The sequence below is a fragment of the Spirosoma endbachense genome, from assembly GCF_010233585.1.
In the GTDB taxonomy this organism is placed as follows: domain Bacteria; phylum Bacteroidota; class Bacteroidia; order Cytophagales; family Spirosomataceae; genus Spirosoma; species Spirosoma endbachense.
The window spans coordinates 1635420-1693090 of sequence record NZ_CP045997.1 but is presented as its reverse complement, the minus strand read 5'-3'; the positions used below and the strand labels follow the sequence as shown (position 1 = coordinate 1693090).

At 47.6% G+C, this 57671-nt stretch carries 54 protein-coding genes (2 of these 54 cut by a window edge); 24 read left to right on the top strand and 30 right to left on the bottom strand.

Annotated features, from left to right (window positions below; translation table 11 throughout):
* From GJR95_RS06630 to GJR95_RS06610, 5 genes are all read left to right on the top strand, one after another.
* Nucleotides 1–97: the 3' portion of a NifU family protein gene (locus tag GJR95_RS06630; RefSeq protein ID WP_162385124.1), read on the top strand. 506 nt of this gene lie to the left of the window's left edge; the window shows 97 of its 603 coding nt (coding positions 507–603); its start codon lies off the left edge, out of view; the stop codon is at nt 95–97.
* A gap of 173 nt (nt 98–270) precedes the next feature.
* The gene (locus GJR95_RS06625) at nt 271–1695 is read left to right on the top strand and encodes a DUF5723 family protein (RefSeq protein ID WP_162385123.1); all 1425 of its coding nucleotides are present in this window, start codon (nt 271–273) and stop codon (nt 1693–1695) included.
* Between the two features lie 171 nt (nt 1696–1866).
* Complete coding sequence (recG, locus tag GJR95_RS06620) at nt 1867–3975, top strand: ATP-dependent DNA helicase RecG (RefSeq protein ID WP_162385122.1); 2109 nt, start codon at nt 1867–1869, stop codon at nt 3973–3975.
* Nucleotides 3976–4287: 312 nt separating this feature from the next.
* A complete protein-coding gene (locus GJR95_RS06615) occupies nt 4288–6003 on the top strand; it encodes a hypothetical protein (protein WP_162385121.1) in 1716 nt (571 codons plus the stop codon).
* A 124-nt stretch (nt 6004–6127) separates the two neighbouring features.
* The gene (locus GJR95_RS06610) at nt 6128–6463 is read left to right on the top strand and encodes an HNH endonuclease (RefSeq protein WP_162385120.1); all 336 of its coding nucleotides are present in this window, start codon (nt 6128–6130) and stop codon (nt 6461–6463) included.
* 107 nt (nt 6464–6570) lie between these two features.
* On the opposite strand, the gene GJR95_RS06605 is transcribed toward GJR95_RS06610, so the two are convergent.
* Nucleotides 6571–7608, bottom strand: a complete 1038-nt coding sequence (locus GJR95_RS06605) for an aldehyde dehydrogenase family protein (RefSeq protein WP_162385119.1) — start codon at nt 7606–7608, stop codon at nt 6571–6573.
* A 134-nt stretch (nt 7609–7742) separates the two neighbouring features.
* On the opposite strand from GJR95_RS06605, the gene GJR95_RS06600 reads away from it, so the two are divergent.
* The 3 genes from GJR95_RS06600 to GJR95_RS06590 all read left to right on the top strand — a co-directional run bounded on the left by GJR95_RS06600 (nt 7743) and on the right by GJR95_RS06590 (nt 10983).
* Nucleotides 7743–8093, top strand: coding sequence for a 4Fe-4S dicluster domain-containing protein (locus GJR95_RS06600; protein WP_162385118.1), 351 nt, complete (start codon nt 7743–7745; stop codon nt 8091–8093).
* A 332-nt stretch (nt 8094–8425) separates the two neighbouring features.
* Nucleotides 8426–9583 (top strand): porin, encoded by a 1158-nt coding sequence (locus GJR95_RS06595; RefSeq protein ID WP_162385117.1) that lies wholly within the window; start codon nt 8426–8428, stop codon nt 9581–9583.
* A 65-nt stretch (nt 9584–9648) separates the two neighbouring features.
* A complete protein-coding gene (locus GJR95_RS06590) occupies nt 9649–10983 on the top strand; it encodes an ammonium transporter (protein WP_162385116.1) in 1335 nt (444 codons plus the stop codon).
* A gap of 193 nt (nt 10984–11176) precedes the next feature.
* On the opposite strand, the gene GJR95_RS06585 is transcribed toward GJR95_RS06590, so the two are convergent.
* Both GJR95_RS06585 and GJR95_RS06580 read right to left on the bottom strand, forming a co-directional pair.
* On the bottom strand, nt 11177–11584 hold the full coding sequence (locus GJR95_RS06585) for a DUF6855 family protein (RefSeq protein ID WP_162385115.1): 408 nt from the start codon (nt 11582–11584) through the stop codon (nt 11177–11179).
* A 159-nt stretch (nt 11585–11743) separates the two neighbouring features.
* Complete coding sequence (locus GJR95_RS06580) at nt 11744–12661, bottom strand: TolB family protein (protein WP_162385114.1); 918 nt, start codon at nt 12659–12661, stop codon at nt 11744–11746.
* Nucleotides 12662–12930: 269 nt separating this feature from the next.
* On the opposite strand from GJR95_RS06580, the gene GJR95_RS06575 reads away from it, so the two are divergent.
* From GJR95_RS06575 to GJR95_RS06565, 3 genes are all read left to right on the top strand, one after another.
* Entirely contained in the window at nt 12931–13365 is a 435-nt protein-coding gene (locus GJR95_RS06575; protein ID WP_162385113.1) for a GNAT family N-acetyltransferase, read from the top strand.
* 35 nt (nt 13366–13400) lie between these two features.
* Nucleotides 13401–13781 carry a DUF3471 domain-containing protein gene (locus tag GJR95_RS06570; protein WP_162385112.1) on the top strand — a complete coding sequence of 127 codons (381 nt, stop codon included), beginning with the start codon at nt 13401–13403 and terminating at the stop codon, nt 13779–13781.
* A gap of 90 nt (nt 13782–13871) precedes the next feature.
* A complete protein-coding gene (locus GJR95_RS06565) occupies nt 13872–15188 on the top strand; it encodes a PQQ-dependent sugar dehydrogenase (protein WP_162385111.1) in 1317 nt (438 codons plus the stop codon).
* Between the two features lie 121 nt (nt 15189–15309).
* Here GJR95_RS06565 and GJR95_RS06560 read toward each other — a convergent pair whose 3' ends face one another.
* Together GJR95_RS06560 and GJR95_RS06555 are read right to left on the bottom strand one after the other, a co-directional pair.
* Entirely contained in the window at nt 15310–16974 is a 1665-nt protein-coding gene (locus GJR95_RS06560; protein ID WP_162385110.1) for a hypothetical protein, read from the bottom strand.
* Complete coding sequence (locus GJR95_RS06555) at nt 16964–17572, bottom strand: RNA polymerase sigma factor (protein ID WP_162385109.1); 609 nt, start codon at nt 17570–17572, stop codon at nt 16964–16966. The genes GJR95_RS06560 and GJR95_RS06555 overlap by 11 nt, the downstream gene beginning before the upstream one ends.
* A 171-nt stretch (nt 17573–17743) precedes the next feature.
* Here GJR95_RS06555 and GJR95_RS06550 point away from each other — a divergent pair, with 171 nt between their 5' ends.
* Entirely contained in the window at nt 17744–18496 is a 753-nt protein-coding gene (locus tag GJR95_RS06550; protein WP_162385108.1) for an SGNH/GDSL hydrolase family protein, read from the top strand.
* A gap of 84 nt (nt 18497–18580) precedes the next feature.
* Here GJR95_RS06550 and GJR95_RS06545 read toward each other — a convergent pair whose 3' ends face one another.
* The 4 genes from GJR95_RS06545 to GJR95_RS06530 all read right to left on the bottom strand — a co-directional run bounded on the left by GJR95_RS06545 (nt 18581) and on the right by GJR95_RS06530 (nt 25812).
* On the bottom strand, nt 18581–21712 hold the full coding sequence (locus GJR95_RS06545; protein ID WP_162385107.1) for an efflux RND transporter permease subunit: 3132 nt from the start codon (nt 21710–21712) through the stop codon (nt 18581–18583).
* Between the two features lie 105 nt (nt 21713–21817).
* Nucleotides 21818–22969 (bottom strand): efflux RND transporter periplasmic adaptor subunit, encoded by a 1152-nt coding sequence (locus tag GJR95_RS06540; RefSeq protein ID WP_162385106.1) that lies wholly within the window; start codon nt 22967–22969, stop codon nt 21818–21820.
* A gap of 546 nt (nt 22970–23515) precedes the next feature.
* Entirely contained in the window at nt 23516–24145 is a 630-nt protein-coding gene (locus GJR95_RS06535; protein ID WP_162385105.1) for an NUDIX hydrolase, read from the bottom strand.
* Nucleotides 24146–24219: 74 nt separating this feature from the next.
* Nucleotides 24220–25812, bottom strand: a complete 1593-nt coding sequence (locus GJR95_RS06530; RefSeq protein ID WP_162385104.1) for an NAD(P)/FAD-dependent oxidoreductase — start codon at nt 25810–25812, stop codon at nt 24220–24222.
* A 225-nt stretch (nt 25813–26037) separates the two neighbouring features.
* On the opposite strand from GJR95_RS06530, the gene GJR95_RS06525 reads away from it, so the two are divergent.
* Nucleotides 26038–27246: an acyl-CoA dehydrogenase family protein gene (locus GJR95_RS06525; protein ID WP_162385103.1), complete on the top strand. Its 1209-nt coding sequence runs from the start codon at nt 26038–26040 to the stop codon at nt 27244–27246.
* Nucleotides 27247–27290: 44 nt separating this feature from the next.
* On the opposite strand, the gene GJR95_RS06520 is transcribed toward GJR95_RS06525, so the two are convergent.
* From GJR95_RS06520 to GJR95_RS06500, 5 genes are all read right to left on the bottom strand, one after another.
* A complete protein-coding gene (locus tag GJR95_RS06520; protein WP_162385102.1) occupies nt 27291–27674 on the bottom strand; it encodes a VOC family protein in 384 nt (127 codons plus the stop codon).
* 31 nt (nt 27675–27705) lie between these two features.
* The gene (locus tag GJR95_RS06515) at nt 27706–28098 is read right to left on the bottom strand and encodes a DUF3224 domain-containing protein (RefSeq protein ID WP_162385101.1); all 393 of its coding nucleotides are present in this window, start codon (nt 28096–28098) and stop codon (nt 27706–27708) included.
* Nucleotides 28099–28121: 23 nt separating this feature from the next.
* Nucleotides 28122–28574, bottom strand: coding sequence for a GyrI-like domain-containing protein (locus GJR95_RS06510; RefSeq protein WP_162385100.1), 453 nt, complete (start codon nt 28572–28574; stop codon nt 28122–28124).
* Between the two features lie 228 nt (nt 28575–28802).
* Nucleotides 28803–29768 (bottom strand): helix-turn-helix transcriptional regulator, encoded by a 966-nt coding sequence (locus GJR95_RS06505; protein ID WP_162385099.1) that lies wholly within the window; start codon nt 29766–29768, stop codon nt 28803–28805.
* 44 nt (nt 29769–29812) lie between these two features.
* Nucleotides 29813–31105, bottom strand: coding sequence for a WD40/YVTN/BNR-like repeat-containing protein (locus GJR95_RS06500; protein WP_162385098.1), 1293 nt, complete (start codon nt 31103–31105; stop codon nt 29813–29815).
* 84 nt (nt 31106–31189) lie between these two features.
* Here GJR95_RS06500 and GJR95_RS06495 point away from each other — a divergent pair, with 84 nt between their 5' ends.
* Nucleotides 31190–31501 (top strand): GNAT family N-acetyltransferase, encoded by a 312-nt coding sequence (locus tag GJR95_RS06495; protein ID WP_162385097.1) that lies wholly within the window; start codon nt 31190–31192, stop codon nt 31499–31501.
* A 98-nt stretch (nt 31502–31599) separates the two neighbouring features.
* Here the strand turns inward: GJR95_RS06495 and GJR95_RS06490 are convergent, their stop codons facing one another.
* From GJR95_RS06490 to rho, 3 genes are all read right to left on the bottom strand, one after another.
* A complete protein-coding gene (locus tag GJR95_RS06490) occupies nt 31600–32301 on the bottom strand; it encodes a hypothetical protein (RefSeq protein ID WP_162385096.1) in 702 nt (233 codons plus the stop codon).
* 72 nt (nt 32302–32373) lie between these two features.
* Nucleotides 32374–33267 carry a sterol desaturase family protein gene (locus GJR95_RS06485; RefSeq protein WP_162385095.1) on the bottom strand — a complete coding sequence of 298 codons (894 nt, stop codon included), beginning with the start codon at nt 33265–33267 and terminating at the stop codon, nt 32374–32376.
* A 140-nt stretch (nt 33268–33407) separates the two neighbouring features.
* A complete protein-coding gene (gene rho, locus GJR95_RS06480) occupies nt 33408–35651 on the bottom strand; it encodes a transcription termination factor Rho (protein ID WP_162385094.1) in 2244 nt (747 codons plus the stop codon).
* A gap of 613 nt (nt 35652–36264) precedes the next feature.
* Here rho and GJR95_RS06475 point away from each other — a divergent pair.
* The 5 genes from GJR95_RS06475 (at nt 36265) to GJR95_RS06455 (ending at nt 40541) form a co-directional block, all read left to right on the top strand.
* The gene (locus GJR95_RS06475) at nt 36265–37035 is read left to right on the top strand and encodes a type III pantothenate kinase (RefSeq protein ID WP_162385093.1); all 771 of its coding nucleotides are present in this window, start codon (nt 36265–36267) and stop codon (nt 37033–37035) included.
* Nucleotides 36992–38308: an outer membrane protein transport protein gene (locus GJR95_RS06470; RefSeq protein ID WP_232541103.1), complete on the top strand. Its 1317-nt coding sequence runs from the start codon at nt 36992–36994 to the stop codon at nt 38306–38308. Before GJR95_RS06475 ends, GJR95_RS06470 begins: the two co-directional genes overlap by 44 nt.
* Before the next feature lie 13 nt (nt 38309–38321).
* Nucleotides 38322–38942 (top strand): LPS export ABC transporter periplasmic protein LptC, encoded by a 621-nt coding sequence (lptC, locus tag GJR95_RS06465; RefSeq protein ID WP_162385092.1) that lies wholly within the window; start codon nt 38322–38324, stop codon nt 38940–38942.
* A 23-nt stretch (nt 38943–38965) separates the two neighbouring features.
* Nucleotides 38966–39544 (top strand): Crp/Fnr family transcriptional regulator, encoded by a 579-nt coding sequence (locus tag GJR95_RS06460; RefSeq protein WP_162385091.1) that lies wholly within the window; start codon nt 38966–38968, stop codon nt 39542–39544.
* A gap of 133 nt (nt 39545–39677) precedes the next feature.
* Nucleotides 39678–40541, top strand: coding sequence for an SDR family oxidoreductase (locus GJR95_RS06455; protein WP_162385090.1), 864 nt, complete (start codon nt 39678–39680; stop codon nt 40539–40541).
* Between the two features lie 118 nt (nt 40542–40659).
* On the opposite strand, the gene GJR95_RS06450 is transcribed toward GJR95_RS06455, so the two are convergent.
* The 10 genes from GJR95_RS06450 to GJR95_RS06405 all read right to left on the bottom strand — a co-directional run bounded on the left by GJR95_RS06450 (nt 40660) and on the right by GJR95_RS06405 (nt 50284).
* A complete protein-coding gene (locus tag GJR95_RS06450) occupies nt 40660–41094 on the bottom strand; it encodes a c-type cytochrome (RefSeq protein WP_162385089.1) in 435 nt (144 codons plus the stop codon).
* A complete protein-coding gene (locus tag GJR95_RS06445) occupies nt 41091–41786 on the bottom strand; it encodes an SCO family protein (RefSeq protein WP_162385088.1) in 696 nt (231 codons plus the stop codon). The genes GJR95_RS06450 and GJR95_RS06445 overlap by 4 nt, the downstream gene beginning before the upstream one ends.
* Complete coding sequence (locus GJR95_RS06440; protein WP_162385087.1) at nt 41725–42183, bottom strand: viral A-type inclusion protein; 459 nt, start codon at nt 42181–42183, stop codon at nt 41725–41727. Before GJR95_RS06440 ends, GJR95_RS06445 begins: the two co-directional genes overlap by 62 nt.
* A gap of 92 nt (nt 42184–42275) precedes the next feature.
* Entirely contained in the window at nt 42276–43949 is a 1674-nt protein-coding gene (recN, locus tag GJR95_RS06435; protein ID WP_162385086.1) for a DNA repair protein RecN, read from the bottom strand.
* 120 nt (nt 43950–44069) lie between these two features.
* On the bottom strand, nt 44070–44984 hold the full coding sequence (gene porD, locus GJR95_RS06430) for a type IX secretion system protein PorD (protein WP_162385085.1): 915 nt from the start codon (nt 44982–44984) through the stop codon (nt 44070–44072).
* Nucleotides 44981–46225 carry a bifunctional phosphopantothenoylcysteine decarboxylase/phosphopantothenate--cysteine ligase CoaBC gene (gene coaBC, locus GJR95_RS06425; protein WP_162391605.1) on the bottom strand — a complete coding sequence of 415 codons (1245 nt, stop codon included), beginning with the start codon at nt 46223–46225 and terminating at the stop codon, nt 44981–44983. Before coaBC ends, porD begins: the two co-directional genes overlap by 4 nt.
* 104 nt (nt 46226–46329) lie before the next feature.
* Nucleotides 46330–46644 (bottom strand): DNA-directed RNA polymerase subunit omega, encoded by a 315-nt coding sequence (locus GJR95_RS06420; RefSeq protein ID WP_162385084.1) that lies wholly within the window; start codon nt 46642–46644, stop codon nt 46330–46332.
* A gap of 90 nt (nt 46645–46734) precedes the next feature.
* Nucleotides 46735–47625 carry an outer membrane protein assembly factor BamD gene (locus GJR95_RS06415; protein WP_162385083.1) on the bottom strand — a complete coding sequence of 297 codons (891 nt, stop codon included), beginning with the start codon at nt 47623–47625 and terminating at the stop codon, nt 46735–46737.
* 125 nt (nt 47626–47750) lie between these two features.
* Nucleotides 47751–48407: a T9SS type A sorting domain-containing protein gene (locus tag GJR95_RS06410; RefSeq protein ID WP_162385082.1), complete on the bottom strand. Its 657-nt coding sequence runs from the start codon at nt 48405–48407 to the stop codon at nt 47751–47753.
* 95 nt (nt 48408–48502) lie between these two features.
* Nucleotides 48503–50284, bottom strand: a complete 1782-nt coding sequence (locus GJR95_RS06405; protein WP_162385081.1) for an OstA-like protein — start codon at nt 50282–50284, stop codon at nt 48503–48505.
* 32 nt (nt 50285–50316) lie between these two features.
* On the opposite strand from GJR95_RS06405, the gene tilS reads away from it, so the two are divergent.
* The 3 genes from tilS (at nt 50317) to GJR95_RS06390 (ending at nt 55000) form a co-directional block, all read left to right on the top strand.
* Nucleotides 50317–51687 carry a tRNA lysidine(34) synthetase TilS gene (gene tilS / locus GJR95_RS06400; RefSeq protein WP_162385080.1) on the top strand — a complete coding sequence of 457 codons (1371 nt, stop codon included), beginning with the start codon at nt 50317–50319 and terminating at the stop codon, nt 51685–51687.
* A 157-nt stretch (nt 51688–51844) separates the two neighbouring features.
* Nucleotides 51845–54130, top strand: coding sequence for a carboxypeptidase regulatory-like domain-containing protein (locus GJR95_RS06395; protein ID WP_162385079.1), 2286 nt, complete (start codon nt 51845–51847; stop codon nt 54128–54130).
* 141 nt (nt 54131–54271) lie between these two features.
* On the top strand, nt 54272–55000 hold the full coding sequence (locus GJR95_RS06390) for an SDR family NAD(P)-dependent oxidoreductase (RefSeq protein WP_162385078.1): 729 nt from the start codon (nt 54272–54274) through the stop codon (nt 54998–55000).
* A gap of 64 nt (nt 55001–55064) precedes the next feature.
* Here GJR95_RS06390 and GJR95_RS06385 read toward each other — a convergent pair whose 3' ends face one another.
* The 3 genes from GJR95_RS06385 to GJR95_RS06375 all read right to left on the bottom strand — a co-directional run bounded on the left by GJR95_RS06385 (nt 55065) and on the right by GJR95_RS06375 (nt 56712).
* Complete coding sequence (locus tag GJR95_RS06385; RefSeq protein WP_162385077.1) at nt 55065–55253, bottom strand: hypothetical protein; 189 nt, start codon at nt 55251–55253, stop codon at nt 55065–55067.
* A gap of 108 nt (nt 55254–55361) precedes the next feature.
* Nucleotides 55362–55877 carry a DinB family protein gene (locus tag GJR95_RS06380; RefSeq protein WP_162385076.1) on the bottom strand — a complete coding sequence of 172 codons (516 nt, stop codon included), beginning with the start codon at nt 55875–55877 and terminating at the stop codon, nt 55362–55364.
* A gap of 46 nt (nt 55878–55923) precedes the next feature.
* Complete coding sequence (locus tag GJR95_RS06375) at nt 55924–56712, bottom strand: glucose 1-dehydrogenase (RefSeq protein WP_162385075.1); 789 nt, start codon at nt 56710–56712, stop codon at nt 55924–55926.
* A gap of 111 nt (nt 56713–56823) precedes the next feature.
* On the opposite strand from GJR95_RS06375, the gene GJR95_RS42495 reads away from it, so the two are divergent.
* Both GJR95_RS42495 and GJR95_RS06370 read left to right on the top strand, forming a co-directional pair.
* On the top strand, nt 56824–56949 hold the full coding sequence (locus GJR95_RS42495) for a hypothetical protein (protein WP_262889760.1): 126 nt from the start codon (nt 56824–56826) through the stop codon (nt 56947–56949).
* Nucleotides 56946–57671, top strand: partial view of a sodium:solute symporter gene (locus tag GJR95_RS06370; protein ID WP_162385074.1) — the 5' portion only. 957 nt of this gene lie beyond the right edge of the window; 726 of the gene's 1683 nt are visible here — the first part of the coding sequence; its start codon is at nt 56946–56948; the stop codon falls past the right edge of the window. The genes GJR95_RS42495 and GJR95_RS06370 overlap by 4 nt, the downstream gene beginning before the upstream one ends.

Below are 57671 nucleotides of genomic sequence, written 5' to 3'. Positions count from 1 at the left end.
TTGCCCTTCATCGACACTAACCCTTAAGGCAGGGATCGAAAACCTCTTGACCCGTCTGGTTCCAGAGGTGAAACTCGTTGAAGCCGAAGGTGTGTAAGGGAATCTAATCATTTGAAAAAGGTCGTTTGTAATTGTTGAGATCATTAGGTGTCGACGGTTACGAACGACCTTCTTATATACCACTAAATCAAAATAAACGGCCATTGGGCAAACCCACGCAGCGAATTGGCGTTTACCTTGCAGGACACCTGCCATTCAAACCGTGACTGCATGAAGTATTCGTTTGTCTTAGTATCATTTCTGCTGGCTACGACAGCCAGTTTCGCACAAAACCTTCTTGGCATTTCAACCAGTCGCTATGGCGGCACCAATCGGCTTTACATTAACCCCGCTTTAGCCGCTGATTCTCCCTCTAAGTTCTACCTGAACGTTGCAACGGGCATTGCCCATGTCAATAACAATTATGTTCGGTATCAGGCACCGTTTTCCTTACTGCGATTAATTAGTGGAACGGTACCTTCTCAATATAAAAACCCAGATGGTTCCGTCCGATTCGATGCGTCGTATACCCAGGAAATCCTGAACGGTACGCCTAAAAATGGGACGATCCTAGGGGAAATACGAGGACCTGCCTTCCTGATAAAAACAAGCGACCGTGCCGCTTTTGCCGTAACAACCCGCTTCCGGGCAATAGGGCAGGTTGTTGGCGCATCAGAAAATTTGCTGTCAGCCATAAGAGCCAGTTTAAGCGATAAAGCACTTTACAGCATTCCCAACCGGGACAATAAATTCAGTGCGAACACCAATACGTTTGTTGAACTGGGATTGACCTATGCCGGAACAATCTGGGAGGGGGATGGGCAAAAACTTCTACTGGGAGCCACGGCAAAACTCCTGCTGGGCTATAATGCCCAGCACCTTGTTAACCGGGGAATGGACTACCGGATTATTCAGGACCCGAACAATGCGAATAGTGCACTACTGGAGGTCAATCGACTGGATGCTACCCTTGCTTATACGAGCTTTCTACAGGATCGAAGCCTGAACCCCCGAACTTTGTTTAGCACGTCGGCACCCGGTAAAGGTGTTGGTGTTGATGTTGGCCTGACATATGTGAGTCAATATGATGTTGATAGCCCTGCTTTACAATTAGGTCTGGCAGTAACTGATATTGGCGGACTGACCTATACCGGCGAAGATTACAACTACACTGACATCGGTCAGAATCCGGTTCGGTTTCGGGGGAGTGATTTTAACAATCTGAACGGTATCGAAGATATTGCCCGAGTCATTCAGCAGAAAATCAATACGGGGCGCAGTCCTGATAAAACCAGCTTCCGGACAGGGCTCCCAACATCACTGAACGTAACAGGCGATTACCAGCTGCCCAGCGGATTTGGTATAAATCTGACTTATTTACAGGATCTGAGAGCTGTCGATGCGCTTGCCACCCACCAACCGTCGCTCATAGCGGTTACTCCGCGATACGATGCACGCTGGCTGAGTTTATCGGTGCCGATCGTTTATCTGAACCATGGCCTGTCGGCGGGTGCTTCGGTTCGGGTTGGGCCGGGTTGGTTGGGTACGGATAATCTACTCGGCCTGCTGGGCAACGTTAGCAGCGGAATCCGGCCGCGCGGTTTAGATATTTATGCTGGTTTCGCCTTTGGTATTGGGCGGTCAGATGACGAGTAACGCGTTGATCCATTGAGAAAAGGACAGGCAGATCAATTGCGCTTTCTAAATCGATCCTTCCTCCTTCCTGCAAGACCGGAATTACTCAATTGCATCGTCTATTCTTTTTCGAGCAGAAATGCTTAATTTTGGTCAAATACCGTCTGTAAACTGGGTTTTGCCAGGTCTGACATGACCGAACGAACTACTTTTTTCGATACCCCACTTCTCTACCTGAAAGGACTAGGGCCGCAACGTACGGAACTTCTCAATAAAGAGTTGAATCTGTTTACGTATGGTGACCTGATTCAATATTACCCATTCCGTTACGACGATCGGTCGCGCTATTATACCATTAGCGAATTGATGGACTCAATGCCGTCAGCCCAGATTAAAGGTCGGCTTCGTGATTGGTATACGGAAGGGGAAGGACCTAAAAAACGGCTTGTCGGGACATTTACGGATGGCACTGGCTCAATGAGTCTGGTGTGGTTCCAGGGTATTACCTACATTGAGAAAACCCTTCGACGCGATGGCGAATACATTGCCTACGGCAAGCCCCAGTCCTTCAATGGGCAATTTAGTATTGTTCATCCTGAACTGGAAAATACCAATACGGCCTCGGAGCAGGAGTTAGGATTCTTTCCCGTGTATAATCTTACCGAGAAACTCCGCAAACGCCATCTCGATAGTAAAGTGATTGGTAAAGTTATGCGGATGCTGCTCGAACAGGCGTGGCCGCATATTCGGGAGACTCTTCCCGACGCCTTGATTCAGCAATATCGGCTCGTTGGTAAGCGTGACGCGATGTGGAATATTCACCTGCCGCAGAATCAGGGCTGGCTGAAGCAGGCGCAGCGACGGCTGAAATTTGAGGAGCTATTCTACAATCAGCTTCGGCTAATCAAGAACAAACTGATTCAGAAAGAAGAATTTCCGGGGCAGATTTTCCGGGATACATCGCTGATGAAGCACTTTTATAACGAGCTACTGCCGTTTGAACTGACCGGAGCGCAGCAGCGTGTTATCAAAGAAATCTACGGTGATTTTCTGACTGGGAAGCAGATGAATCGGCTATTGCAGGGCGATGTGGGCAGCGGTAAAACCATTGTTGCCTTCATTGCGTGTTTGCTGGCTATTGGCAATGGGGCCCAGGCCTGCCTGATGGCTCCAACTGAAATTCTGGCCGACCAGCACTATAACGGTCTTAAACCGTTTGCCGATGCGATGGGGCTGAACCTTGGTATTCTGACTGGTTCGACCAATAAAAAACGTCGTGTCGTTCTGCATGAAGAGTTGCAGACGGGCAAGATGCATATCCTGGTCGGCACCCATGCATTGCTCGAAGATGCTGTACAATATAAAAACCTCGGCCTGTGCATTATTGATGAACAACACCGGTTTGGGGTGGCTCAGCGGGCAAAGCTCTGGCGAAAAAACGAAACCGTACCACCACACATTCTGGTTATGACAGCCACGCCCATTCCGCGTACGCTGGCCATGACACTATACGGAAACCTGGATGTTTCGGTCATTGATGAGCTACCCAAAGGCCGTAAGCCAATCAAGACCGTTCATAAGTTCGATAAACACCGCTCCGAAGTATTTGGATTTATGCGGCAACAGATCGAACTCGGCCGACAGGTGTATGTGGTCTATCCGCTCATCGAAGAGTCGGAGAAGCTTGATTACAAAGACCTCATGGACGGTTTCGAGAGTATGCAGCGCGCTTTTCCGCGACCGAAATATGAGGTTGGTATGCTGCATGGAAAAATGTTGCCCTACGAAAAGGACGACGAAATGCAGCGGTTTATTAAGCACGAAACGCAGATTCTGGTGGCCACAACGGTCATTGAAGTGGGTGTAAATGTGCCAAATGCCAGTGTCATGGTGATTGAAAGTGCCGAACGGTTCGGTCTGTCGCAGCTGCACCAGCTACGGGGTCGCGTTGGGCGGGGCGCTGATCAGTCGTATTGTATCATGATGACTGGCTATAAACTCAGTAGTGATACCCGTACCCGGCTCGAAACCATGATTCGTACCAATAATGGTTTCGAAATTGCCGACGTAGACCTACAACTGCGCGGCCCCGGCGACCTGACGGGTACGCAGCAGAGTGGCGTTATGGACCTGATGATTGCCGACCTGGCTAAAGACGGAGCCATTCTGACGGCTGCCCGCGAGTCGGCACAGGCCATTCTGACCGAAGATCCGGAACTCGTATTGCCTCAACACGCCCCCATCCGAAACCACGTCGATGGCCTGAAGCAGACAGAAAACAACTGGGGGAGGATCAGTTAATCAATCCATTATTACGTGCTAAATCACTTGACTTCTACGGCTCTGCCCGCTGGCTGAACGATTACGGTTTGCCCTATAAGCGAAGTTGCATTTCTAATGACAGTCAGCGCTTTCTACATCAGCAGGCAACGGGGGCACTCCGTTTCTTAAATCAGGCGCTACATGTAGGGCGGGTGAAACTGGTTTTTACAGGTATGGGTTTATGAAGAATAGCAGGTAACGGCAGTAAGTAGATAGTTCTCTGATCAGGCACCGATTGTGTTTATCAGTCAAATGAGTATCTTCCGACTGTAAACCAACCTGAGCTACTTCATGAACTATCGACTACTCCTTTTAATGGGGCTGCTTTCTACTATAGCCCATGCTCAACCGGTAACCTTTTCCGTTTCCTTCCCGGCTACTCAAAGCAAAACAGCCCTCGATGGTCGGGTACTGCTGATTCTGGCTAAAACTGATAAAACCGAACCACGCTCGCAGGTGAGCGACGCGGTTGAAACAGCCCAGATTTTTGGGGTTGATGTCGACGGACTTAAACCCGGTCAGGCTACATTTGTTGATGCGGGTGCGTTCGGATATCCCAAACGAAGCCTGAAAGACATTGCGCCTGGTGACTATTATGTTCAGGCAGTTTTGCATAAATACGAAACAGTTAAACGTAAGGATGGGCATACCGTAAAATTGCCGATGGATAGAGGTGAAGGCCAAAATTGGCGAACCGCACCTGGAAATCTGTTTAGTAAACCGCAGAAAATCAGCATAAAACCCGGAGCAAAGCAATCGATTACAATCGCGCTCAATCAGGTCAATCCGCCGATTGCAGAACCCAAGGACACGAAATTTATCAAGCATATCAGAATTCAAAGTAAGCGGCTAACTGAGTTCTGGGGTCGCCCGATGTATCTCGGTGCACACGTCCTGTTGCCGGCCGGATTTGATGAACATCCCGATGCTCATTATCCACTTTGTTTGTATCATGGGCATTTCCCCGATGATTTTTCGGGATTCAGCGAAACACCTCCTCCTGCCAATATGGATACGACCGACTATATTGACCGGTTTCATTTATATGGCTATAAGAAAATTGTAGCCCAGGAAGCCTACGATTTTTACAAGAAGTGGACCAGCAAAGATTTTCCGAGAATGCTGATTGTTGAGATCCAGCACGCAAATCCATATTACGATGATTCTTATGCCGTAAATTCCGAGAACCTTGGCCCCTATGGCGATGCCATTATGTATGAACTGCTGCCCGAAATTGAAAAACAGTTCAGGGGTATCGGGCAGGGATGGGCGCGGTTTACATACGGGGGGTCAACGGGTGGCTGGGAGGCTTTGGCAGCGCAGGTTTTCTATCCTGATGAGTTTAACGGCTGCTTTGCGGCTTGCCCTGACCCGATTGCTTTCGACGCCTACACCGTATTCAATCTTTATAAAGACAAGAATGCCTATTATGCCGAAGGACCATTTCGACGTACGCCACGGCCGGGCCAGCGAAACTACCTGGGGCAGGTAAAATGCACGGTAGAGGAAACGAATCATCGCGAACTAGCCCTTGGAACGCATTCGCGCTCCGGCGACCAGTTTGACATTTGGGAAGCCGTTTATTCGCCAGTGGGATCGGATGGGTATCCGAAAAGGATCTGGAATAAACTTACCGGCGATATTGACCCGACAGTTGCCGAATACTGGCGTGAGCATTATGATCTATTGCATATCCTTCGTCGCGACTGGAAGACCCTTGGCCCCAAAGTCACTGGTAAAATTCACATTTACTGTGGTGACATGGATAACTACTACCTCAATAATGCCGTCTATCTGATGGAAGACTTCCTGAAAAGCGTTCAGAATCCGTCAGCAAGCAGTGAAGTAGCTTACGGCGATCGGGCAGAACATTGCTGGAATGGCGATCCTACGCAACCTAATTACATCAGCCGCCTTCGTTACAACACCATGTATATCGACAAGATCCTGAAGCGTATCGAAACATCGGCACCGAAAAACGCTGACCTGAAAAGTTGGCGGTATTAAGGCAAAAGATACCAGGCTTTTGGCGTAGCCGTGCCACGGTTCAGTGAGTGTAATTAAGAACCGTGGCACGGCTACGCCAAAGGCCTGGATATAGTAAACAATTAAAAAGTTTTCAGTTTTTACGATGACTTTACCGCATACACTAAATGGCAATCGGGTGCTTAAACGACTGGATTTCGGCCAGTTGCACACGAAGTATTTCAATCATCGGCGGTTACAGGTATTTGCCAAAAAAGGGACTTCCTGTGTTCGCTGCGGAGTAGAAGGAGTGTACCTGATCGCGTCGGTTGATCAGGGGGGCGGGCACCATGTCGACCTGTTCACCGCTAATTTTACGCTCATGACCATCGACCACATTCTGCCCAGATCCAAAGGAGGACAAAGCATACTGGCGAATTATCAGCCTATGTGTCAGTACTGTAATTCCCGGAAAGGCAATACGCTGGAAAGTGAAACCTAGTGAGGATTTTTGACTTCGTTCTGGTTCAATCAATAGCCGATTGAACCAGAACGAATGTTAACGCTGAAGGCAACTAGAAACGGATAGGCTCGTTACTTCTGTATGCCCTACAATTGCGCTAAAAAGGCCATTGTATCGATACCATCGGCATAATCGCTCAGTCCAGGTCGTTGTGTCTGACCAAAAGCAACAGTCGATAAGCCGACATGACCAGAAAACCAGTTCTGAGCTGATGCGACAAGCTGAATGCGGTCGGCGCGTTCATTGAGCCAGTTTGTAGCATCAGCAAGCGTCCGGTAAGTCTGGTAGTATAGAACCGAAATCGGTGAGACCAGATTATCATTTTCGGTCAACAACAGGTAACCATTGTCGAAGTGAGGTACGGCATTGATTAGGTAAATTGACTTGTTGTAGTCGTAATTGTTCTGGTATTTATGGTTGTTAAGATACAACAGAATCTGAGGCTCCAGCGTTCGTAGAAGGGGCGTAAAATCATACCCTTCCGGCACCAGAATCGTTGATACATTGCGACAGCCCAGGCCATAGTAGTCAGAAATATCCTCGCCTAGTTTCAGGAATTCGTCGTCACTTTCTTCACCCATCAATAAGCCGACAGAGGTGCGATTTTTGCGAATAATGCTTGGCTTTTTAGCAAAGTAATACTCGAAATACCGAGCCGTGTTGTTACTGCCCGTAGCGATGTAGGCGTCGGCCGTGTTGAGCCGTTCCGCTTCTTCGATATGGTCCGCAAAATTAGGATTGATCTCTTTTATTTTTTGTATTAAATAATGGATTAGTACAAAATCCTGCGTACTTAACTTGGCGAGCAGATCATGACCACTCAGCAGTACGCAGAGTAAATCATGAAAACCAACCGCCGGAATATTTCCTGCCATGACGACCCCAACACTTCGGGAAACAGCATTTGGCTCAGGTGGGTAGGAATGAACCCATGCATTTAATTTATCGGCCGTCAGGAACTCATCGGCAATGGCTCTCAAGGCGTTTAATGTATTGGCCGGTGTAAACCAGTTATTCTTATAATAAGCCCGTTGAGCAATTTCCTCTAATTCGGGCAGGGCTTCGGCGGAGCGTAAGAAGTTGCCTAAAGCCACGAACGTTTGTAGGCGTTCTGATTGAAGCATGAAGTAAATAAACAAATGGAATACACCATCAACTAATGTAATGAAATTTTAGTTTGCCGTTAACCTTTAAATAGTTATATTTGTTGTTCAATTCAGGAAGATAAAAGTTTATCGTCTATAAATCTGTACTGCTCATGGCAATCATGATCACTGACGAGTGCATCAACTGTGGTGCCTGCGAACCCGAATGCCCCAATACAGCCATCTATGAAGGTGGTGTCGAATGGACCTGGGGTGGTGGAACCGAACTGACCGAAGTTGATTTTGGTGACGGGACGGTTGTTAGCGGCAAAGCACCACAAGCACCCGTTTCTAATGAATTTTACTACATCGTGAATGATAAATGCACAGAGTGCATGGGCTTTCATGAGGAGCCACAATGTGCGGCTGTTTGCCCGGTGGACTGCTGTGTTCCCGATCCTGAAAATGTAGAAGATGAAGAAACACTACTGGCCAAGAAAGCGTGGCTTCACGCTGAGGCCTAGTAGGAACACTATTACGCATAAAAAAGCCTGACTGGATTATCCAGTCAGGCTTTTTTATGCGTAAGCCAATATGAGAATAGGAATATTTTAAAAAAATTCGCTAAAAGAATATTTGGCAAAAAGTCTTGAATACAGAATATATTAAAATTTAGAAAAAAATGCAAATTTTAGGTACTATACGTGTAATTATTAGAACAATTTGAACAAAATAGCATAAAACATGAAAAATTGCTCTATTGTTTAACAAAATCTCTTGTGTGGAATAAATTATATGATAAAATTTGTCCCCGGTTAAACTACAATTTCACCCACTACTCCACCAAAGAAAAAGCATGAAAAAAACAGTTTTACTTCTTAGTTCTTTGTTTGCCGGGTTTGGCGCTTTCGCCCAAGATTCAACGAGTACTACTCCGGGGAAATTTACGTTCTCAGGCTACATGGACACCTACTATTTGGGTAACTTCAATAACCCAAAGAGTCAGTCGAACCTTGGTTTAAATGGTTCAGGTGTTGGTAATGCACGGGCTTTTGATCAAAAGGCGGGCCAGTTCGGAATTGGATTAATTCAGGCGAAGGCGACGTATACAGCCGATAAGGTTGATGCTGTTATGGACCTGACGTTTGGAACATTTGCTGATCTGGGAAACTATGGCAATAATGTTGGTCTTCTCGGAACACCAGGATCAACAGCGCTGGCCATTAAGCAGGCATACATTGTCTTTAAGGCCACGCCTAAATTATCGTTTACTGCCGGTCAGTTCGGTACTCACATCGGTTATGAAGTTATTGATGCTCCCGTTAACTACAACTATTCTTTATCTAACCTCTTCAATAACGGGCCATTCTATCACATCGGCTTAAAGGCACAATATGCGTTCAGTGATCGTGCTTATTTAATGTTAGGCGTTGTCAATAACGTTGATAACCTGGTTGACAATAACAAAAAGAAGGGTCTGATCGGGCAGTTCTTTTTCTCGCCGGTTTCGGGCTGGAATGTTTATCTGAACGGAATTATCTCGAACGAAGCTTCTCAGGATGTAACAGGTGTTAAGGCTGATGACGCCAGTTATTCACTGTTCGACCTGACAACTACGTATCAGATTACATCAAAATTCTATCTTGGTCTGAATGCTGCTACTGGCTCCCAGAAAGGTGATTATCAGGGTGTAGGTGGTCCATCTACATCGAAAAGCTGGGGTGGTGTAGCCGTTTATACAAACTACGCATTTACTGATAAATTCGGGTTGGGCTTACGGTATGAAACATTCGACAACAAAAATGGCGCTCGCGCTTTGACGGATGCAGCAGGTAATGGCGCAAGTGTGAACTCGATTACGATAACGGGTAATATCACAGCGGCCGATGGTCATGTGCTGCTCAAGCCTGAACTCCGGCTTGATAGCTACTCGGCCAATAAGTTCGAAAAGAATGACGGTTCACTGACTAAGTCGCAAACGACGCTCGGTATGGCGGCCATCTTCAAATTCTAAGCCTGTATCTCCGTTTTCTTAACCCAAATTCCATAAATCAGTACAACAAAAACCCCTCAATTATTATGCAAAAGCCCAATTACGTACCTCTGATTCTGCTGGGAGTCTTCGCTATTCTCGGTGTGCTGCCCGGTTTTAACAGTGTTCCGACGCAAATTGTGACGGAAGGCATCAACTCGGGCGATACGGCCTGGATGCTCGTTGCTACAGCTCTTGTCTTGTTAATGACCCCTGGTCTGGCGTATTTCTACGGCGGGATGGTCAACAACAAAAACGTTATCTCAACGATGCTGCAAAGCTTCATTGCGATGGGTGTTATCAGCATCCTCTGGGTTGTAGTTGGCTTTAGCCTGGCTTTCGGTTCATCCATCGGTGGTTTCATTGGCAATCCAATGGATCACTTTATGTTCAAAGGCGTTCTGGACGGAAAGCCCTGGTCATTGGCAGCATCTATTCCATTGGTCGTATTTGCCTTCTTCCAACTGAAGTTTGCCGTCATTACGCCTGCTCTGGTTACAGGTTCAATGGCTGAGCGGATCAATTTCCGGTCATACGTTTTGTTCATGATCCTGTTTAGCCTGTTCGTATATGCGCCATTAGCACACATGACCTGGCATCCAGATGGTTTCTTCTTTAAGAGAGGTGTACTTGATTTTGCTGGTGGTACGGTTGTTCACATGTCTGCTGGCTGGGCTGCGTTGGCCGGTGCTTTGTATCTGAAGCGTCGTAAGTCGCACCTTGAAGCTAGCTATTTCCCACCTGCAAACATTCCATTCGTACTGTTGGGTACTGGTCTGCTGTGGTTTGGCTGGTTTGGTTTTAACGCTGGTTCGGCAGTAGGAGCGACTCCGTTGGCTGCTTCAGCTTTCGCAACAACGAATACAGCTGCGGCTGCGGCTGGTCTTGCCTGGGTTCTGTTTGATTCGGCTAAAGGCAAGAAAGTATCGGCACTGGGTTTCTGTATCGGTGCTGTTGTAGGTCTGGTTGCTATTACGCCAGCAGCTGGTTTCGTAACGGTTCCAACGTCAATCTTTATCGGTACAGTTGCGGCAATCATCTCGAACTATGTAGCCCATCTGCGGTCTAAGTCAACGCTTGATGATACGCTGGACGTATTCCCTTGCCACGGTGTTGGTGGAATGGTAGGTCTGCTTATGACTGGCATCTTCGCTAGTAAAGGTGTTAACTCGGCTGTTACGGTCGAAGGACTGGCCTTTGGCGAAACAGGCCTGTTTGTCGAACACCTGATCGCTCTGGTTCTGGTATCAATATTTGCTTTCGGTATGTCATACCTGCTGCTGAAAGTTACCGATCTGATTCTGCCCTTGCGTGTTTCTGAAGAGGACGAGAAGTCGGGTCTGGACGTAAGCCAGCACGACGAATTCCTGATCGAAGCGTAAGATACGACAACATAGCCACAGGCACCCTGTCTGGCCGTTATGTCCGGCAGCTTTACTGTGGTTTTGTTGTACTCATGGAGCCGCTCCCGCTTGGGGGCGGTTTCCTGCTTTTAGATGAGTCATATACACACGAGCCTTTCCATGAAAGCAACTAATGCTTCTGGAAAGGCTCGTGTGCTAGGTGATTGGCTCGTTAAATTGCCCGCATTCGATTGTTTTTAGGATTATGTTCCAGTTCTGCAAGCCCCAAAACTTCCAGCAGGGGAGGAATATACATGCCGAATCGGCCCCGTAATCCTTTTTTCAGACCGTACCAGCCACCGACTGGGTTTTCTGATGACCGTCCCCATGCCTCAACGGTTCCTTGCTTTGCGTCTTTTTGTTCGTCGGCAGCACCAAGCTCCATCCAGTCGCCATGTTTCTTAAGCATGTCATGCAAATCAGCTATGCATCGATAATCGTAGTACAAAACCGTTTTCCCGACTGTGCACACTAAAACATCGTTGCCATCTTTTACATCTTTGTACAATTCGTAATCTGATGTGCCGGGCGGAGTTTTTAATTTCCACGGATCTTCCTTCGTACCGGTTGCGGTAGCCATCTTAACGGGATTTAGATTAGTTGTGTACTTAGTTAAGCAGGACTGACCAATCGACTACTTATTGTTTTTTATATAAAAACACCCATTTGTTGGCAATCATATATTTAGGACTTACGCTTAGAATTCTTGACAGAATGATCAAGCATTCGTCGTCAACGATCATTGTCCGACCAAAGCTAATTTTTTACCTTGTGGATCAATAGCAAGCCGGTTTAGTTGTTTGATTCCAAAGCTGCTAAAATCAGCGAGTTGTGTCCAGGTTGGGGTTACATTTGGCTTATAGTGGTATAAGACCGAGCCACGGCACATAAGTAACGTTCCATCGGGTGTCCAGACAAAATCTTCACTACCCTCAAGCGTTTTTACGATCAGTGATGACTGACGTGTCTGCAGATCGAGCTGCCTGATTTCCCAATCGGTGGGTGTTCGTTTGTGCACAAAACTAACCGCATTTTTGCCGGGTACATTTTGGAGCGCCCGGCCAATATTTCCTTCAATTCGGACGGTATCGCCGGTAGTAGTCTGAGCCAGTTGGAGCGAATTTGGTTTACCTAAGATAAATAAGGCCAGCCAGTCGTTGGACAGCCAGCAATGGTAACCTACGGGCTTAACATTTTTCAAGACCAGTTCTGGCTCGCCATTGCCCGAAACAGGAAATTTCCACAATCGTTGTGTTTGATCTTTCTCAACCCGAATCACCGAAAAATAGGTTGTATCGGGCGTGATGGTTGGTGAATATTCGCTTTCGGGTGTCCGGGTCAGCTGAGTGGTGGACTTTTGCTGAACATCATACCGATAAATATCTGTCTGGCCATCCTCCCGCATCGAGGTATAGAGCAAACCTATGCCGTCAGGCGAAAAAGAGGGCTGATTGTCATAGCCTATGCGCTGGGTTATATTTGTTGGGCTGCCCACTTGAGCGGGTTTACTTTTCAGGTCAAGGTCAACCAGAAATATGTCGGCGTTGGGAGGGCCTTGGCCAATGGCGAGGTGACTGGAGACAAGCAGTACGATAAATCGGGAAAAAGACCATGATGGCCTAACAATCTTTGCGTAGAAGGTCTTTGTGATCAGCATGAGTTGGTTGTTGTGAAGACTATTTTGATTACAGCATAAGATAAGCCTTTACTGGGTTTTTTTCATAACTTTTTGATCTACATTACATCAGGAATAACTCGATATGTTAATCTGCCTTTTCTCCTAAACCACCCCAATCGGCATTTATTATTCACTTGTAGTTCGGCCCTGATTGATAAACTTACCTGTTTATGATTTTATGAAGAATTGGCCTTTTCTAGTGGCTTTCCTGAATCTTTGATAGCTTGCGTTTACTATCACGTTTGACAATGACGAATACCAGTCACGCTGGTCCTGTTTTGATTCAATCGATCACGCCAGAACAGACCTATCAACTCCGCCATAGTGTCTTATGGCCCGACAAGCCAATCGATTACGTAAAGGTCGAGAATGATTCAGATGGATTTCATTTTGGGGCATTTCGGGACGATAAACTGATTGCTGTTATTTCGTTGTTCGTAGATGAGCAAACGGCCCGTTTTCGCAAATTTGCAACTGACCCCGACCATCAGCATCAGGGAATCGGTACGAAGTTGCTGAGCCATGTCATAGCGGAAGCCCGTCGGTTAGGAGCGACCTTACTTTGGTGTGACGCCCGACTCGATGCCGCTGATTTTTATCGCCGATTCGATATGGAAGCCGTTAGTGAGGTATTTTATAAAGGCCCAATTCCTTATGCCCGGTTTTCGCTGGCACTTTACTGATTATGTTTATTACTTTAACTAAACCCCTTAAAATCATGAAATTAACGGTATCAATTCTGTTCATAGCCATCGTATTATGCAAAGCTGGCTCGGCTTATGCACAGGCCACAGCCCCATCGGCTAAAATGGCTGCCGATTCGGTCAATCTCAACGTGTACACCGGTTCATACACACTTGCCAGTGGTAGTCCAATTCAAAAATTTACCGTTACTGCCGATAAAGGAGACTTATTTGGGGAAGCCGACAGCTACGGTAAAAACAAGCTGATCAAGCAAGCCAAGCCTGATACCTATCAGTCTACAAGCTCTTATGGGTCGATTATTACGTTCGTTCGGGATGGGACGACAAAAGCTGTAACGGGGCTTACTTTGGCCACACAGGGTACGGAGCTATCGGCAAAAAAAGATAATCCGTAACCAAAAGATTGTCCATTGAGTTAAGTAAGCATGTTTCCGAAATGTAGCAACCATGCTTTTTTTGGAAAAAATGCACACTAATACTCAACGATGAAAACGACTGGACTTATTCTGACGGCGGCTGTAATGGCTGTCTTATCGGCTTGTAGCCAAAAAAAAGAGAGCAATCAATCGGCTACCGAAGTAGCCACCGCCGACACAACACTTGATCTGCCTGCTCCTTACGCTACTAAATCGGCGTTGCATTTTAGTAATGTGGTTGGCTGGCCAACTGGTAAAACACCGCAGGCGCCAGCAGGTTTTACAATAACTGAGTATGCCCGCGATCTGGCTAGTCCGAGGTGGATTTACGTAGCACCTAACGGCGATATTTTCGTTGCTGAGTCGAATACCGAGCGAAAAGGTGTTAAGCAGGCGGTAAAGAATGTTGTGACGGGCCAGAACAAATCTGAACGAACAGAAGAGAGCGCCAACCGGATTACACTCCTGCGCGATACGAATAAAGATGGTAAGCCCGAAGTTCGGGAGACGTTTCTGGCCGGGCTCAATCAACCGTTTGGTATGCTTGTGTTGGGAAATAGTTTCTTTGTGGCTAATACCGATGGCTTAATGCAGTATCCATACAAGGCAGGTCAGACTAAAATGACCGCACCGGGCAAGAAGATTCTGAACTTACCCGCTGGTGGCTATAACAATCACTGGACGCGTAATCTGCTGGCAAGTCCCGATGGCAAGAAAATATATGTCTCGGTCGGATCAGGGAGCAACGTGGGCGAACATGGTCCTGAAAATGAGCTCCGTCGGGCTAATATTCTGGAAATCAACCCTGATGGTACAGGCGAACGGATTTATGCCAGCGGTTTGCGTAATCCGGTCGGTATGGACTGGGAGCCAAAAAAAAATATACTGTATACCGCTGTTAATGAGCGAGATGAGCTAGGCGATGATCTGGTGCCTGATTACCTGACCAGTGTTAAGGAAGGCGCTTTCTACGGGTGGCCTTATTCATACTATGGTCAGAATGAAGATCCGCGCCGGAAGGGAGAACGGCCTGATCTGGTGAAAAAAGCGATCGTTCCCGATGTGCCGTTGGGTTCTCATACGGCTTCGCTTGGCCTGGCTTTTTATGACCAGAAAGCATTTCCAGCAAAGTACCATAACGGTGCGTTTATTGGACAGCATGGCTCCTGGAATCGCTCTGCGTTTTCGGGGTATAAGGTTGTATTCGTACCCTTTACCGATGGCAAACCCGGCAAACCTGAAGATTTTCTGACGGGCTTTATAGCAGAAGGAGCGGATAAAGATGTCTATGGTCGACCGGTGGGCGTAACGGTATTGCCCGACGGATCAATATTGGTAGCCGATGATGCGGCCGGACGAATCTGGCGGGTAACGGCTAGTAAATAGGTAGCTATTAACCCGAAAAAAGAATCAGCGAATAAAAACTCTACCAGAGAGCCTATTCGCTGATTCTTTTGTATAAAACGATCCGTGCAGCAGTTTCGCCCTATTATAAGGCCTTAACGGCTTAGAATTGATAAAATAGCCTTGCTCTTAGCCCAACCGTCGCATCCTGCTGACAACCTGGGTCCGACTGAAGGGGTGTTGAAATGACAGGACCTGCCTGGATTGCCCAGTGCTTATTTTGCCATTCAAGACTAGCGCCAAAAGTCATGTTGTTGAACAAGTCCACTGGCCGAATGCTCCTATCCTGAAATTTTTCGTATCCCTTCCAGTAAGGCAACTGATGATAGAAGCTAATGTATTGCTGACTTTGCAGGTTTAGCGATGTGCCAATTGTGGGTAGCAGCGTAAATGATTGACTGAGCGGAATGCGATAACCCAGGCTAATTGGAAGCTGAACACGAACCGTATACATCTCAATGCCAAAAATGTCGAGCCGTGGGTCAAGGCCCCGCGCGTACTGTTTACGAAAATCCTGCGGAATATTCTTGTCGAATTCCAAGGGACTGCGGAAGGCAGCTGTTGCAAATGTGGCCTGACTTAATCCCAATCCCAAACTCCAGTGTTTGGATGCCAGAAGCTCCGTATAGACCCCCATACTCCACATCTCGGAATTGATATCCGTACCGATACCTGCTCTCAAGCGTAGCGGTATTGATTGAACCCGCTGGCTGGTCGGAGCCGTTGTGGGTTGACCACTGACAACCGTTACCGCTGTTCGGGCCGGGCGCATTTGTCTGGCACGTTGCGCCAACAGCGCATCCCAGCGAACTGTATTGGTCTGCATTGGTAATGCCGCCAGCGATTCATAAGCAAACGTCGGTTGCGTTGTTTCTCCTGTACTGATAACGGGAGGAATATCTGATGATACAGGTTGATTTTGTACTACCTGATTGTTGGATGATGAAGGTGTTGTAACATTCCCGTTCGTTACTTCTCGGGTAGAGGTCTGATTCGTGTGCTCTACGTTCGTGTAACTACCAGAAACCCGATCCCGACCTTTAGTTGGCCGGTCTGCAATAGCAACATTCTCTGCCGATTTCTCCGGGTGTGTAACCTCGACACGTGGCCGAGATCCAGTCGAAATGGGTTCTGCAATGCGGTTTTCAGGCTGATTTGTCGTTCGATTTCGGGTCGTGCTTCCGACCCGTTCTGTTGAAGAAGAAAAGTCAGTTTTTGCAACCTGATTCCCCGTACTAGTTCGCTCGGGTTGCTTTGTGAGCTGAGAACTCTCAGTTGGCCGAAGCCGAGTTGCTGGAGCAGGTACTGTTACGTACCGGTCTATATAGACGGTGTCGCGTTTCAGCGTAACCGAGTTTCGTTCTGGTGCAGCATCTACTGACGTTTCGCTTTTCTGGTTACGCGGATTCGACTCAGAAGTAACCGCTTCCGATTCAGTAGCAGGCTGCGTTATATGGGCAGCATCGGGTTGGGCTGTTTCTAACCGATTCGCTTTTTGGGTTACTTGCTGAAGAGTTTGATGTAAATGTTTTAATTCATAGTGTTGCCAGATAGTGGTGGTTAAGAAAATAGTTGTTCCAACAGCGCCTGCAACTGCAAATCGGGCTGCCTGACTAGCAAAGGGATGAGCGGACGGAGTGGGCGCATTGGGAGATGGGCCAGCCTGTTTAAGGGTTGCCTGCATCCGCGCCCAGTCCCGCTCGGAGAAATCGGGTCGGATGCTATCCAGCTTTCGCCTGATAATATCGGCAAATCGATCAGTTTTCATGATATGGTATTGGAGCCGAGGGGCTGGTCTTAGCGTGGAAAGGATATGCCTGCCGAATCATTTGCTGGAGTTTCTGGCGGGCGCGTGCATAATTAGAACGTACTGTGGCTTCGTTGTGTGAAAGTATACCTGCAATCTCGTGGAGGCTATAACCATCAACAACGTGCATCATAAACACCGTTCGGTAGGTAGGTGTTAGCTGCTGGACCAGGGCAAGAATTTCTTCGGCGGCAATCTGATCAACAACATCTTCATCAAGCGCTACCTGTTCGCCTGATTCCAGATTGGTGTGTTGTTCCAGTTGATGATTACGCCGATAATGGCTAATAGCCGTGTTGACCAGAATCGTTCGAAGCCATGCCTTAAAGGGCTGGGTTTCGTCGAATCGGTCCAAATGCTGAAAAACCTTTAGAAATCCCTCATTCAGCACATCTTCAGCCTCTTCGCGGCTAGAGGTGTAGCGTAGACATATACTCTTGGCATACCCAAAAAACTGCTTAAATAGCGTTCGCTGCGCCCGGGGATCGTTGGCACGGCAAGCCTGAATGACACTGATTAGGTCATGTTCGGCAAACGAGGACGATTTTTTGAAAAACAACGTTCGTTCCGATTAGGGTGAGTATACGCACATACGTATTAATACGCAGGAAGTCTAGGGTTCGTTGCATACGATCCCAAAAAAAATATCAAATTTTTTACAATAAACTGCCACACTTACTTATTGGCAAGCGTATGGTCAAGAAAAGGCATTTAGATGCCACTTCATCCGATGAAGATATTGATAATTGGCGACCGGCATGTTGGTGGTTACGGCCTTACAGCCGGGCAAATTAGTTTTGTTGGCCACTTTATTCGGCAAATTAGCGAGACGGGCCGAGCCGTTTCGGTGGAGGCTTATGTTCATTCAACGTTATCAGGTGTTCAGTCAACACTGTCGCAACTACCCCTCGAACGATATGATCTGATCGTCGTACAGGGAGGTCAGGGCTGCCTGGATCATCCGGCTGGTCTGGGGGCATTACTTGTGCGTAATACCGATAATTTGCCAGATATGTCTGGCGATGTGATTTTGCCCGATTGGTTGCAACCAATGCGGAAAGCCGAACCCTCGGGACTATTGAACCAGCTTTCGAAAATAGGGAAACGCCTGTTAGTAAAAGGCTTAGCTGCCTTTGGCCGACTTCCTCGCCTGCTTACCGTTCGGCAGGAGTTGACGAACTTATTGACCCTTTTGAGACCTCACCGTCATAAAGTGATATTGCTTAGTCCGTTTCCGCATCGTGAGCCGATTTATCAATGGTTACGCCAGCAGGGAAAATCCTTATTCATGCGGTCGGAGGTTCGCCAGTCGTTCAGTGTTTTCGATTCCGATGCGGTCGTTCAACCGCGCGAAGAATATTTTCTAACGAATGAGCCGGGCTATCTGAATGCGATTGGGCATGAACTGATAGGCCGTGCCTTGTTTGATTTTTATCTGGCCGCACCAACCATTGTTGCCATTCACTCCATCCGGCGGAGTTGACCTATAATCTTACTAACCAACCTATGAGAAAATCCCCGGTCAGGTTCGCCTGCCGGGGATTTGTTTGTTGATAGCGGCTCGAACTTAAACGCCCATTTCAACTTTTTCGGGCTTGGTCGTATCGCCTTTGTGGTTGTCTTCGGGTTGAGGTAGCGACGGCTTCTCTACGTCTTTCCGGCGTGACATGTATGTATAAATAACGGGCACGACATATAGCGTCAGAATGAGGGAGAACATAAGGCCGCCTACAATAACAATACCCAATGGAACCCGACTCTTCGAAGCTGAACCTAAAGCCAGCGCTAGCGGTAAGGCACCAAATGCGGCTACAAGGGTCGTCATTAAGATCGGACGAAGCCGTAACGCGGCCGATTCGATAGCGGAATCAAATTTACTTTTACCCGTCAGACGCTGTTCATTGGCGAATTCCACGATCAGAATCCCGTTTTTGGTAACCAGACCCACAAGCATGATGACACCAATCTGACTGAAAATATTCAGCGTTTGGTTAAACATCCAAAGTGAGAAAACAGCACCGGCAAGAGCCAGCGGCACCGTCATCATAATGATGAACGGATCGATGAACGAGTCAAATTGAGCGGCCAGTACCAGGTAAATCAGAATCAGCGCCAGACCAAAAGCGAACAACGTATTCGAGGAACTTTCGGCATAATCGCGCGAAGGTCCCGAGAGAGACGTCTGGAACGTTTGGTCCAATGTGCGAGCGGCAATGGCCTGCATGGCGGCAACCCCGTCGCCAATGGTTTTGCCCGGTGCCAACCCTGCCGATACCGTTGCCGACTTAAATCGGTTATAATGGTAAACCTGCGGAGGACTACTGACTTCCTGGAACTTCACCAGATTATCTAACTGGATCAACTGCCCTTGATTGGAACGTACGTAAAACGAAGCCAGATCGACGGGTTCGTCGCGATCTCTCCGGTCCACCTGACCAATAACCTGATACTGTTTTCCATTCATCAGGAAATAAGCCAACCGACGGTTACTAAGCGCTAACTGCAATGTCTGGGCAACATCCTGTACCGAAACGCCCAGGTTTGTTGCTTTCTCGCGCTCGATCGTAATATTCAACTCCGGTTTGTTGAATTTCAGATCGACATCGGAGTTGAGGAATGTTGGATCTTTCTGAACCTCTTCCAGAAAAGACGGCAATTTCTCCCGTAGTTTTTCAAAATTCAGGTTTTGAATGACGAACTGTACCGGTAGGCCACCTCCCTGCCGACCCACCTGAATGGTTTGGTCCTGAGTAGGGAACATGCGGGCTTCACTGAACTTTCTGAGGTTTTTCGTCAGGTAATCGACAATATCCTGCTGAGACCGTTTCCGCTCGGATGCATCAACCATGTTGACCATCACGAATGATGAATTAACCGCTCCCGACCCTGAGTTGCCCGGTGCTACCACACTAAACGCTAATTTGTTTTCTGGAATAGAATCCAGTACAAAGTCTAATACCCGATCCGTAATGACCGACTGGGCTTCGAAACTGGTGCCTTCGGGCGATGTAATAGAAATACGTGTGCGGCCACGATCTTCGAGTGGGGCCAGTTCTGATTTAAGCAGCGAACCCAATCCGAAAATAGAACCCAAACAAACAAGAATCATCACAAAAGCCCACCTACGCTTCTTCATAAAGGAGTTGAGCGAATCGCGATAGGAGTCATCGAGCCATACGAAAAACGGTTCTGTTTTACGATAAAACCAGGATCGACCGTGATTTTTACTAGTCAGTTTTACACTCAAAACCGGCGTTAATGTCAGGGAGACAAAGGCCGAGATCAATACGGCTCCTGCTACTACAATACCAAACTCACGGAACAGGCGGCCCACAAACCCCTGAAGGAAGATGATCGGCAGGAATACAATTGCCAGTGTGATAGAGGTCGATACAACCGCAAAGAAAATCTCGTTGGACCCTTCTTTCGCGGCTTGTTCTGTGGGCATACCTTCTTCAACTTTCTTGAAGATATTTTCCGTAACCACAATACCATCATCGACCACCAGACCGGTTGCCAACACAATGGCCAGAAGCGTCAGGACATTGATACTGAAATCGGCCACATACATGATGAAAAAGGCACCGATCAACGATACGGGAATATCGATTAACGGCCGGAACGCAATGAGCCAGTCACGGAAGAAAAGATAGATGACCAGAACGACCAGAACAAATGAGATGAGCAGCGTTTCGCCAACTTCTTCAATAGCCCGCCGAATAAAGATACTTCGATCCGTACCGACAAAGACGATGATGTCGGGAGGTAAGTCTTTTTTTAGCTGATCGAATCGTTTGTAAAACTCATCGGCAATGCTGACGTAATTGGCACCGGGCTGTGGAATCAAAGCCAGAATCACACCTACCGTTCCGTTTTGTTTTGAGACCGTTTCTTCATTCTCAGCTCCCAGAGTTGCGTAGCCGATATCTTTAAAGCGGATGATCTGGTTGCTTGTTTGCCGAAGAATCAGGTTGTTAAAGTCATCTTCCGTTGTTAACCGCCCTACCGCTTTTACCGTTAATTCGGTGTTATTGCCATAAACCTTACCGCCCGGCAGCTCAACATTTTGCGCCGTTAATGCACTCTGAATATCCTGCGAAGTCAAACGGTAGGCCGATAATTTGATTGGGTCGATCCAGAGACGCATGGCCTGACGTTTGAGCCCAAAAATATTAGCCTGACTAACGCCCGGAATGGTCTGTAGCCGCTCCTGAAGTACATTCTCGGCATAGTCCGATAATTGAGTCGGGCTACGCGTTGTACTCTGAACGTTCAAAAAGATAATCGGTTCGGAGTTGGCATCCGCTTTCGTTACAACCGGTGGAGCATCAATATCCTGTGGTAATTGCCGTTGTGCCTGAGATACTTTATCCCGGACATCGTTGGCGGCCTGTTCCAGGTTGGCATCCAGGTTAAACTCAACGGTAATGTTACTGGACCCTAGGGAACTGTTGGATGAGATTGTCCGGATACCTTCGATGCTGTTCAATGACTTTTCGATAGGCTCGGTGATCTGCGACTCAATAATTTCGGGGTTAGCGCCTGTATAGCTTGTTCGCACCGAAATGACCGGGGGGTCAATTGCCGGGTATTCGCGTACACCAAGAAAGGTGAAGCCAATAATCCCGAACAACACAATGACGATGGACATCACCATCGCAAAGACCGGTCGGCTCAGACTTAATTCGGGGAGACTCATTGTTGTTGAGTTGTGTTATAGCGTTTTTACTGATATGGAGTTTTCTGGGAGAGTAGAGGAGTTAATGCTCTATACCTGTAAAACTCTATAAATCTGTATCTGATTTCAGTTTGCGGCAACTTTAGGGCCATTACCCAACAACGATACCACTCGACCAACTTTAACGGGAGCATCCTGTTTCAGGAACAACAAACCTGTAGTGGCAACCGTATCACCTAGCTGCACTCCCGACAGGATCTGGATCGTTCCAGCCGTACGAATACCGGTTGTGACGTCTTTAAACTGGGCTTTCCCATTTTTAATGACAATTACCTGATTCGTCCGTGTTTGTGGAATGACTGCCTGCGTTGGAACCACTAAACTCCGTTCGTTCTGAATCGTCAGCGTTACGCGGGCAAATGTACCGGGCCGGAAACGGGCCGTTGTGTTGTTGACTTTTGCCCGGATACGAAGGTTGCGGGTCTGCTCTTCTACACCGGGTTCAATAGCATACACAACTCCCTGACTCGCCTGAGCACTTCCATCTACTAAAAACGAGATAGTGCTCCCTGTATGTACCGACTGCCCATATTTTTCAGGAATCGAGAAATCAAGTTTAAGGGAGGAAATTTGTTGAAGCCTTGCAATGAGTGTATTGGGCGAAACGACTGCACCAGAACTAACATTCCGCAAACCGATCACGCCCGAAAAGGGAGCTCTGATTTCAGTGCGTTGCAGGTTGGCTCTTACCAGCTCAATATCAGCCAGAGACGACCGCAGGTTTGTTGTCACAATGTCGTATTCCTGTTGGCTAATACCGCCCCGTTCCAGCAGCTGCTTGTTTCGGTCTTCGGTACGCTTGGCATTGTCGGCCTGAGCCTGAAGTTTCAGCAATTGGGCCCGTAGATCAGCATCGAAGAGTTTAACTAACAAATCTCCTTTTTTAACCGGCTGGCCTTCCTGAATATTTAGCTGGGTGATTCGGGCCGAAATTTCAGGATAGATATCAACCTGTTCGGCTGCAAGCAATGATCCGCTGGAAACAACATCTTCTTTCAGGTTTTTCATAATGACAACGAAGCCATTGACACTGGCCATTCCGCCACCGCCCGCTCCGCCTTTACCACCTGGTCCACCTTTACCCGACCCGCCTTTGGCGTCGCCACCTCCACCGGGGCCACCCGAATTGGCTCCTGGAGCCGGATGTAACACTTTATTGTACACAATTATCCCGCCGAGTACCAGAACGACGAGACCGATAGCAATCCATCTTTTCACGGAGTAGTATTTTGCAATAAGGAACTTGATTTCTAACGGTAGAGAAGCCGTATTTGTTACAAACTACAAAGCTATTAATGTTGTCGACTATATCAACAGCCAGATGCCTGTATATGAGCTATTTTTATGAGAAAATTGAATCTATTTCTGAGTCAATAATTATGTGTTTTATCCGTAGAAATGCTTACGATGGTCTAAGGGTATTCAGGCACCATAATGAGTGTATACCATGATTATGAGCCTACTATTGTTTAGCCGTTTTTTAGAGCTTGTTGGGCATTTTAGCAGTTTTACTTATAAAACTCTGCCAAATAGGTAGCTTATGTTCTCAGGCGAAATTTTGTTTCAATTAAGCCGTTTTGTGTGATGTGCAGTGTAGGCGGATACCTGAATTAGGTGATATAAACTAGCGGTTTGAGCTAGATATAGCCTAAAGGTCTTGGTAAACCATCCTTTTACTGGTTATTTACGGCATGGGTCGAATGACTTAAACCCCCGGATTTAGAAGAAGAAGTGGTTGATTCACATCCGTACATTCCAGATCGCTCACGAATCCATGATCATCAGCAATTCGCTGATCATCATAGCGGTGGCGCCCCAAACACGCTGCCCCTGGATCTGGTAAAATGGAGCATCGACAACAACCCCTCTCACCTCGATCTGGCTATCACCAACGATGGTCTCGTCCAGCAAGGTGTCCAGATCAACTTCAACAACAGCTTCTACTTCGCGGGGATCAGGGTAATAATCCGGGCGATAAGGAAGCATACCGACAACTGGCTGTACATAAAAATTGCTTGGGGGAATAAATAACTCGGTCAATAACCCAAGTACTTTCACATCGGACACCCGGATGCCAACTTCTTCCTGGGCCTCCCGTAAGGCCGTTCGGGTTAAGTTTTCGTCGAACCGTTCCATTCGCCCGCCCGGAAAAGCCATCTGGCCCGCATGGACTCCATCATACTGCGGCCGAAGAATTAACGGCAGATAGATCGAGTCCTGATACGGGTAAAAACAAATCAACACTGCACTCCGTCGCGTCCGTTCATTGGGTTTAATTCCCAGGCGATAGCGGGCCGCCGATGCCATTTTCTGATGGGCTACTTCGCCGGGTAGCGGTTTCATCAATCGCTTGCGAAGGTCTTCAGTAAAGTTATGGAACGAGGTGTCGATCATATTGGTATCTAGTTTTTGGCGTTTGGATCACGTATTCGTTGACTGACTGAAGTCGTATTCCGAAAACCTAAAACTCATTTATATAAACTCACAAGCTGCTCGGCACAGCGTTCGCCGTCCATTGCAGCCGAAACAATACCACCCGCATAGCCAGCTCCTTCGCCACATGGAAACAACCGCCGGACCTGTACATGCTCGCATGTGTCGCGGTCACGTGGAATCCGAACGGGCGACGAAGTGCGACTTTCAACCCCAATTACCTGACCGTCGTTGCTCAGGTAGCCACGCATCTTCTGGCCAAAATCGCGCAGACCCTCACGTAACGGCTGTACAATATGGTCGGGTAGGACCTCGGCCATATCTACGGATGCTAAGCCCGGTTGATAGGATGTCGGTAACAACTCGCTTGACACCCGCCCATCCACAAAATCAGCTACGCGTTGGGCTGGAGCTGTTTGAGAGGGTTGGCCATTGCTCTTTCCTCCCATACGGCAAGCCCAGCGTTCCAGATCCTGTTGCAAAGCTAATCCAGCCAGCGGCCCTTCGTCGGCATAAGGCTTCAGGTCATGGTCTGTAATAGCCACTACCAGGCCTGAATTGGCATATTTCGAATCCCGACGCGAAGGCGACATTCCATTGACCACCAACTCGCCCGGTGCCGTTGCGGCCGGAACAATAAAACCTCCGGGACACATACAAAACGAAAATACACCCCGTTCTACCCCATTAAATCGGGTCTGCGTCACCAAACTATACGACGCTGCGGGTAGGTAATCTCCTCGATTCGGCCGGTGATATTGGAACTGATCAATCAGACTCTGCTGATGTTCAATGCGAACCCCCATGGCAAATGGTTTCGCTTCGATCAGAATTTTTCTCGCTTGCAGTAAATAAAAAATATCGCGTGCCGAATGGCCTGTTGCCAGAATAACCCCGATGCCGGTCAGTTCGTCACCAGTTGCCGTCACGACGCCTTTCAGCTCGTTGTTTTCCAGAATCAGGTCGGTTACTCGGGTATTGAACCGCACTTCGCCACCCGCGTCCAGGATACTTTGCCGAAGGTCGGCTACTACACTAGGGAGTTTGTTGGTGCCGATATGTGGATGTGCATCGACCAGAATTTCATCAGTGGCACCATGCGCGACAAAGATCTCCAGGATTCGTCGTACATCGCCCCGTTTGGTTGAACGGGTATAGAGTTTACCGTCTGAGTAGGTTCCGGCTCCCCCTTCGCCGAAGCAGTAATTCGACTCCGGATTAACGATATGATCTTTATTGATGGCTGCAAGGTCGCGTCGGCGGCTACGAACATCGCTGCCCCGTTCCAGCACGATAGGTTTGACACCTAATTCAATCAAGCGAAGGGCCGCAAATAAACCCGCTGGACCGGCACCAACGACAATGGCATGCGGAGCCGACGCCGAATCGCTGACGCTGGTTTGCGGTTTTTTATATTGGATAAGTGGGGGAGGTGTTTCATTGACAAATACCTCGGTATCGATATGGACCCTTATTTGTCGTCCCCGCGCATCGATCGACTGCCGACGCTTGCGCACGACTGCCGGGCTATCGGCAGATAGTCCGAGCAATTGGAAGACATGCCCCCGAAATGCCGCATCGTCGTAGGCGTGTTCGGGCGACATGGTCACTGAAAGTTGGTGAATCATGAATTTACAGGGCCGGTTTTTATCCGGCAGATGGTTCACAAAAATACATGAAAACAGGCTGCTTTTTGCTTAACAGGAAGGCTCGGATTTGGGTTCGGCTTGTTACTCTGTGGGATTTAGATGTTGATCTAATTAGTTTCTTATTTTTCCTAACCCTCATCGTCAGCAAATTGGCAAAAAAACGCAATCTTGCCAACAAGCTCTATCTTTTTGAGTTGTTGAAGTATGCAACCCGCAACCATGACCCCACCCCGAAATAAGGTAGACTCGTTTGAGTCGCCTGACTTCTACTGTCTTGACGATCTACTAATGGCCGAACACAAGCTTGTTCGTTCGGCTGTGCGCGACTTTGTGAAACGCGAGATTACGCCTATTGTTGAAGAACATGCGCAGCGGGCTGAGTTTCCGGTGCAGCTTGTTCAGAAGTTTGGCAAGATTGGCGCATTCGGGGCTACTATTCCAACGGAATTTGGAGGAGGTGGCTTAGACCAGATTTCGTATGGCCTGATGCTTCAGGAGATTGAGCGGGGCGATTCAGGAATGCGCTCCTGCGTGTCGGTTCAGAATTCGCTGGTGATGTATCCTATCTATACATTTGGATCGGAGGAACAAAAGCGGAAATACCTGCCAGGACTGGCCAAAGGCGAGCTACTCGGTTGTTTTGGCCTGACCGAGCCCAACCACGGATCTGATCCGGGTGGTATGGAAACGAACTTCATCGAGCGGAGCGATTATTACCTGCTCAATGGATCGAAGCTTTGGATCACCAACGCACCGATTGCCGACATTGCTATTGTCTGGGCCAAAAATGATCAGGGCAAGGTCAGAGGTCTGATCGTAGAGCGGGGCATGGAAGGGTTTACGACGAATGAAATCACGAATAAATGGTCGCTTAGAGCAAGTAGCACGGGAGAACTGGTTTTGCAGGATGTGCGCGTACCGAAAGAGAATATGCTGCCAGAAGCATTTGGCTTGAAAAGTGCCATAAAGTGTCTGGATCAGGCCCGATATGGGATTGCCTGGGGTGCGTTGGGAGCCGCTATGGAGTGCTATGAAGTAGCCCGGCGTTATGCACTTGAACGCATTCAGTTCAATAAGCCCATTGCCAGTTTCCAGTTAGTACAGAAGAAATTAGCTGAAATGTTAACGGCGATTACTCAAGCCCAGTTGCTTTGCTGGCGTTTAGGCATGTTGAAAAACGAAGACAAAGCTACTACCGCTCAGATATCACTGGCCAAACGAAACAACATCGAAATAGCCTTACAGGTTGCTCGTGAAGCCCGTCAGATGCTGGGAGCTATGGGAATTTCGGGCGAGTATCCGATTATGCGGCATTTGATGAATCTGGAGTCGGTAAGTACCTACGAGGGAACGCACGATATTCATCTGCTGATTCTGGGTGCCGAAATTACGGGCATTCCGGCCTATAAATAACATGAATGACCAACGCCCGCCAGGTAGACGGGCGTTGGTTTTGTTCAGGCTTCGGTAGGTGGAGCGTAGGTGACCAGATCGATACCGATACCGTTTGGGTCAACGATGGCGAAGTGGCGATCACCCCAGGATTCGTCGCGAAGATCTACGACAATCGGAATACCTAATGCGCTGATTCTTGCATATTCTTCGTCAACATTTTCCGTTTCGATCGTTAGAAAAACGCCTTTTCCGTCGAATGCGGGGTGAAACAATGAATGTTGGGTTGGATGATTGGGCAGTAGGAAACTAAGTTCAGTTTGCCGATTTGGGGTATGGAGTAACACGTAAAACTCATTCTCGAACGTGGTGCCGAAATTTAGAATGTCTCGATAAAACTGTTTGGTTTCGAGAAGCTTATCCGTGATTATTCCCGCATTTAATTTCATGGTATTTGTCGTTTAGTTGAGCAGATGGCACTTAGTTAAATTCATAATCAAGCGTAACGGTCGAGTATTGCCCTTTGGGGGCAACGTATTCGCCCTGGCCACGAATCCCGACCAGATCACCCGTGCCACTGCCTGGTATGATTGTAAGGCTTGCACGTGCCATTCCGTTTTCATACGTACCAATCCCCTGTACGACAAAGCTCCCCGACCGTTCACCAAGTTTGCCGATAATGCGTTCCAGGCCAATATATGAGCAGGAGTCGTCACTGCGGTACATCATCAGGTATTCTTCCCAGCTTTCGCCTTCAATATCACCGACAAAGGTGTTCGTTACACGCGATTGCGTCAGTTTAGGTGCGCCATCGAGTTCATCGTACGCATCCTCTTTCCAGGATTTATAAATACGTTGTGCAGTTGCTTTCATGGTTGAGTCGGTTTATCAGGTATTTATGCAATGCCAATCTGTACTTCCGTTACGTTGTTTTGAGGGTGTTTTAAGTCCATGTTCAGGTACATTTCACGGAAAATGCGGGTTGGTTGTTTTCCCTGTTCAAACACAGCTGGTATCAGTCGGCTATAGGTAGTGTGAAGGTTTTCCCAGGGGCCAAGGTGTAAATCGGTCAGGCAGGTAAACGGCTCCCAATCTTTGAAGGCAAAGCCTTCTGGTTGTCCAATCGCTTCGCTAACGGGTAGGGAAACCTCCAGACGGAATACCGTATCGGGGTTGCTATCGACCCCATAATAGACCCAGTAGATCGGCCCTGTAATGTCTATTCCGAGCCGGTTGGCCTCCCGATAAATGCCTTGCGCTGTCACGTTCCAGAATTGACCGAGGTCTTTCAGGGTAGTGTCAGCGGCATAATACAGGACAGTCATTGGGGGAGCTTGTTTGGTTTGCATGTGTGTTCGAGATGCTTGGTTTTACTAACAGCACAAAGGAAACTTGCGCCTGTGACAGCAGTATGTCAGCAGGATTTAAGCCTCCCGAAAAGGATATTGCCATGTATGAAAAACCAGCAACTGGTCAGGACTTTTCTGAGATCCGTGCCACGGTTTATAGCGTTTTATCACTAACAGTGGTACGGATCTCAGAAAACTGCCAGTTTGCTGGTGTTTGGGAACCCAGACTTACAGCAATACCGATTGTGCGGCATAATAGTCCCTAACCTCTTCGGAGAGTGTCTGCATCAATGTCAGCAGGGAGTCGGGTTGTTCGATACTGACTGTGGTTGAATAGGAGAGGAGCCAGCGAGCAAGACCTTCCAGATAGGGTGTATTGAGCTCCATGCGGACGCGGTCGCCCAGATCTTCTTCGGAGGAAAAACCCCAGGCATATTTTTCCTGTTGCAGAAAGCGGATAACCGATTTCTGGAAAACAACACTAACGTTGATAAGCGGCCTATCGGAACCCGTACGTTCCCGTTCAATATATTCCTGCAACGACAATCGTTCATGACGGGCGAAGCGCTGACCGGTATCGGTCAATGAACGGATACGGTCAAGTCGGAAGTCGCGGTAATCCTGGCGTTTACGACAGAAAGCGATTAGATGCCATGTCAGGCTGTAATGGTATAATCCCACGGGTTCAACCTCGCGTCGGGTTTCGGTGTCGTTGTAGAGGGAATGATAATGAAGATCAAGAACATGGTGCCGGGCAATAGCCTGCTGGATAGTTGTCAGCAAGCCATCAGCATAGGCTGGACGGGTCATGGGTTTCGATACATCCACATTCGGAGCCAGAACATCCAGGTGTTCCTGATCGGGACGTTTCAGGACGGATTTTATCTTGAACAAAGCAGACTCAAATTCTGTCCGCACCGATTCGTCGGTCCACTTCTCGATCAGCTTTGCTGCCAGAATCAGCGAACTGGCTTCGGCATTGGTGAACATGACAGGGGGCAAGTGGTAATCGGTCAGAAAATAACCCACACCCGCTTCGGCCCCAATTGGAACTCCTGCTTCTTCCAGCGATCGAATATCGCGGTATACGGTACGCAGACTAATACCGAAACGGTCGGCTAATTCCTGTGCACGGACAACCCGTTTGGTTTGCAGGTGAATCAGAATGGCAGTTAGACGGTCAAGGCGGTTCATGAAGCGAACAAACGCAGATTCTTCCTAAAAAACAAAGCATGCGGCTATAATCGCCTGGTTGATGCCCTAAACACTGATTGTTTGAACTGGTTGCCCGCTTTGGTGATTATCGCAAAATGTACCTGATCGATGAGTTTTGGAGAAGCACTAACCAATTTGATCTCATGCCGGGTGCCGTCGTAGTCGATAACTCTCGTCCAGGTTTGACCTCCATCGGACGAAAACATCAGCAGGGAACGGGTAGAACTGGTAATGCTATTGTGCAGAACAGCCCACAGTTCGGTTTGGCCGGTATTGGTCCGTCGGGTCAGCATGTTCATGACCGGACTTCTGCGGTATGGATCAGGAATGATCTGCTTCTGAAACCGTTCGCCATCCGTGGTTGACACAATGAAATTAGTCCCGCCCAGGTAGTCGGAACCGAGAAATACCCTTCCATTCAGTTCGGCCATGGAGAGATAACCGCCCTGCTGATAGTGCGTCTGATTGAGCCGATGCCAGCCATCACCGTGGTTATTGGCCGGTTGACCGAGTTGAGTAAGTGTTCGGTTAAGCCAAACCTGCTTTTTGTTATCACCGTCGGTCAGAAACAAACTATTGAGATATAAACTGTATTTGACAAGATGGACGTGTTTATTGACCCCATCACGAATCAAAAAATCGCTGGTTTGCCAGGTTGCTCCGCGGTCGGTCGAATAATAGATATAGGCCAGGTTCTGCCAGGAATGACGGTGACGTACAACGCCATATTCGCCGATCAGTAAACGACCGTCGGGTAGTTCAGTCATACCATTATTCTCCAGAAAATAGCTATTAGGACTACTTAATGCCAGCACTTCTGTAAACGACTTGCCCCGATCGATACTACGAAGCAGTTTTCCATCGCTACAGACAAACACATAACCCTCATTCGACACAAACACAGACTGAATTGGATGGGTGAACCGGTAGTGAAGCGTTGCCGATTGGCCACTGTCGGTACTGATATAGAGCCCGGAAGCATCGCTAAACAAACAGCCGCATTGGAATGTGCGGGATGTTTCGATGAGCAGTCGCCATGCCAATGACGCTTTGTTAACTGCAACGGCTGGCGAAACCAGAAACGATTCAGGGCAGTCGGTCGCTGAATCCAGCAGGAGTGGAGCATGATCAGTAAACCGGAGATACTGATTGGCCGGGAACAGACCCAGCTTATGTTTTAGCTCCCAGCGCAGGTAGGAAGATAATTCCCGCCATTTATCGGAATGATAGACGCCAAGCCCTAATTGATAAAGTTGTGGTAATGAATGAACGCCCGGTTTTTCAAAAAGTGAACGATGGTGTGAGGTAAGATCCATGCCTGGTAAAGTCGGTTGTTAAACAATTGGGCCGATTAACCAGTAGATAGATAAAGAACTGATTTGTGAATAAATTAACCTGATATGGACCTTACCGACGCGCCTGTCCGCGACAACCGCCACCGAAACCGTTTTGAAATGAAAATAGATGGAAAGCTGTCTACTGTAGCCTACCAGAAAGTTGACGACGAAACACTGGCGATCATTCACACCCAGGTTGACTCCAGTCTGGAAGGGAAGGGCGTCGGCTCCCACTTAGTTGAAGCTGTGTTAACCTACATAGAGCAGAATAATCTGAAAATTGTACCGCTTTGCCCGTTCGTAACGGTTTACCTCAAACGGCATCCTGACTGGAATCGGGTCGTTTCGACTGCCTATAAACCCAGCGATTTTTAAGGTAAAACCAACGGGTTCGCGCTCTTAGGCATGCTGCTGTCGTTACTGAAGCAGCGCGGCTATGTCGTCGTTTCAGGCGACAATTCCATGAAGGCCAATCACTTTTGATTGTAATGGGGTGGATGGATGGGCGAAATGCGTGCTTTTTTGGTAACAGCTTTCCAGACATCCGTAAAAAAGGCGGGGAACACGGTTACGCCAATGCTATAGTAGGTACCGTTGAAATTTTGATTGATGTCGCTCCGAAAGAGCGAATACCGATAGCCTATCTGTCCACTAAGTCCTACCCAACGGGTTGCTTTCCACTGGGCATACGTTCCAATCTGAATGGGGACAAAAAAGTCATGTTTGGTCCGGTCAATCTGCGTTTCCTTCCGTAGATCCAGCGGAAGCGCGTACGCCACGCCACCGCCAATTTCGACGGGGACACTCACCGTCCATTTTTGATTATTGGTCATGTTCCACCAGTATTGAAGGTTCACAAACCACATGTCGGTTTGGGTGTAATAGCCAAGGTTGATTCGCCGGGCCGCATCACGTCGCCAGTCAATCAGACGGAGGTAAGTGGCATAACTTAGCCAGTAATAGCCTAATGTAATTTGATGCCTTTTGACACCATAGGTAATCCCGGCATTAATACCCCAAACATTGACCGGTTGGCTCTTTAAAAACGAATTTCGGAAATCGAGATTAAAGGCTGCCTTGAGTTTAGGGCGTACACGAGTTGTTGAATCGACCGATGGGATCGAATCCGGCAATGGCTTTAGCAGAAAACAGGCAAGCAGCAATGTGGTCAACATAACGCTGATCTAACCTGAAAAAAGGCTTTCTGGTTAGAATAATGATTTTACGTCCAGAAGGTAAGCAATAGCCTAGGCAGTTTCCTTATCCAGTTGATAGGGTTGTTGCTGCTCGGCACGCAATTGTTTCGTGGTTTTTCGGGAGCCATCGTGACTCCAGCCCGGAGGGCCGAATAGATAACCGAGCGCATTTCTGATAGAGCCCGCTTTTCTCAGGTCACGGCCGATATCAACCCATTCATGAAAGGCAATCCGTACGGGGTTATGCGAATCTATATTTTTCGTTAGACCATAAGTTGGCCGATTACGCTCCTGCTCGAAAGTGCCAAATAACCGGTCCCAGATCACCAGAACGCCAGCATGGTTTTTATCCAGATAATTCAGATCCGAACCATGATGCACCCGGTGATGCGAAGGCGTATTGAAAATATATTCGATTGGAGCCGGAAACCGGTTAATGTGTTCGGTATGAATCCAGAACTGATACAACAGGCTTATAGACTGCATCGTCATGACGGCAACTGGCGAAAAGCCAACCAGTGGCAACCAGATCCAGAAAATAAACGCACCACTGATATTGCCCGTCCAGGTTTGGCGTAATGCTGTACCCAGATTGTATTTCATGGATGAATGATGGACTACATGCGATGCCCAGAAATACCGGCTGCTGTGGCTGATTCTGTGGAACCAGTAATAGCTGAAATCATCGGCGAAAAATAGAATGGCCCAAGTCCACCACTGAGTCATATCAAGGGTAAATAGCCGAAACTGATAGACCAGCGACAACGCCCCGAATACAATTGCTTTTCCAACAAAGCCAATCACAACATTGCCAATACCCATAGTCAGGCTACTGGCCGTGTCTTTGGCATTGTAATAATCCTTCTGCTGAACTGCCGTTACAATCACTTCGACAAGCAAAAGAAGCACAAAGCCTGGAATTGCATATTGGATCAGGTCTTTCATGTTTTTTCTGATTTTAATGCAAATTAATGAATAGCCAATCGGTTATCAACTAATCGATGCCCATCGTAAATACAGAAGCACAAAGTACACAGAGATAACTCTTCGTGTGCTTTGTGCCTTGGTGTTTACGTTAGTTATCCTTATCGGTTCATCGAAATCAGGAACTCCTCATTATTCCGGGTTCCCCGCATGCGATCGAGCAGGAAGTCCATCGTTTCCATTGGATTCATGTCGGCCATGTGTTTCCGTAGAATCCAGACACGCTGCAGCGTTTCTTTATCTAACAGGAGATCCTCCCGACGTGTACCGGAAGACAGCACATCGACAGCGGGGTAAACCCGTTTGTTGGCCAGTTTGCGGTCAAGCTGGAGTTCCATATTGCCGGTTCCTTTGAATTCTTCGAAAATCACCTCGTCCATTTTCGAGCCTGTATCGATAAGGGCGGTGGCTATGATCGTCAGCGAACCGCCATTTTCCACGTTCCGGGCAGCTCCAAAGAACCGCTTCGGACGGTGAAGCGCGTTGGCATCGACACCACCTGACAGAATCTTACCTGACGACGGAACAACCGTATTGTAAGCACGTGCCAGACGGGTTATCGAATCGAGCAGAATCACCACATCATGACCACATTCGACCATGCGCTTGGCTTTTTCAAGTACCATACTCGATACTTTTACATGCCGGTCGGCCTGTTCATCAAACGTTGATGAAATCACCTCGGCATTCACACTGCGGGCCATATCGGTCACTTCCTCAGGACGTTCATCGATCAACAAAACGATCAGATAGACCTCCGGATGGTTCTTGGTAATGGCATTGGCAATTTCTTTGAGCAACACCGTTTTACCCGTTTTAGGCTGCGCGACAATCATGCCACGCTGGCCTTTGCCGATCGGAGCGAACAGGTCCAGTACGCGTGAAGAATAATTCTCCGGGCGGTTGCTAAGGTGCAGTTGCTCTTCGGGGAAGAGCGGTGTCAGGTACTCGAAGGGTATCCGGTCGCGGATTTCCTCAGTTGTTTTGCCGTTTACGGTGGAGACACGAAGCAAGGCAAAATATTTTTCTCCCTCTTTGGGTGGGCGAATGGCACCACGTACGGTGTCGCCAGTTTTCAGACCAAATAATTTGATCTGAGAAGGAGACACATAAATGTCATCAGGACTGGCCAGGTAGTTGTAATCGGCTGAGCGAAGAAACCCGTAGCCGCCATCCTGCATAATTTCTAGAACACCTTCATTATCGATGATACCATCAAATTCGCGGATGTGCTGATTATACTGCCGACGAATGCGGTTCTGGTATTCCTGAGCTTCCCGCGCAGCCTGGGTAACAGGAGGTTGTGGCTGCGTTTGTGGCTGTCCAGGCTGTTGTGTTTCAACCGGAGTCTCTGCTGGCTGTTCGCCTGTTTCATCGACAGCTGGCGTTGGCTCACCAATGGCCTGAGCAGCGGTGTTGGCTGCATTGTCATCCGAAATAACTGTCGGGGTCAGGAATTCATCCTCGGGCTGGCTGCTGAAATTCAGGGCTGTTTCATCGGCTACTGCCCGTTGGGTACGCGGCCGCTGATCACGGAAATTACGATCTGAAGTTCCTCCATCCCGCTGATTAAAATCGCGACGGTTTGAGTTGTTATCCCGCGGACCACGGTCGGGCGTATTGCCATCCCGGTTTTGGTCCATACGGGGGCGTCCGCTCGTGTCACGCTGTGTTGGCTGCGATCCATCAGGACGGGGATTACGTTGCCGATTAAGGTCCGGCCGGGAGTTTACACCATTCCCACGATCATTTCGCTGGCCGGATTCTGTTGGCCGAAACGAGGTATTATTGCGATCGCGTCCGTTTTCATTCCGGTTGCGAACCGTTGGCTGAGCTGACGTTTCTGTCCGCTCATTGGGCTCAGCCGGTGTTATTGGCTCAGTCGGTTCAGTATTTTCCTGAGCTTGCGGTAAGGGTTGAGTATCAGTCGGGAATGTACCTGGAGCTGTCTCGATAGCTGCCGTTTCAACAACTTCTTTAAGGCCATCTTCCGGTGTTGGCGCTGGAATATCGGCGGCATCAGCATCGCGCCGAACACGCTGACGGGTGCGTGTACTGGGGCTTTCAGCTGTGGGAGGGGCAACTACAGGAACTATTGGCTGGCTTGGTTGAGCAGCCTCAACAGGGGTGGCCGCAGCTTTTGTCCGTCGACCACGCCGGGGGGCTTCATCAACCGGGGCAACTTCCTCAACGCCTTCTGGTCCAGGGCGTTCAGACTGTTGTTTTATAATTTCGTATACGAGTTTTTCTTTGGTGAATTTAGCAATATTACGGATGCCGAATTGCTCAGCAATGGGCTGAAGCTCTGAAACAAGCTTCTTATCTAATTCTTCTTTCTTAAACATAAGGTGCAGGTTATCTATAAACCTTTAAATGACCGTTTTTGCGGGAATAGTGAAAAAATGGGGTTGATCGTATGCAGGAGGGAAGTTTTTTGTGCGGCTGTTAGCGACTAGTACGATGACCAGTTCGGTCTTCGATGCCAAACTAAACTAACCTGGGAAGTTCAGAATACGTACGCAATGAAAATGGGTCAAATAGTAAACAGGACGTAGTTTGCTTGATCCAAACACGAGAGTCTGGTGGGGCCAGACACGGTGGCTAACAAAACGGTTGGAAAATCGGAAATCCGTCGCAGCTATGAGTTGCTACTAGGGAAGAATATTACCTGCCAGCAGGCTTGATACAGACAAAGGTAACGTATTAATCCGGTTTTGTCAAGATAACGCTGTTAATATTAATAATGTTTCCTAAAGTTAACAGGATATTTAATTATTGATTGTTTCGGGGCAAGACCCACCCGTAAAAATGGATAGTCAGTTGTCCCTTAAGCGGCAAAACTATCAGATTTACTTAAATTTCCTTAAAACAATAAAATTTGACAATGTTTGCACCCAAAACTGTCGTTACCTTTCGGGTGCGGTAGTTGTGCGAAAGGCCTGCAACTAAAATGTGCTGATGAATCTGGTAATCGATTGGGGAAATTCAAGTCTGAAAACGGGTTGGTTTGATGGTACCCTACTGGCCGATACAGGTCGTTATGAGTCGAGCGAAAGCTTCCTGACGGATTTACGTAAACGCCAGCCCGAATTTCGCCACCCTGAGCAGGTGTTGGTATCCTCTACGAGCCGGTCGGCCGATGAGATACGTTCGCTGTTAACAGGACTGAGCAGTTCGATTGGGGTATTGGATGGACAAACGCCGGTACCCCTACGAAAGGATTATGATACGCCAAATACGCTAGGGACGGATCGTGTAGCGGCTGCAGTAGGGGCTATTTCCTTGTTTCCGGGTCAGGCTTGTCTGGTGTTTGACCTCGGCACCTGCCTGACTGCTGACCTGGTAGACCATACTGCCGTTTTCCGGGGAGGACTTATATCGCCGGGATTACGAATGCGATTTCGGGCCATGCATGAACAGACAGCCCGGCTACCATTAGTTGATGTGCCCGAAAAATGGCCCGACCTAACCGCTAAGAATACCAGACATGCCATGCAGAGTGGAGTAGTCAACGGTATGGCTTTCGAAATGACCGGTATCATTGATGCTTACCGACACGATTGGCCGGATCTGGCCGTACTCGTTTGCGGTGGCGATGCTCCTGTTTTTGAAAGTCGTCTGAAACAGCCGATATTTGCAGTGCCGGAATTGGTGCTGGTGGGATTGAATCGAATTTTACGCTATAATGTTGAGAATTTACACGCGGATAAGCCGGGTACTATTTACTAGTTTGCTGGCTACTGCCGCGACGTCGCCGATCGTGCTGGCACAAGGATTAGGTAGTTCGCCCTATTCAGCACTGGGCATTGGAGAACTCTACCCAACTGGTAACGCTACCAATATTGGTATGGGTGGTATTGGCATCAGTAACTCCAGTCCTTTTTATTTAAATCTGCAAAATCCAGCTCTGCTTGGTAGCCGCCCTCCGTATACTGTTTTTGAAGTAGGACTGGTTGGCCAGTCAAAGACACTTAGCCAGAGTATCGGTAATGAAACGCAGGTTCAACGGGATTTCGGAGGCAATCTGGGGTATCTGGCCCTGGCGTTTCCGGCAAATTCGCGCTGGAGTATGTCGCTTAGTCTGAGGCCATATACATTCGTAAATTATAACATCACCCAGGCCAGTATTGTCCAATTAGGCCAATCGGTGGCTGAATACAATTATAGTGGTCGTGGTGGCTTGAATAAAGCATCCTTTGCAACGGGTTACCGGCTGTTGAAGACTGTTTTTGTAGGTGTAGAAGCCTCTTTTCTCTTCGGAAATATCACAAATTCGTCGGACTCACGGGTAATCATAAATCAGCTTGGCGTTGGACCGCAGGACACGCGGGTCAACCGGTTGAGTCGTGCTAACTACAGCGATATCGTCTGGAAGTTAGGCGCTGCCTGGCGACCAAAAATAAATGACACCTGGACGGTCAATCTGGGTGCAACCTATGACCCCAGCACGCGGGTTAAAGGAAGCGAAACCCAAATTTACCAGCAGACTACGCTCGCTGGCCTGAACCTGGGCCCTGCGGATACGCTGCTGAATAATTCTACCGGGCGCACAACGCTGCCCCAACAAATGAATTTTGGGGTGAGCATCGAACGGGCTAACCGGCTGCTGGTAGGGGTTGATGTCGGTTTTCAGCAATGGGGTAAATACAGAACAATAAACGATCAACTAGGTGATCTGGTTGATGGGATGACCGTTGCGACCGGGCTGGAGTACACGCCGAAACCGACCTCCAATAAATACGCAGATCTGATTACTTATCGGGCTGGTTTTCAGTACAATAAGCTTCCATATCAGGTGAAAGGCACTCAGATTAACGACATTAACGGTAGTTTAGGTTTATCGCTTCCTGTTGGTGCTTATTATGTCAACCACGTAACCCTATCGCTGGTAGTTGGCCAGCGCGGTGTCTTGTCGACGTCTCAGATTCGGGAGCAGTATGTGCGCATTGCGCTTGGATTCTCATTAACCGACCGCTGGTTCCGTAAGCCAGTAATTGACTAAAGTTTAATGTAGAATGAATAATGCTGAAGGTAGAATAAAGACTGAGGAAGGAAGTCGTGTACAGCAGGGCTGTAGGCAACTGAGAACGGCTTTATATTCATCAGCCATCATTCTTTATTCTTCGTTCCTTTTGGTGGCTTGTGGTGAACCAAAACAGGCTAAAAAAGTAGAGCCCTATAATGGGCCGATTGAGGAGATCAATGATGTTCGGTTGCTGTATAGCGAAGCAGCTATGCTGAAAGTGAAGCTTACTACAGCTAAACAGTACCGTTACGTCAATGATAATCGTACGTATCCCAAACCAGTCAACATCGTTTTCTACGGACCCAAGGGGGAAGAGGTAACTACCTTACAATCAGACTCAGGCCGATATGATAAGGCCAAAGATCTCTACACGGTTATGGGGCATGTTGTCGTTATTAACAAGCAGAAGCAGGAGAAACTCCTCACCCCCGAATTAAACTGGAATCCTATAACTAAAAAAGTATATACGGATAAGCATGTGGAAATTATCAGCCAGCTTTCCGGCGAAAAATTATATGGTTTGGGTTTAGATGCCAATCAGGACTTTTCTCAATACTCGATCCGAAAACCGACTGGTGTTTTTAATGTGGAAGGTGGTCCAGGTCTGTAATCAACCTGTTTGCAAGTGGGCTTATGTTCGACGTTTTTCAACAATACATAAGTAGCCAGGCAAGCCTTACTGACCAGGAGTTTGACCTGATTCAATCGGTAAGTACGCTCAAAAAACTGCGCAAAAGACAATTTCTACTACAGGAAGGCGATCCATGGCAAAACAATGCGTTTGTATGCAAAGGCTGTGTACGAACGTATCGGATTGATAGTAAGGGCCTGGAGCATATCCTGAATTTTGCAATCGAAGGTTGGTGGACTGGGGATCGTGAAGCGCTACTTACCGGAAATCCGGCAAAATCAACGATCGATGCGCTGGAAGAATCAGTTATCCTGCTCATTAAGAAGGAGAATTTCGAGATGCTTTGCCACAAAATTCAAGCCTTCAATGAGCTGGTGAACACGATTCTGGAGAGAAGCTTTGTCGCTTCCCAGAATCGAATCCACGCTAATATCAGCTTCACGGCCGAAGAAAAATACGTCAACTTTATCAAGACGTATCCAACCATTTATAATCGTGTTCCCCAGCACATGATCGCTTCATTTCTTGGCCTCACGCCCGAAATGCTGAGTCGGGTCAGGAGTAAAGCCGCCCGAAAATAAAGATAACATGGTTATTATTAATTAATTGGCTTAATAGGCTTGATATTTGTCAAGCCATTTTTATAAAAAAAGTCAATGAAATGGGCTGGCGTTCCAGTGCACCTTTGTGTCAGAAATTTTAACACAAAGTGCAATGAAAAAGACAATCTTAATAACAGGCACAAGTACTGGTTTTGGTAAACTGACAGCCATTACGCTGTCGAAAGCCGGACATACCGTAATTGCTGCCATGCGCGGCACAACCGGTAAAAACGAAGCAGTCGCTAAAGAGCTATCCACCCTACTCAATATAGATGTTATTGACCTGGATGTGACCAGCGATGACTCCGTAAACCAGGCTATTCAACAAACTCTGGCCAAACATGGCCGCATTGATGTATTGGTAAACAATGCAGGTGTGAGCGGTTTTGGTATTACCGAAGGGTATTCGATCGATCAGGTTAAAAGTATGTTTGACGTAAACTTTTACGGTGTATTACGTACGTACAAAGCGGTTTTACCAGCTATGCGTGCCGCAAAAAACGGCCTGATTATCAACCTGACAACAGGAGCCAGCGGATTTGCGCTTCCGTTTATGGTACCGTATATGGCATCTAAGTTTGCGGTCGAAACGATTGCCGAAGGTATACAGTCAGAGCTGAAACCGTATGGCATTGAAAACGTAACGATACCAAGTGGCGTATATCCGACTGAGATGGTTAACGGCACCAAAGCCGGGTTGAATGCCGATTTAGGGGACATTGTAGCAACCTACGGTGAAAACGCCACTGAGCCATTCAACCAGATGGGGAGTGCATTATTCGGCAAAATGGCTGAGTATAAGATGAATCCGCAAACCATTGCCGACGGCATACTGGCACTGGTAGAGATGGAAAAAGGGACTCGACCACTGCGTTATCCACTGGATGCCGTTGCGCAGGGTGCCGACAGGGAGTTTATCCAGGCAAGAGCTGATATAAAAGCCAGATGGGCTAAAAACTATGGTTTCAACTTGTAAGTGACGAGTAATTGTCAGTACTGAGTAACATAGTGTTCAACGAAGTTTTTTGTAGGTAGCTGCCAGTAAACATAGCCTCAAATTAGTCTGATTCTGAATCAGTTAGTTTGGCGCTATGTTATTGAGCAGTTGACGATTTTTTGCACTGTTCGAGAATTGGCGATATCTGTTTAACGTCAAACAGTTTCTTTTCGCCACCCCATTCACTATAAATGTACGTTATCAGTTCGGCTACTTCCAGGTCACTGAGTTGAGGTTGTGGCGGCATGGGTCGGTTATAGGTCTTACCATTGACCACAATAGCGCCCTGCTGGCCGTACCGAATCAAACAATAAACCTCATTTTTATTAACCAGATAATCAGACCCGGCAATGGGCGGGTAGAGCGCTGCTACACCTTCGCCCTTGTTTTGGTGGCAATTCGCACAGTTATTCTTATAAATTAGAATGCCTTCGGTAATGTAACGCTCCCGTTTAATCTCTTCTTCACTCTGGCAGGACAAACTGCCGACAAATAAGCAGGCTACTACAGAAAGACCAAAAAATCGTTTCATTGCTTATACTCAGCCAGGAGCCGATCCATATCATTCATTAATTTATCAACACCTGCTTCGGTCGTGCCATCGTAGATACCCCGAATGTGCCTGTCCTTATCGACCAGAATAAAGGCGCCACTGTGTACGACACCACCCGGTGCCGATGAATCCTGCTGAGCAGTGACCATATAACTTGTCTGGCCGATATCGTAGATTTTTTCCTTATCACCCGTAACAAACAGCCACTGGCGGCCCGATACGCCGAGATTATCAGCAAACTCTTTCAAAACAGGCACCGAATCATGGGCGGGATCGATGGTGTGCGATAAAAGAGCCACATCTGGATTTGTCTTGAATCGCTCATAGACCCGCTTCAACTGAACCTTCATTTTAGGGCAGATCGTTGGGCAGGATGTAAAGAAAAAATCAGCTACGTAGATCTTGCCGGCTAAATTTTTGGCCGTGACCGTATCACCGTATTGACTGACAAATTTGAAATCAGGAATTGTGTGATAGACCGAATCAGTTACCGATTTACCGTCGACAGTTTTCGTTACAGCTTCCCGCTGGCCCAGAATGGGAAGTTTATCATCACCTGAATTACAACCAGCGCCAATCAGAAGGAGACCTAATAGCACTAACCCGATTTTAGGGTTTCTGTAAAAACTGGTTGGCTTCTTTAAGGCTATTGTTGATTTTAGATTTAACATCGGTTATTTGATCTTTTTGCTGTTCCAGATAGCGTAGTGCATCTTCTGAAGGCAGTTTGGCAAGGGTATCGTTATTGTACTGGCTCATCCAGTTCATCATAAGACTATCGGCCAGCGTCAGTTTCTGGACGATTTGCCGGGCCTGATCGCGTTCTTCATCAATGCGTAGCGTGGTTGAGGGAGAGCCAGCCGCCTGAGTACTGTCAAGTACGGCAATGCGTGCCTTAAGCTGTTTACGCGTTTTCATCACATCGTCGATCAATGGCATCACTTCGTCATGAATGGCAAAGACGCCATTTTCGGCTTCTTTGACGGCTTCTTCGCCAGATTTGCCACATGCCCAGAACAATCCGCTCAGAACCAGTAATCCGGAAATCGTAAGAATAGGTTTAATCATAAAAGAATAGGAGGAAGATAAATCATTTATGAGGTAAACTATAACGTGTAATTCGGTCAAAAAAACTGACAACTTATCGTTTACCTCATTCCTTATTTGGCTACGGCAGTAGCACGTTGTTTTAAAATTTCGCGGGCGTTTTTAAGAGCACTTGCTGATGGATTATTTCCGCCGATCATCTGGGCAATTTCATTGACCCGTTCGTCAAAGGTAAGTTTTTTGATTCGGCTGACGGTTTTAGACGCCGAATGATCTTTGTAAACGAAGTAATGAGCGTTGCCCTGTCCGGCAATCTGATGCAGGTGCGTAATCGCAATAATCTGGTGATTATGAGCCATATCGCGCATCATATTGCCCATCTTGATTGCAATTTCTCCTGAAACACCGCTGTCGATTTCATCAAAGATAATAGTCGGTAACGATCGTTTGCTGGCCAGAATATATTTAATCGCCATCATCAATCGCGAAAATTCTCCGCCAGAAGCCACGTTCTTCAACTGCTGGGGTTTGACTCCTTTATTGGCACTAAACAGAAACGAAATGGTATCGATACCTGTTGGCGTTGGTTTGCCCGTGTCTGACTGAATTTTTAAGGAGGCATTTGGCATACCGAGTTCTTTCAACAGGCCACCGATTTCTGTTTCAATTGGGTTTAAAACAAACTGTCGGGCTGCTGACAAAGCCTGGCCACTAAGCTGTAACTGTTCGCGGGCAGCGTCTGACTGAGCTTTCGCGTCGGCAAGGGCATCGTCTAAATTAAGCACTTTGCTTACTTTTTGAGCGAGCTCATTTCGTAGGGCAATGAGGGCGGCAACATCTTTAGCCTGATGCTTGGTCTGGAGTTGGTAAATTAGATTCAGCCGTTCGCGGATGGTTTCAGCGCGGGCGTCATCAATATCTACATGATCCTGTTCGGTACTAATTTCATCCGCCAGATCCCGTAGTTCAATAAGGCTGCTTTGAGCCCGTTGCAGCAATTGTTCATACTGATCCGACAACTTGCTGATGTAAGTTAAATTGCTGACTACACCTTTTAAAAAGTCAATGACTGATTGCTCCGTATTATCCAGATATTCATAGGCTAACTGAAGACGCTCTTTAATTTCTTCCGCGTTTTCGAGGATGTTCAGTTCCTGCTCCAGCGACTCCTGCTCATCGGGCTGCAACTGGGCCTTCGTTAATTCTTCGTACAAAAAATTATTGTAATCGAACTCCTTCCGCATAGCAGACGCTTCGGACTGGAGCTGGTCGTAGGTCGCCTTTTTTGAACGATACGTTTGATAATCAACGCGATACTGTCGGAGCAGGTTGTCGTCCTGGGCGTAGGTGTCAACAATTTCTAACTGATATTCATTCGAACCAAGCAGCACCGAGTCGTGCTGCGAGTGAATATCCATCATCTGGCTCGTCACCCGCCGAAGCGTTTCCAGATTAACGGGTGTATCGTTGACAAAGGCCCGTGACTTGCCACTTACACCAATTTCCCGCCGGACAATGCAGGAATCGGAATAATCTAATTCTTCATCTTCGAAGATTTGTTCGATCAAATAGCCCGAAACCCCAAATACACCTTCAATGACGCACTTTTGTTCGGGGTTGTAAAGCACTCGAGTGTCAGCCCGGTTACCCATCAGTAAGCCAATAGCTCCCAGCATAATGGATTTCCCGGCACCAGTTTCGCCCGTAATGATGTTTAATTCACGGTCAGGGGTAAGTTCGAGTTGATCGATTAGGGCGTAATTTTTAATCAGTAAATGCGATAGCATAGATTAAGCTCTTACTTATCTAACAATGCCGGTTGTGGTGCGGTTCAAAATAAAGAGCAGTTTGCCGTATCATTTATCAGCGTTTTTGTGATCTACTGCTTACTGAAGACTGTCTACCAGTTATTGACCCGCTGCCACTAATTTACGATAAGCTTCGGTTTTACCTGGGTCCAGATACGATAATAAATCAAAAGCCTGTTTGCGTTCAGCAGGAGTACCTTCATAAAGAATATTTAGTATTTCCTGAGACTTGGCGTCGAAGAATGAGTTGATCAGAACAGAATTAGGCAACTGAAGCCCGATGGTCCGAATGGTCGATAGCAAGGCGAGCGTTTGTTTACGAACCTGAACTGGATTAGCGGCAAACACATCGAGCCCAAGCCGATGATAGGTGTATAGTCCATCCCGAAAAGGGAGTAGCTGTTGATTTTGCAGATTCTCAACCAGCCAATACCGATTGCGTCGATCGCCCCCCGTTTGCCAGGCTCCGTTAGGCGACCCTTGTTGAGCGAGGTTCATAATCGTGAAAGCCCGCTGAATGAATGGATTGCCGCCCCGTTTGCTGAATGTATCATAATCTACGGCCAGAATGACATTCGCATAAAAAGCCAGCAATGAAGTTAAATCATCAGAAAACTGGTTTTCCCGGTAATAGACTGGCGTGGTGGGCAGGTAGACGAAATTAAACGACCGATCGACGTAGCTAAAGGTTGTTGTCTCGTAATTTGAACCATAAACCGGGCGTGTAACCACAATTTGTGCTGTTGCTTCAAATACGCCCTGGGTCAATGACTTGATCAGGTTGATATTTATGGAGCAGTTAATGCGCTCAGAGACCGTAAACTGATCATTACTCCAGCGTCGGTTGTTCATGAATTCAGTGATAATTCCCTTCAGTTGGCTGACGTAGGAGAAGTCGGTTTTCTGCTGGGCAAATAACTGGTCGGAATTGATAGTTACCTGACAGTTTAGTTCCTGCGCCTGTGCTGAGAACACACCGCAAAACAGACTTAGTGCTATGATTAGTTGTTTCATGCCGACAGCTTTTGTGCGATCAGATTTACCAGATCCTGCGCTACCTCATCTTTGGGTTTCAGCGCAAATTCATGGATTTGTTCGTCTTTGTCAATAACGGTAATTTTATTGGTATCGTGTCCGAAGCCTGCTCCCTGATCTCGTAAGGAATTCAGCACAATCCAGTCCAACTGTTTGGACCGCAGTTTTTTTACGGCATTTTCACGTTCATCGTTCGTTTCCAGCGCAAAACCCATCAGCAATTGGCCCGGCCTTTTCTGACTACCCAGCGTGGCTGCAATGTCGGTAGTTTTGGTCAGTTCAAGTGAAAATTGTTGTTCTTTTTTCTTGATCTTCTGATCAGCTACAAACACTGGCGTATAATCGGCAACGGCCGCACTCCAAACGGCTATTTCCGAACTGGCAAAGGCAAGCTGTGAAGCCTCAAACATTTCCTGAGCTGATCGGACATTGATACGCCGGATCGTTGGGTGGGGGAGTGGCAGAGCCGTTGGCCCACTCACCAGCGTCACATCAGCACCCGCCTGGGCAAAAGCGCGGGCAATGGCATAACCCATTTTACCCGTAGAATGATTGCTTATAAATCGAACCGGATCGATGGCTTCCTGGGTTGGCCCGGCTGTTACAAGAACCTGCTTGTTTTGTAGGGGGCCTAAGGTATGCTTACCTAACAGCTCATTCTCTACTCCCTGCTCCTGAAGCCAGAATGCAGTCAATAATTCGACAATGGTTTCAGGCTCGGCCAGGCGACCCTCGCCAATTAAACCGCTGGCTAATTCACCGTGTTCTGCATGGATGATATGATTCCCGAACGATTCGAGCCGGTGGAGGTTTTCGACAGTCGTTGGATGACGGTACATGTCTAAGTCCATGGCAGGAGCGAAAAACACCGGGCACTTTGCCGATAAATAGACAGCCGAGAGAAGATCGTCGGAGAAGCCATGTGCGCAACGGGCCAGCGTATGAGCAGAGGCAGGAGCGATCACGAGCACATCGGCCCACAGTCCAAGCTCCACGTGATTATTCCAGCTCCCACTGGCATCATTCACGAAGGCCGACAGAACGGGGCGCTTCGATAAGGTTGCCAGGGTAAGAGGAGTAATAAATTCCTGAGCTGATTGGGTCATTACTACCTGAACATCAGCGCCAGCTTTGACTAATAAACGAACGAGTAGAGCTGATTTATAAGCTGATATACTGCCCGTTACTCCTAAAAGAATTCGTTTTCCGTTCACAAGAATGAAGTCTTGAATTAGCGGAGTTCTTAGGGTTACTAAATCATAAACCAAAAAACCGCACGGCAAACATACCGTGCGGTCATGAGAAAATCAGCAGGAGTTGTCGATTATTGCTGTGCTTCTTCGTCGTTATAACGCCAGTACACTTTGCTCTCCAGAAATTCATCCGTAGCGGTCGAGGTTGGTTTCGGCATCCGCTCGTAGAATTTTGAAATTTCGATTTGTTCGCGGTTTTCAAATACCTCTTCGAGGTTATCTACCGCTGATACGAATTCCGACAGTTTATTGCTCAGTTCCTCCTTGTTCTTCGAGGCAATCTGGCGGGCGCGTTTTGAGATAATCGATACTGATTCGTATAGATTGCCCGTATGTGCTGCAATTTTGTCGTTGTCGCGGGTAATAATAGATTGATTTGTTGCCATAATTCAGTTAACAGTTAGCAGTTAACAGCCAGCAGGTATATAATTAGCAGCAGGAATGCTGCTAACTAGTCACTGTAGACTGCAACTGGATTAATTTGCTGCCGTTACTTTAGCCGGGCGGTTATTCGGATTCTTAAGCTTTTCGCGTTCCTGCTCTAACTTTTCCAATCGTTCAATTTCTTTCTGACTGGATTCGTACATGCGTTCTGCCTGTTTAATAAACTTGCTGTTCGGATACTTGTCCAGGAATGCCTGATAGTAACCAATTGCTTCCTGATAGCGTTCCTTTTGCTTCGTTTCCAGACTATTATTAGCCAGACTGTACTCCGCATCTACCTTTAAAAACGCCAGTTCTTCGTTGAATTCAGAGTCTGGAAACTCCCTCTGAAAGTTATTGATGGCGATAACCGATGACTTGTAGGAGGCAATGTTAAAGCCGCTGGTTTTGTAATACAGCTTGGCTTTTTCATAGGCTTTCCGCTCCAGCTTCCCGCGTAGTTCAAGAATGATTTTTGTACACTCGTCGCGGTACTTGCTATCTGGATAAGTATTAATAAAATCCTGAAGAGCCGAAGTCGCCGTCAGTGTATTTGACTGATCGAGGTTAAACTGGGGCGTATCTTTATAGAGCGAATAAGCATACATATACATAGCTTCCTGCGCATATTCACTACGGGCAAATGTTTCGTAGAATTTTTTGAATAGCGTAGCGCTAAGTAGGTATTGCTGCTGGTGAAATTGGGTGTAGGAATGATAAAACTGGGCCATTTCCGACTCAGTACTTCCTTTTAGCACCGGAATTAATTCCTCAAAGAGCAGACCGGCACGATACCAGTCTTCTTTTTTGTAATACTGAACGGCTGCTTTATACTTTTCATCGTCACTACCGTTCTTTTGCAATTTCGAGAACGGACTGCATGACCCGAGAAAAAACACCACCAAGATTCCCAGCAGACCTTTACTGATATGACGTTGTTGCATAAGGACGCAAATATACTAAAAAAAAACGGGCTACACCGACTTAACGACGATGTAGCCCCTATAGTACGGCAAATAGCCCTGTTTTGACCGCTCTTTACGAATTTTTAACAACCCAATCGATCAGTCTACTGATGGCGGACAAGTAATTTTTTCGTTGCTACTTTCTTGCCATCTACTGATAACTGGTAGAAATAATAGCCAGTAGCAAGTTCACGGGTTGCCACATGAACCTTACGGTCATTCTGTTGCATATCATACTCCGCGACGGGTGAACCCAGAATATTTAATAAAATCAATTTTGCTTCATTAACCTGTCCTGTAATCTGGTAATCTATCTGAGCCGATTCACTGGCTGGATTCGGATAAATATTAGATACCGTGATGCGGTCATTACTATACATCCGATCGTCGGCCCGGAGTTCCTGTTCGGCCCCAATCCGTGCTTCAGCAGTGGTGGCTGGAGCACTCTCAGGGGAAGCAGAACGAGTCGTTAATTTCGTGGCTGAACGTGCTACAAGTAAAGACCGATAATACTCGTTAATCGGAGCATTTTTACGAATCGCGGCTGCCCGATCAAGGTTTACCGCTGTCGTTGAGGGAGCCAGCGAAAATCGCTTGACCGTTAGTGCTGGTGTGGTCGGCTTACGACTTCCAACGGTCCGCCCCAACTCCAACCGGCTACCCTTTCGGGAGTCGGAATCGCGCGGGGCGGTCTGCGCCCGGAGCGGAGTTGTGGCCGTCAGAAAGGCGGTCAGAAAACCAATAAGTATAATTTGTTTCATACGATCCTACTTCATGTACACTTGTACTCACCGCAAACCTATTCATGTTAAAAGACAAAGTCAACGGGGTACTGTCTAAAAAATTGTTAAAAGAGTTATTTTATACCCTTTGGAACGAGTTTTTTAGCTAAAGGTTTAGTTGTGCTCCTAATTTTTAATGGTTTTTTAGTCCCTGGCTTCGAAGCTGGTGGAATTTCGAGCCATAACACCTGACCTTTAGTTGGTTTTTCGGCCTCCCGCCAACTGAAACCATCGAGCTCTTTATTCTCTTCGGTGATCTCTTTTGGAGGAACCAGCTGAGCGTCTGGACGACCATAAAAACGAATGCGGCCAACCTTGTTTTCGGCGAATTCAATATTCATTCGACTACACTCTACGTGGTTAAGACCAATCATCCTATTGTTGTCATCGACAGCATAATAAATACTCTGCCCATTCCCTTCCACAATGACCCGATCCAGCGCGGTTTGCTCCTGATAAGTAACAGTTTCGGAAGCAGGAGCTGTTGCTTTAGTCAATACGCTACGGGAGGGGGTATTCGTTGCAGCAGCTGATAGACGAGAGGGTTCAAGGGGCTTGGACGCGGTCGTTACCGGGGTTATTTTAGTGGCAAAATAAGCCGTTATCGTTCGACCCTTTATCTGATTAAAATTCATGAGCGTATCGAGCGAAATCACAAAGGATTTGCCCCGCATATACATCGTATTGATATGATTATTTTTTAGCAACGCCCGAATCGAATCGGCCTCCATCTGGTATTTATTCTGGCTCCAGACAATTGGATTTTTATAAAAATAAATCGTCGAATCCGCTGTATTATAAATCAGGGAATCGCACTTGCTTTGCAGGTCAGATTTGAAAATAAAAACGTTTTTGTGGGCCAGTAAACGGCGAGTATTTGACACCTTATCGTCGAAAGAAAATAAGGTATCTGCCCGCAGAAACAGCGTATCGTTTGTCGTCTCGCTGGCAAGGCTTTTGGCAACGGGATGGCCCGTTACCCGCGAAATCCCTGCTTTCCCATTGTAGCGAACATGCTCACCAAGAATGACAGCTTTACGGTCTTTGGCTACCATAATGACGTTGCCTTTTGCAATACCCAGTTCCGAAATATTATCGTAATACAGGGAGTCGCCCGTAATTCGGTACTTAGGCGTTTCGACTGTGGCTCGTTGCTGGAAGTTTGAAATGCCGGTTGTTGTGTTGTATTGGCCAGCCACTGCCGTCAGAACCCCATCTTTGTTGACGATACGGGTTGGACCCTGAAATGTAGCAATGCGAGTCAACGAATTATAGAGCAGCGAATCGGCAGTAAGCGTACCTTTGGGATTGACTAAGCGAACGTTCTGGCGGAACGTGAACAACTTACTACGCGTATCATAGTATCCTTCACGACTGGTCAATACGTTCTCTTTGTCGACAATGCGGCCTGGTGTAGGATAATGTGCAATACCCGAGAGCATATCGTAGTCGAGATGACTGGTAGTAAGCGTCATCTTTCGGTCGCGCATGATAACGCGCCCGCGTACATTCGCCTGGCGGGTGTTGCCGTAATAGAACATGGTATCGCCCCGAACGCTGATGGTGTCGCCCTGAATCAACCGGACATTACCATAGGCTTCAATAACATTGGTTGTTGCATTTTGTATGGCGAGGTCACAATACATCAACACCCCTTTCTGACGAAAGCGAACGTTATTGTAAATCTTTCGAACGACCTGACCAGGGGTATTTACCCCGACTAAACTATCTGCATGTAAAAGCTCGACTTTATCAGCTACCGGAGAGCCGCCGACCTGCGCCAAAGCAGGAGCCGACACGAACAGGGAAGCGAAGAAAAGAAAAGCAACAAATAGGCGTACAATTAGACGAAACATAGGGCAAAACTACGGCTTAGTGCCAGAACCGCATGTTAGAGCGAGAACTTTTAGGATTTATTAACGAGAATCGATTGTTCGGTCCTACCGATCGCGTGTTGTTGGCTGTGAGTGGCGGATTGGATTCAATGGTGCTGGCAGAATTATTTCACCGGACGAAACAATCGTTTGCCATTGCTCATGTCAACTTTGGTATGCGCGGTGACGAATCAGATGCCGATGCTGTTTTTGTACAAAACAAGGCTAAAGCGTATGAGGTTCCGTTTCACCTCATCTACTTCGACACCGTTGCGGTCGCTGCTGAACGCGGAATTTCGATTCAGATGGCTGCCCGCGACCTGCGTTACAACTGGTTTGCTCAACTGAACGAGCAGCATGGGTATGCCGGTACAGTTACTGCTCACCATAAAAATGACGTGCTTGAAACGCTTCTGCTGAACCTGACGCGCGGTACGGGCCTGGCTGGGTTGCATGGCATTGCGGCCCGGCAGGAGCGTTCGGCAACCGATGTTATTGTTAGGCCTCTGCTGTTTGCCGCGCGCGAACAACTGGCTGATTACGCCCGTGAGCACGGCATTTTGTATCGGGAAGATCGATCGAATAATGATGACAAATACGCTAGAAATCGGATTCGGCATCATGTTGTACCCGTACTGGCTGAACTCAATCCCGGATTATGGCAGATATTGCCGCGAACCATTGAGCGATTTCGGGCTGCTGAAGCGCTTGTTCTTGCTGAACTCAATCGGTCATGGGCGACTATTGCCGAACCAATTGGCCCTCAGCAATTCCTGCCAGCCAATAAACTCATGGCTCAAACCGAACTGGCATTTCGACTGGCGGAGTGGTTGAGACCTTACGGATTTTTGGCGGATCAGGTTACGCAATTGATCGAATCCCTGAACCGACCTGTTGGCCAGGTGTTTGCGTCGACGACACACCGGATCGTTCATGACCGGCTGGCCGATGGGCGTATTGGCTTGCTATTGGAGGTACTGACAAGTGCTTCCGGATATGAAGTCAATCTATCCGAATGGCCGGATTCTCCCTTGCATATAGCCGGACAATTTATACTGACTGTGGATGTTGTTGAAAAAACTACTGCGTTTCGATTACCTACTGATCCTAAAATAGCCTGCCTGGATGCTGACCTGATAACGTTTCCGCTCACCATTCGGACTTGGCGTCAGGGCGACCGTTTTCATCCGTTAGGGCTGAACGGCCATAAATTAGTGAGTGATCTGCTCAATGATCTCAAGCTAACCAGGTCTGAACGAGAACAGGCAATCGTTCTGCTGTCAGCTGATCAGATTGTATGGGTAGCTGGTCGTCGGATTGATCATCGCTATCGGGTAACGGCGAAAACAAGGCAAATTGCCCGATTTATTTGGCAAAATAAGTGACTCATGTCGCGAATTTAACTCTAATAAATTGTACTTTTAAGGTTAAAAAAAACGATTTATGTAATAAGTCGGGGTATGGATCTATTAAATTTAAAAAACTGGCACTTTATTTGATACGATTGCCGTAAGCCCATAGTATTTTAACTTATTGACTCCCATGAACCGATTTATACTGATTTTGCTCATAGCGGGAATGGCACTTGGAAGCCTTACCGTCCGGGCGCAAAATGCGCGGTTACGAGCGGCTAACAAACAGTTTGATAACCTTAGTTACGTCAGCGCAGTGCGGGCGTATGAAGAGTTTTTGCGAGCCGATAAAAAGAAGGAACCTGCTGAAACGCGCGAAGCTTTGACCAAACTCGGCTATAGCTATCGTAAGCTACAGGACACCCGTAATGCAGAACGCGTTTACTCCGAATTAGTGAAGCAGTACACGGATCTGGACAGCGAAATTTATCTATACTATGCGCAGTCTCTGGCGCAGAATGGTAAGTATCGGGAGTCGCAGAAAATGTATAGCCAATACGGTGAAAAACAGGGCCAGGATTTGCGTGGACGTCGATATACAGTTTCCTACATGGATATAAGCCGCTTCTATCAGGATTCATCTTCGTATCGGCTTTATAGTCTGCCCATTAACTCCCGTCAGGCTGATTTCAGCCCAATGTATTATAAAGGAGGTATTGTCTTCGTATCGGCCCGCGACGAATCGGGTGTGGTAAAACGAGTCTTTAACTGGAATCAGACCCCATTTCTTGATATGTATTTTCACCCGGATACAAACCAGTTACGAGTTCCGGGTTCAGAGCTGAAACGTGGTCCGAGTACGGCCATTGTAGGTGGAGGAACCGATGCTAAAGGACAGACCGCAGAAGAAGCTGCCGATGCGTCTCAACCCCTGACCAAAGCAGAAATATTCAGCCGGACCCTCAACACCAAATACCATGAGGGACCAATGACATTTACCCGAGATCAGAACACCATTGTTTTCACCCGAAATAATACCAGTAAAGGTAAAGCAGGGAAAAGTTCTGATGGTGTAAAAAAACTGAAATTGTATTCTTCCGTGAATAAGGGCGGTAAGTGGGTCGAGATCAAGGAAGTGCCATTCAACAGCAATGAATATTCGGTAGGTCACCCTGCGTTTGCGCCCGATGATTCCAAAATGTACTTCGTATCGGATATGCCGGGCGGATTTGGTGGCACCGACTTATATGTAGTTGAGTATACCAATGGCCAGTGGGGAACACCGGTTAATTTAGGGAAAGAGATCAATACGGAAGGTAACGAGATGTTCCCCTTTGCCGACGAAAATGGAAATCTGTATTTCTCATCGGATGGTCACGAAGGGCTCGGCGGCTTGGATGTATTTTATGCTGAACTTAAAGATGGCGTAGCCTACAAAGGTGTTCAGAACGCAGGTGCGCCCATCAACTCTGAAAAAGATGACTTCGGATTCATAACCGATAAATATCGGACATCGGGCTTTTTTAGCAGCAACCGTAAGAAAGGGGTTAGTGACGACGATATTTATTCGTTTCGCCGTACGTGTAAGCAACTCAATATTTTAGTGTACGATGCCAAAACCGGTACACCAATCGAGAGTGCCGATGTGCGAATTATGCGAAACGGAGCCAATCAGGATTTGCGTATAACGAATGTTGACGGGCGTGCTGAAATATGCGTAGAAGCAAACACCGAGTATGAATTCCGGGCCGTAAAAGAAGGATTTGCCTTGAATAGCGTTCGATTCTCAACGTTGACCCAATCGGCTAAACCGGTGCTGAGCGTTTCGATTTACCTCGAACGCACAGAAAATACCTTGGTGAGAGGAGTTGTAAAAACTGAAGTGAACCAGAAACCAGCTACCGGCGTAAAAGTAACCCTTCGGAATGAGAAAGATAAGTCGGAACAAACCGTAACGACAGGGCCAGATGGCGGGTATGAGTTCAATATGAAGCCAGGGGCACCTTACACACTCACTGCTCAAAAAGATCGGTATGCAACCAAGAAAACCCAGTATAGTAAGGTTAAGAAGAAAAGTAAGGTAGTAACTGATTCCCTGGGTCTCTATGGCGTAGGTGATGTATATCAGTTGAAGAACATCTACTATGACCTGAACAAATTCTTCATCCGGGCCGATGCTGCCAAAGAGCTCGATCACGTGCTGGCGATCCTCAAAGAGTATCCGCAGATGCAGATCGAATTGCGCTCACACACTGACTCCCGCGCTCCGGATACTTATAATGTCAGGCTTTCGGAAAACCGCGCCCGTGCTGCACTCGACTATTTAGTACAGCGTGGAATAGAACCAAAACGGTTAGTGGCTCGGGGTTATGGCGAAAGCGAAATAATAAACGGCTGTGTAGACGGAGTGAATTGTTCTGAAGATGAACATCAGCAGAATCGTCGAACTGAATTCAAAATTCTGGCCGTACAATAAACAAAGTTGGATAACTTTTGGAATAGCAAAAAAGCGCAGGTCAATTGGCCTGCGCTTTTTTGCTATCAGTAGCTTAATCAATATCGATTTAAGGAACAGTTAAGTTCTGGCGTCAGTTAAAAAAGGGAAACAACCTGATTTATGCGATTTACGGATAAAGTGTGCATTGTTACCGGTGCTACATCGGGCATTGGCCGGGCCACGGCTGAACGAATGGGCGAAGAAGGTGGTAAGGTCTTAATTGTCGGACGCGATCGGGATCGGGGGCAGGAAGTTGTCAATTTTATCAAGAATAAAGGTGGCGATGCACAGTTTGCCGAGGTTGATCTGGCCGATGCAAAGGCTATTGAAGCCGCTGTAAATCAGGCAGTCGGGGCTTGGGGTAAAGTTGATATTCTGGTCAATGATGCAGCCATGATGACATTTACCCCCATTGTCGATTTATCGGTTGAAGACTGGGATCAGGTGTTGGCGGTTAATCTACGGGCCGTTTTTTTGTTCTGTAAACACTGTATTCCCCACATGAACGGCGGTGCAATCGTTAATGTTAGCTCGGTTCACGCCCACCAGACAACGGCCAATGTAATTCCATATGCAGCCAGTAAGGGTGGGATGGAAGCTTTCACACGTGGAGTCTCGCTGGAATATGACATTGCCAAAGTGCGTATCAATTGTGTTGCACCCGGAGCGGTCGATACGCCCATGCTGTGGGATAATCCGAATGTGAAGAGTGGGAAGGAGAAAATTGAAGGAGTGATTGGTAAACCCGCCGACATTGCATCAGCCATCTGTTACCTGGCTTCTGACGAAGCACGATTTATCAATGGAACGACTCTCGTTGCCGACGGTGGCCGATTGACAATATTATAAAAAAAGCCAATTTGTAGTACCAGACAGGAGATACCGATGCATCCCTTGTCTGGTACCAGCGTGTTTATTCGGACTTCTTTACGTGTTTTTTGTGCACCGTTTTGGTTGAGGTCGTTGCCTTGGCAGGCGTCGTTTTCTTGACCGTTGTTGTGGTTTTGCTAACGGGTTTGTCTTGTGATGGGGTATTCGCAACAGCAACATTTCCGCAGAGAGCAGCTACTACGCAGGCAGCTACCAGAATTGACTTTTTCATAGTATTGAGATCAGGTTTAATGTGACTGGCCCACCACAGGAGCGGGCTTCTCGGCCGAAAGGTCGATGGTTATTATTAAAAGCCAATGAAGTAGGACTTAAAAGATTATTAAATGGACAAAATTCGGGCAGTTACGGATAACTGGCCAATATGCCGCATGGTATGTTCAGCTGCATGCACAAACAGCCCCAGTACTGTTGATGGAATCTGTGCCCGGCCAACGCCACGGATTTCCGTTAACGTTTGTTCATCGGTCCTGCGTAATTGAGCAAGTGCTGCATCCACCTGAACACTGAAGCTGTTCACTAATTCGGAAACAGTAGGCGACTGCCCGACCGATTTTCCTTCCAGCGAAAGGGCCGTCAGTTGAGCAGATGAAAGCGATTCACCGCGTGCGTAAGTGAAGAGACGATCCAATACGCCCGTCAGGTGCTGTAGGTGAAAACCGACCGAAGCAACATTGGCGGGACGTTCCCAAAGTAGCCCGTCTGGAAAGTCGCGCATGAGGGCATCCACTTCCTCGCGAGCTTGTAATAAGGCATGGGCAACAGGTTGCAGGAGGGAAGGTACAGCAGGCAGGGGGCCGCGCAGCCAGACTTCGCGGGTTTCTGGAGAGGGTGTCATAAGCAATGAGTTTGTCGTTTATGGCTTGTGAAAAGCCGCAAAAACGTTAGATCACCGTTCCGCCGTCGGCATAAAACAGACTTCCGGTGCTGTAAGAGGAAGCGTCTGAAGCTAGAAATAGTGCCAGTGGGCTGATCTCGTCCGTTGTGCCCATGCGGGCAATCGGGATTCGTTTCGTAAAGTGGTCCAGAATTTGCTCATTCTGCCAGAGAGCCTTGCTAAATTTGGTTTTAATCAAACCGGGGCAAATGGCGTTGACCCGAATACCATCAGGCCCCCATTCCTTAGCCAGAACCTTTGTGAGCATATTTAGGGAGGCCTTGCTGACACTATAAATGCCTAACCCAGGATCGGGCGTGTGACCGGCGATACTACTCATCATGATGATGCTACCGCCCCCACGCGTTTTCATACTCGAATAACATAGTTTACTTAGCTCAAAGGGGGCTTTTACATTGGCTTGCATGATTTTGTCGAACGCTAAACCATCGCATTCCAGAGCGGGGCCAAACACGGGATTGGAAGCTGCATTATTGACCAGTATATCGATGCCACCATAAGTCGCTATTGTCTTGTCAACCAGTTGTTTGAGTTGATCCATATCGCCAACGTGGGCCGCTATTCCAGTAGCTTCGCCACCCTGTGCCTTTATATCGTTGGCTAACTCATCCAAAACGGCCTGTTTTCGGCTACTCACAACGACTTTGGCGCCGAAGCGGGCATACAACCGGGCAATATCTTCACCGATGCCTTTGCTGGCTCCGGTAATGAGGGCTACTTTGCCAGTGAGGTCGAAAAGGGATTTTTCAATAGTTACAGCAGATTGGGGTTCCATGCGGGCTTTGTTGTCAGATATGTTTGCAAACTATGCCATTCATCAGGTATTTCAAAAGCGAAAGACAGATTTACACTAATTTCGCCGTTATCATTCATCAACCCACCTTTTATGTCTGAAAAACCGTCTGGTCTTCCTCCATTTGCTCGTTCCTGGACCCAGCTTTACACGATTGTTATTGGCAGCCTGGCCGTTGAAATCGTATTGTTTTACGTTTTAATGCGCTGGCTTTCATGAGTACGCTGGATTGGGGTGTTTTAATTCTAACGTTGTTGGGGGTCATTGTGTATGGGGTAGTTCGTAGCCGAAACAGCCAGAGCATGGACGATTATTTGCTGGCCGGTCAGTCGTTACCCTGGTATCATGTCGGACTATCGGTGATGGCTACGCAGGCTAGTGCCATTACCTTTCTGTCGGCACCAGGACAGGGATTCAGCGATGGAATGCGATTCGTCCAGTTTTATTTTGGTCTTCCACTGGCAATGGTCGTTTTGTCGATAACGTTCGTTCCCATTTTTCACAAACTAAAAGTTTTTACCGCGTACGAATTTCTGGAGAACCGCTTTGATACCCGCGTTCGTACGTTAACGGCGGGTTTATTTTTACTCCAGCGGGGGCTTTCGACCGGTCTTTCGATTTACGCGCCAGCCATCATCCTCTCAACCATTCTGGGCTGGAATATTTACTGGACAAACCTGATCATGGGCGGTATTGTCCTGATTTACACCGTTTCTGGAGGAACAAAAGCGATTTCCTATACGCATCTTCAGCAAATGGCTATTGTCACTTTTGCCATGGCGCTGGCTGGTTATCTGACCGTTAAGCTACTACCCGAAGACGTAGGTTTCGTCGATGCGCTGCACGTAGCGGGTAAGGCCGGGCGTATGAACTTAATCGATCTGAAGTTTGATCCCGATAGTCGTTACAATCTATGGTCCGGGCTGATTGGTGGATTCTTT

What these genes read in the sequence shown, in the direction of transcription:
- GJR95_RS06415 (WP_162385083.1), bottom strand. Translation starts at nt 47,625, where the DNA reads ATGCAACAACGTCATATCAGTAAAGGTCTGCTGGGAATCTTGGTGGTG.
- GJR95_RS06625 (WP_162385123.1), top strand. Translation starts at nt 271, where the DNA reads ATGAAGTATTCGTTTGTCTTAGTATCATTTCTGCTGGCTACGACAGCC.
- GJR95_RS06520 (WP_162385102.1), bottom strand. Translation starts at nt 27,674, where the DNA reads ATGAAATTAAATGCGGGAATAATCACGGATAAGCTTCTCGAAACCAAA.
- GJR95_RS06455 (WP_162385090.1), top strand. Translation starts at nt 39,678, where the DNA reads ATGAAAAAGACAATCTTAATAACAGGCACAAGTACTGGTTTTGGTAAA.
- GJR95_RS06380 (WP_162385076.1), bottom strand. Translation starts at nt 55,877, where the DNA reads ATGACACCCTCTCCAGAAACCCGCGAAGTCTGGCTGCGCGGCCCCCTG.
- GJR95_RS06580 (WP_162385114.1), bottom strand. Translation starts at nt 12,661, where the DNA reads ATGCTGATCACAAAGACCTTCTACGCAAAGATTGTTAGGCCATCATGG.
- GJR95_RS42495 (WP_262889760.1), top strand. Translation starts at nt 56,824, where the DNA reads ATGTCTGAAAAACCGTCTGGTCTTCCTCCATTTGCTCGTTCCTGGACC.
- GJR95_RS06460 (WP_162385091.1), top strand. Translation starts at nt 38,966, where the DNA reads ATGTTCGACGTTTTTCAACAATACATAAGTAGCCAGGCAAGCCTTACT.
- GJR95_RS06570 (WP_162385112.1), top strand. Translation starts at nt 13,401, where the DNA reads ATGAAATTAACGGTATCAATTCTGTTCATAGCCATCGTATTATGCAAA.
- GJR95_RS06410 (WP_162385082.1), bottom strand. Translation starts at nt 48,407, where the DNA reads ATGAAACAAATTATACTTATTGGTTTTCTGACCGCCTTTCTGACGGCC.
- GJR95_RS06600 (WP_162385118.1), top strand. Translation starts at nt 7,743, where the DNA reads ATGGCAATCATGATCACTGACGAGTGCATCAACTGTGGTGCCTGCGAA.
- recN (WP_162385086.1), bottom strand. Translation starts at nt 43,949, where the DNA reads ATGCTATCGCATTTACTGATTAAAAATTACGCCCTAATCGATCAACTC.
- GJR95_RS06575 (WP_162385113.1), top strand. Translation starts at nt 12,931, where the DNA reads ATGACGAATACCAGTCACGCTGGTCCTGTTTTGATTCAATCGATCACG.
- GJR95_RS06510 (WP_162385100.1), bottom strand. Translation starts at nt 28,574, where the DNA reads ATGCAAACCAAACAAGCTCCCCCAATGACTGTCCTGTATTATGCCGCT.
- GJR95_RS06565 (WP_162385111.1), top strand. Translation starts at nt 13,872, where the DNA reads ATGAAAACGACTGGACTTATTCTGACGGCGGCTGTAATGGCTGTCTTA.
- rho (WP_162385094.1), bottom strand. Translation starts at nt 35,651, where the DNA reads ATGTTTAAGAAAGAAGAATTAGATAAGAAGCTTGTTTCAGAGCTTCAG.
- GJR95_RS06485 (WP_162385095.1), bottom strand. Translation starts at nt 33,267, where the DNA reads ATGAAAGACCTGATCCAATATGCAATTCCAGGCTTTGTGCTTCTTTTG.
- GJR95_RS06495 (WP_162385097.1), top strand. Translation starts at nt 31,190, where the DNA reads ATGGACCTTACCGACGCGCCTGTCCGCGACAACCGCCACCGAAACCGT.
- GJR95_RS06560 (WP_162385110.1), bottom strand. Translation starts at nt 16,974, where the DNA reads ATGAAAACTGATCGATTTGCCGATATTATCAGGCGAAAGCTGGATAGC.
- recG (WP_162385122.1), top strand. Translation starts at nt 1,867, where the DNA reads ATGACCGAACGAACTACTTTTTTCGATACCCCACTTCTCTACCTGAAA.
- porD (WP_162385085.1), bottom strand. Translation starts at nt 44,984, where the DNA reads ATGAAACAACTAATCATAGCACTAAGTCTGTTTTGCGGTGTGTTCTCA.
- GJR95_RS06615 (WP_162385121.1), top strand. Translation starts at nt 4,288, where the DNA reads ATGAACTATCGACTACTCCTTTTAATGGGGCTGCTTTCTACTATAGCC.
- GJR95_RS06450 (WP_162385089.1), bottom strand. Translation starts at nt 41,094, where the DNA reads ATGAAACGATTTTTTGGTCTTTCTGTAGTAGCCTGCTTATTTGTCGGC.
- GJR95_RS06595 (WP_162385117.1), top strand. Translation starts at nt 8,426, where the DNA reads ATGAAAAAAACAGTTTTACTTCTTAGTTCTTTGTTTGCCGGGTTTGGC.
- GJR95_RS06590 (WP_162385116.1), top strand. Translation starts at nt 9,649, where the DNA reads ATGCAAAAGCCCAATTACGTACCTCTGATTCTGCTGGGAGTCTTCGCT.
- GJR95_RS06530 (WP_162385104.1), bottom strand. Translation starts at nt 25,812, where the DNA reads ATGATTCACCAACTTTCAGTGACCATGTCGCCCGAACACGCCTACGAC.
- GJR95_RS06535 (WP_162385105.1), bottom strand. Translation starts at nt 24,145, where the DNA reads ATGATCGACACCTCGTTCCATAACTTTACTGAAGACCTTCGCAAGCGA.
- GJR95_RS06445 (WP_162385088.1), bottom strand. Translation starts at nt 41,786, where the DNA reads ATGTTAAATCTAAAATCAACAATAGCCTTAAAGAAGCCAACCAGTTTT.
- GJR95_RS06390 (WP_162385078.1), top strand. Translation starts at nt 54,272, where the DNA reads ATGCGATTTACGGATAAAGTGTGCATTGTTACCGGTGCTACATCGGGC.
- GJR95_RS06525 (WP_162385103.1), top strand. Translation starts at nt 26,038, where the DNA reads ATGCAACCCGCAACCATGACCCCACCCCGAAATAAGGTAGACTCGTTT.
- lptC (WP_162385092.1), top strand. Translation starts at nt 38,322, where the DNA reads ATGAATAATGCTGAAGGTAGAATAAAGACTGAGGAAGGAAGTCGTGTA.
- GJR95_RS06585 (WP_162385115.1), bottom strand. Translation starts at nt 11,584, where the DNA reads ATGGCTACCGCAACCGGTACGAAGGAAGATCCGTGGAAATTAAAAACT.
- GJR95_RS06385 (WP_162385077.1), bottom strand. Translation starts at nt 55,253, where the DNA reads ATGAAAAAGTCAATTCTGGTAGCTGCCTGCGTAGTAGCTGCTCTCTGC.
- GJR95_RS06610 (WP_162385120.1), top strand. Translation starts at nt 6,128, where the DNA reads ATGACTTTACCGCATACACTAAATGGCAATCGGGTGCTTAAACGACTG.
- GJR95_RS06470 (WP_232541103.1), top strand. Translation starts at nt 36,992, where the DNA reads ATGTTGAGAATTTACACGCGGATAAGCCGGGTACTATTTACTAGTTTG.
- GJR95_RS06475 (WP_162385093.1), top strand. Translation starts at nt 36,265, where the DNA reads ATGAATCTGGTAATCGATTGGGGAAATTCAAGTCTGAAAACGGGTTGG.
- GJR95_RS06490 (WP_162385096.1), bottom strand. Translation starts at nt 32,301, where the DNA reads ATGTTGACCACATTGCTGCTTGCCTGTTTTCTGCTAAAGCCATTGCCG.
- GJR95_RS06605 (WP_162385119.1), bottom strand. Translation starts at nt 7,608, where the DNA reads ATGCTTCAATCAGAACGCCTACAAACGTTCGTGGCTTTAGGCAACTTC.
- GJR95_RS06505 (WP_162385099.1), bottom strand. Translation starts at nt 29,768, where the DNA reads ATGAACCGCCTTGACCGTCTAACTGCCATTCTGATTCACCTGCAAACC.
- GJR95_RS06545 (WP_162385107.1), bottom strand. Translation starts at nt 21,712, where the DNA reads ATGAGTCTCCCCGAATTAAGTCTGAGCCGACCGGTCTTTGCGATGGTG.
- GJR95_RS06420 (WP_162385084.1), bottom strand. Translation starts at nt 46,644, where the DNA reads ATGGCAACAAATCAATCTATTATTACCCGCGACAACGACAAAATTGCA.
- GJR95_RS06405 (WP_162385081.1), bottom strand. Translation starts at nt 50,284, where the DNA reads ATGTTTCGTCTAATTGTACGCCTATTTGTTGCTTTTCTTTTCTTCGCT.
- GJR95_RS06515 (WP_162385101.1), bottom strand. Translation starts at nt 28,098, where the DNA reads ATGAAAGCAACTGCACAACGTATTTATAAATCCTGGAAAGAGGATGCG.
- tilS (WP_162385080.1), top strand. Translation starts at nt 50,317, where the DNA reads ATGTTAGAGCGAGAACTTTTAGGATTTATTAACGAGAATCGATTGTTC.
- GJR95_RS06550 (WP_162385108.1), top strand. Translation starts at nt 17,744, where the DNA reads ATGAAGATATTGATAATTGGCGACCGGCATGTTGGTGGTTACGGCCTT.
- GJR95_RS06395 (WP_162385079.1), top strand. Translation starts at nt 51,845, where the DNA reads ATGAACCGATTTATACTGATTTTGCTCATAGCGGGAATGGCACTTGGA.
- GJR95_RS06375 (WP_162385075.1), bottom strand. Translation starts at nt 56,712, where the DNA reads ATGGAACCCCAATCTGCTGTAACTATTGAAAAATCCCTTTTCGACCTC.
- GJR95_RS06440 (WP_162385087.1), bottom strand. Translation starts at nt 42,183, where the DNA reads ATGATTAAACCTATTCTTACGATTTCCGGATTACTGGTTCTGAGCGGA.
- GJR95_RS06500 (WP_162385098.1), bottom strand. Translation starts at nt 31,105, where the DNA reads ATGGATCTTACCTCACACCATCGTTCACTTTTTGAAAAACCGGGCGTT.